Origin of the sequence: Kitasatospora sp. NPDC088264 (assembly GCF_040685715.1) — a bacterium.
In the GTDB taxonomy this organism is placed as follows: Bacteria; Actinomycetota; Actinomycetes; order Streptomycetales; family Streptomycetaceae; genus Kitasatospora.
Genome location: NZ_JBFBIR010000065.1, coordinates 1 through 43,972, shown reverse-complemented (window position 1 = coordinate 43,972; position 43,972 = coordinate 1). Strand labels below are relative to the sequence as shown.

At 71.7% G+C, this 43,972-nt stretch carries 50 protein-coding genes; 22 read left to right on the top strand and 28 right to left on the bottom strand.

Annotated features, from left to right (window positions below; all coding sequences use genetic code 11):
* Positions 1-476 precede the first annotated feature (476 nt).
* A complete protein-coding gene (locus AB0O82_RS32785; protein ID WP_363587734.1) occupies positions 477-3,224 on the top strand; it encodes a Helicase associated domain protein in 2,748 nt (915 codons plus the stop codon).
* Between the two features lie 76 nt (positions 3,225-3,300).
* Here the strand turns inward: AB0O82_RS32785 and AB0O82_RS32780 are convergent, their stop codons facing one another.
* On the bottom strand, positions 3,301-3,519 hold the full coding sequence (locus AB0O82_RS32780) for a hypothetical protein (protein WP_363587732.1): 219 nt from the start codon (positions 3,517-3,519) through the stop codon (positions 3,301-3,303).
* 171 nt (positions 3,520-3,690) lie between these two features.
* Between AB0O82_RS32780 and AB0O82_RS32775 the strand changes: the two genes are divergently transcribed.
* Positions 3,691-4,836: a ParA family protein gene (locus AB0O82_RS32775; protein WP_363587730.1), complete on the top strand. Its 1,146-nt coding sequence runs from the start codon at positions 3,691-3,693 to the stop codon at positions 4,834-4,836.
* Positions 4,833-5,906, top strand: coding sequence for a hypothetical protein (locus AB0O82_RS32770; RefSeq protein WP_363587728.1), 1,074 nt, complete (start codon positions 4,833-4,835; stop codon positions 5,904-5,906). The genes AB0O82_RS32775 and AB0O82_RS32770 overlap by 4 nt, the downstream gene beginning before the upstream one ends.
* A 66-nt stretch (positions 5,907-5,972) precedes the next feature.
* On the opposite strand, the gene AB0O82_RS32765 is transcribed toward AB0O82_RS32770, so the two are convergent.
* The 27 genes from AB0O82_RS32765 to AB0O82_RS32635 all read right to left on the bottom strand — a co-directional run bounded on the left by AB0O82_RS32765 (position 5,973) and on the right by AB0O82_RS32635 (position 22,768).
* Positions 5,973-6,485, bottom strand: coding sequence for a hypothetical protein (locus AB0O82_RS32765; protein WP_363587726.1), 513 nt, complete (start codon positions 6,483-6,485; stop codon positions 5,973-5,975).
* A 14-nt stretch (positions 6,486-6,499) separates the two neighbouring features.
* The gene (locus tag AB0O82_RS32760; RefSeq protein ID WP_363587724.1) at positions 6,500-6,742 is read right to left on the bottom strand and encodes a hypothetical protein; all 243 of its coding nucleotides are present in this window, start codon (positions 6,740-6,742) and stop codon (positions 6,500-6,502) included.
* Positions 6,743-6,833: 91 nt separating this feature from the next.
* The gene (locus tag AB0O82_RS32755) at positions 6,834-7,397 is read right to left on the bottom strand and encodes a hypothetical protein (RefSeq protein WP_363587722.1); all 564 of its coding nucleotides are present in this window, start codon (positions 7,395-7,397) and stop codon (positions 6,834-6,836) included.
* The gene (locus tag AB0O82_RS32750; protein WP_363587720.1) at positions 7,394-7,789 is read right to left on the bottom strand and encodes a WhiB family transcriptional regulator; all 396 of its coding nucleotides are present in this window, start codon (positions 7,787-7,789) and stop codon (positions 7,394-7,396) included. The genes AB0O82_RS32755 and AB0O82_RS32750 overlap by 4 nt, the downstream gene beginning before the upstream one ends.
* On the bottom strand, positions 7,786-8,070 hold the full coding sequence (locus tag AB0O82_RS32745) for a hypothetical protein (protein ID WP_363587719.1): 285 nt from the start codon (positions 8,068-8,070) through the stop codon (positions 7,786-7,788). Before AB0O82_RS32745 ends, AB0O82_RS32750 begins: the two co-directional genes overlap by 4 nt.
* 408 nt (positions 8,071-8,478) lie before the next feature.
* Entirely contained in the window at positions 8,479-8,970 is a 492-nt protein-coding gene (locus tag AB0O82_RS32740; protein WP_363587717.1) for a hypothetical protein, read from the bottom strand.
* A gap of 127 nt (positions 8,971-9,097) precedes the next feature.
* On the bottom strand, positions 9,098-9,535 hold the full coding sequence (locus AB0O82_RS32735) for an NUDIX hydrolase (protein WP_363587715.1): 438 nt from the start codon (positions 9,533-9,535) through the stop codon (positions 9,098-9,100).
* Between the two features lie 112 nt (positions 9,536-9,647).
* A complete protein-coding gene (locus tag AB0O82_RS32730; RefSeq protein WP_363587713.1) occupies positions 9,648-10,247 on the bottom strand; it encodes a hypothetical protein in 600 nt (199 codons plus the stop codon).
* Positions 10,248-10,327: 80 nt separating this feature from the next.
* Positions 10,328-10,792: a hypothetical protein gene (locus AB0O82_RS32725; protein ID WP_363587711.1), complete on the bottom strand. Its 465-nt coding sequence runs from the start codon at positions 10,790-10,792 to the stop codon at positions 10,328-10,330.
* A 124-nt stretch (positions 10,793-10,916) separates the two neighbouring features.
* Positions 10,917-11,288, bottom strand: a complete 372-nt coding sequence (locus tag AB0O82_RS32720) for an OB-fold nucleic acid binding domain-containing protein (protein ID WP_363587709.1) — start codon at positions 11,286-11,288, stop codon at positions 10,917-10,919.
* Between the two features lie 39 nt (positions 11,289-11,327).
* Positions 11,328-12,533 carry a DNA polymerase III subunit beta gene (gene dnaN, locus AB0O82_RS32715; RefSeq protein ID WP_363587707.1) on the bottom strand — a complete coding sequence of 402 codons (1,206 nt, stop codon included), beginning with the start codon at positions 12,531-12,533 and terminating at the stop codon, positions 11,328-11,330.
* A 34-nt stretch (positions 12,534-12,567) separates the two neighbouring features.
* Positions 12,568-12,963, bottom strand: coding sequence for an RRQRL motif-containing zinc-binding protein (locus AB0O82_RS32710; RefSeq protein WP_363587705.1), 396 nt, complete (start codon positions 12,961-12,963; stop codon positions 12,568-12,570).
* 9 nt (positions 12,964-12,972) lie between these two features.
* Positions 12,973-13,320: a hypothetical protein gene (locus AB0O82_RS32705; protein WP_363587703.1), complete on the bottom strand. Its 348-nt coding sequence runs from the start codon at positions 13,318-13,320 to the stop codon at positions 12,973-12,975.
* A gap of 81 nt (positions 13,321-13,401) precedes the next feature.
* A complete protein-coding gene (locus AB0O82_RS32700; protein ID WP_363587701.1) occupies positions 13,402-13,722 on the bottom strand; it encodes a hypothetical protein in 321 nt (106 codons plus the stop codon).
* 108 nt (positions 13,723-13,830) lie between these two features.
* The gene (locus AB0O82_RS32695) at positions 13,831-14,388 is read right to left on the bottom strand and encodes a hypothetical protein (RefSeq protein WP_363587699.1); all 558 of its coding nucleotides are present in this window, start codon (positions 14,386-14,388) and stop codon (positions 13,831-13,833) included.
* Positions 14,389-14,509: 121 nt separating this feature from the next.
* A complete protein-coding gene (locus AB0O82_RS32690) occupies positions 14,510-16,786 on the bottom strand; it encodes a hypothetical protein (protein WP_363587698.1) in 2,277 nt (758 codons plus the stop codon).
* 179 nt (positions 16,787-16,965) lie between these two features.
* A complete protein-coding gene (locus tag AB0O82_RS32685; protein WP_363587696.1) occupies positions 16,966-19,035 on the bottom strand; it encodes a hypothetical protein in 2,070 nt (689 codons plus the stop codon).
* Positions 19,035-19,493 (bottom strand): hypothetical protein, encoded by a 459-nt coding sequence (locus AB0O82_RS32680; protein ID WP_363587694.1) that lies wholly within the window; start codon positions 19,491-19,493, stop codon positions 19,035-19,037. The genes AB0O82_RS32685 and AB0O82_RS32680 overlap by 1 nt, the downstream gene beginning before the upstream one ends.
* 124 nt (positions 19,494-19,617) lie before the next feature.
* Positions 19,618-19,824 (bottom strand): hypothetical protein, encoded by a 207-nt coding sequence (locus AB0O82_RS32675; RefSeq protein WP_363587692.1) that lies wholly within the window; start codon positions 19,822-19,824, stop codon positions 19,618-19,620.
* A gap of 107 nt (positions 19,825-19,931) precedes the next feature.
* Complete coding sequence (locus tag AB0O82_RS32670) at positions 19,932-20,147, bottom strand: hypothetical protein (RefSeq protein WP_363587690.1); 216 nt, start codon at positions 20,145-20,147, stop codon at positions 19,932-19,934.
* Positions 20,147-20,416 (bottom strand): hypothetical protein, encoded by a 270-nt coding sequence (locus tag AB0O82_RS32665; protein ID WP_363587688.1) that lies wholly within the window; start codon positions 20,414-20,416, stop codon positions 20,147-20,149. The genes AB0O82_RS32670 and AB0O82_RS32665 overlap by 1 nt, the downstream gene beginning before the upstream one ends.
* A complete protein-coding gene (locus tag AB0O82_RS32660) occupies positions 20,413-20,595 on the bottom strand; it encodes a hypothetical protein (RefSeq protein WP_363587686.1) in 183 nt (60 codons plus the stop codon). The genes AB0O82_RS32665 and AB0O82_RS32660 overlap by 4 nt, the downstream gene beginning before the upstream one ends.
* 59 nt (positions 20,596-20,654) lie before the next feature.
* Positions 20,655-21,239, bottom strand: coding sequence for a hypothetical protein (locus AB0O82_RS32655; RefSeq protein ID WP_363587684.1), 585 nt, complete (start codon positions 21,237-21,239; stop codon positions 20,655-20,657).
* Positions 21,240-21,362: 123 nt separating this feature from the next.
* Positions 21,363-21,527, bottom strand: a complete 165-nt coding sequence (locus AB0O82_RS32650) for a hypothetical protein (protein WP_363587683.1) — start codon at positions 21,525-21,527, stop codon at positions 21,363-21,365.
* A 106-nt stretch (positions 21,528-21,633) separates the two neighbouring features.
* Positions 21,634-21,795, bottom strand: coding sequence for a hypothetical protein (locus AB0O82_RS32645; RefSeq protein WP_363587681.1), 162 nt, complete (start codon positions 21,793-21,795; stop codon positions 21,634-21,636).
* A 5-nt stretch (positions 21,796-21,800) separates the two neighbouring features.
* Positions 21,801-22,226, bottom strand: a complete 426-nt coding sequence (locus tag AB0O82_RS32640; protein WP_363587679.1) for a WhiB family transcriptional regulator — start codon at positions 22,224-22,226, stop codon at positions 21,801-21,803.
* Positions 22,226-22,768, bottom strand: coding sequence for a hypothetical protein (locus AB0O82_RS32635; protein ID WP_363587677.1), 543 nt, complete (start codon positions 22,766-22,768; stop codon positions 22,226-22,228). Before AB0O82_RS32635 ends, AB0O82_RS32640 begins: the two co-directional genes overlap by 1 nt.
* Before the next feature lie 443 nt (positions 22,769-23,211).
* Between AB0O82_RS32635 and AB0O82_RS32630 the strand changes: the two genes are divergently transcribed.
* From AB0O82_RS32630 to AB0O82_RS32540, 19 genes are all read left to right on the top strand, one after another.
* Complete coding sequence (locus AB0O82_RS32630) at positions 23,212-24,006, top strand: GntR family transcriptional regulator (RefSeq protein ID WP_363587675.1); 795 nt, start codon at positions 23,212-23,214, stop codon at positions 24,004-24,006.
* On the top strand, positions 24,003-24,578 hold the full coding sequence (locus AB0O82_RS32625; protein ID WP_363587673.1) for a GNAT family N-acetyltransferase: 576 nt from the start codon (positions 24,003-24,005) through the stop codon (positions 24,576-24,578). The genes AB0O82_RS32630 and AB0O82_RS32625 overlap by 4 nt, the downstream gene beginning before the upstream one ends.
* Positions 24,579-24,762: 184 nt before the next feature.
* Positions 24,763-25,800 carry an AAA family ATPase gene (locus tag AB0O82_RS32620; RefSeq protein WP_363587671.1) on the top strand — a complete coding sequence of 346 codons (1,038 nt, stop codon included), beginning with the start codon at positions 24,763-24,765 and terminating at the stop codon, positions 25,798-25,800.
* Entirely contained in the window at positions 25,797-26,357 is a 561-nt protein-coding gene (locus AB0O82_RS32615) for a guanylate kinase (RefSeq protein ID WP_363587669.1), read from the top strand. Before AB0O82_RS32620 ends, AB0O82_RS32615 begins: the two co-directional genes overlap by 4 nt.
* Complete coding sequence (locus AB0O82_RS32610; RefSeq protein WP_363587667.1) at positions 26,354-27,265, top strand: DUF1932 domain-containing protein; 912 nt, start codon at positions 26,354-26,356, stop codon at positions 27,263-27,265. Before AB0O82_RS32615 ends, AB0O82_RS32610 begins: the two co-directional genes overlap by 4 nt.
* Before the next feature lie 608 nt (positions 27,266-27,873).
* Entirely contained in the window at positions 27,874-29,091 is a 1,218-nt protein-coding gene (locus AB0O82_RS32605; RefSeq protein WP_363587665.1) for a hypothetical protein, read from the top strand.
* 80 nt (positions 29,092-29,171) lie between these two features.
* A complete protein-coding gene (gene dnaB, locus AB0O82_RS32600; protein ID WP_363587663.1) occupies positions 29,172-30,851 on the top strand; it encodes a replicative DNA helicase in 1,680 nt (559 codons plus the stop codon).
* A 193-nt stretch (positions 30,852-31,044) separates the two neighbouring features.
* The gene (locus AB0O82_RS32595; protein WP_363587661.1) at positions 31,045-31,599 is read left to right on the top strand and encodes a hypothetical protein; all 555 of its coding nucleotides are present in this window, start codon (positions 31,045-31,047) and stop codon (positions 31,597-31,599) included.
* Between the two features lie 463 nt (positions 31,600-32,062).
* On the top strand, positions 32,063-34,435 hold the full coding sequence (locus AB0O82_RS32590; RefSeq protein ID WP_363587659.1) for a helix-turn-helix domain-containing protein: 2,373 nt from the start codon (positions 32,063-32,065) through the stop codon (positions 34,433-34,435).
* A gap of 8 nt (positions 34,436-34,443) precedes the next feature.
* Positions 34,444-34,995 (top strand): helix-turn-helix transcriptional regulator, encoded by a 552-nt coding sequence (locus AB0O82_RS32585; protein WP_363587657.1) that lies wholly within the window; start codon positions 34,444-34,446, stop codon positions 34,993-34,995.
* 40 nt (positions 34,996-35,035) lie between these two features.
* Positions 35,036-35,383 (top strand): hypothetical protein, encoded by a 348-nt coding sequence (locus tag AB0O82_RS32580; RefSeq protein ID WP_363587655.1) that lies wholly within the window; start codon positions 35,036-35,038, stop codon positions 35,381-35,383.
* Positions 35,380-35,550: a hypothetical protein gene (locus AB0O82_RS32575; protein WP_363587653.1), complete on the top strand. Its 171-nt coding sequence runs from the start codon at positions 35,380-35,382 to the stop codon at positions 35,548-35,550. Before AB0O82_RS32580 ends, AB0O82_RS32575 begins: the two co-directional genes overlap by 4 nt.
* Positions 35,551-35,705: 155 nt before the next feature.
* Positions 35,706-36,266, top strand: a complete 561-nt coding sequence (locus AB0O82_RS32570) for a Uma2 family endonuclease (RefSeq protein ID WP_363587651.1) — start codon at positions 35,706-35,708, stop codon at positions 36,264-36,266.
* A gap of 182 nt (positions 36,267-36,448) precedes the next feature.
* Positions 36,449-36,766, top strand: coding sequence for a hypothetical protein (locus AB0O82_RS32565; RefSeq protein WP_363587649.1), 318 nt, complete (start codon positions 36,449-36,451; stop codon positions 36,764-36,766).
* Between the two features lie 167 nt (positions 36,767-36,933).
* Positions 36,934-37,476, top strand: coding sequence for a hypothetical protein (locus AB0O82_RS32560; protein ID WP_363587647.1), 543 nt, complete (start codon positions 36,934-36,936; stop codon positions 37,474-37,476).
* A 639-nt stretch (positions 37,477-38,115) separates the two neighbouring features.
* Positions 38,116-39,273, top strand: a complete 1,158-nt coding sequence (locus AB0O82_RS32555) for a hypothetical protein (protein WP_363587644.1) — start codon at positions 38,116-38,118, stop codon at positions 39,271-39,273.
* Between the two features lie 701 nt (positions 39,274-39,974).
* On the top strand, positions 39,975-40,388 hold the full coding sequence (locus tag AB0O82_RS32550; RefSeq protein ID WP_363587642.1) for a hypothetical protein: 414 nt from the start codon (positions 39,975-39,977) through the stop codon (positions 40,386-40,388).
* A gap of 610 nt (positions 40,389-40,998) precedes the next feature.
* Positions 40,999-42,666 (top strand): replication-relaxation family protein, encoded by a 1,668-nt coding sequence (locus AB0O82_RS32545; protein ID WP_363587640.1) that lies wholly within the window; start codon positions 40,999-41,001, stop codon positions 42,664-42,666.
* 122 nt (positions 42,667-42,788) lie between these two features.
* Complete coding sequence (locus AB0O82_RS32540; protein WP_363587638.1) at positions 42,789-43,493, top strand: hypothetical protein; 705 nt, start codon at positions 42,789-42,791, stop codon at positions 43,491-43,493.
* Positions 43,494-43,972 lie beyond the last annotated feature (479 nt).

The window sequence follows — 43,972 nt, the reverse complement described above, 5'->3', positions numbered from 1 at the left end:
CGGGCGGGTCCACCGAGGACGAACTGGTCGAGATGCTGGTCGACCGGGGCGTGGCGGGCATCGTCTTCGTCTCCGGGCTGCACGCCGACTCCACCCGCGGGGCGGGTCCCTCGGGCCTTCGGCCCTTCGTTCGCGATCGGCCGTTGGCCGATCGGCGGACCCGCTCCGCGTGTCCGTGCCCCGGCTTTGCCGGGGCGGCCGGCGCTTCGCGCGCGGCCTCGGACTGCTCCGCTTCGCTCCGACAGTCCGCAGTGGCTGACCTCTCATCATGGGCTTGAACTGGTCTTTTGGCTGATCTCACTACAGGCTGACTGGGAGTCAGGGGCGGGCCAGCCTTTTGGGCGCGGGCCGTCGGGTCACTCGTTCGGGCGTATCGAGCAGTTGGGACTGACGGCGAGTGGTCGGGTGCGCTACCCTGGCAGGGTGACTCTCCAGAGTGCGTGTATCAAGTCTAGCAGCTCCAGTAGATTGGAGCCATGGGAGACCGCATCCCCGCTCCGATGCTTCTCCGGGACCGACCGAAGCCGAATAGGTGTGGGTCCAGCCTGATTCTCCCGCGTGAATGCGCTTCGCTCATTCTAGGGGACGGTATCGCAAAGAACGGCCCGGCTGTATCAGAATTCCGGGCTTCAGGTTTTGGAATGGGGCCGGAGTCCCGGTCCGCGAGAAGACTGAGGGGAACGCACGTGAAGGTCGTCAAGCCGGAGACGGTGGCCACTGTGGAGATGGCCGGGGTGGAGCTGCGGGCGCACCAGGTGGAGGCGGTGGACGCCATCGTGCGGGGCCTGACGCCCCGTCCGGGAGGTGAGGGGCCGGCCTGCGTCCGGGGGCAGGTCGTCATGGCCTGCGGTACCGGCAAGAGCTTCGTGGGGGCGGTGTCCGCGCAGCGTCTGGCGCCGCGCGGGCGGGTGATCGTGGTGGTGCCGACGCTGGAGCTGGTGGCCCAGATGATCGGGTCCTGGCGGGAGGCCGGGCGGGGCGGGACGATGATCGCGGTGTGCTCGCTGGATGAGGCTGACCTGCCGTTGGGCGTGCGGGCGACCACCAATCCGGTCCGGTTGGCGTGGTGGCTGAGCGAGGCCGGCGAGCAGGAGCCGGTGACGGTGTTCTGCACCTACACCTCGGCCGGGGTCATCGCGGACGCGCACGACCTGGAGGTGGGGTACATCCAGCCTCCGGGGCGGTGGGACCTGATGGTCTGCGATGAGGCGCACCGGTCTTCGGGGGAGGCTCAGAAGGCGTGGGGGATCGTGCACCTGGACCACAGGATCCCGGCGGCCGGGCGGTTGTACATGACGGCGACGCCGCGGGCGTACGAGCCGCCGGCCTTCCGGGGTCGCCCTGACGCCTTCCAGCCGCTCAAGGGCGAACTCGTCTTCTCCATGGACGATTTCGACCTGTACGGGCCTGTTCTTTATCGCCTCTCGCTGGCGACCGCGGTGGACATGGAGCTGTTGGCGCCGTTCCAAATCCTGGTGCTGGAGCTGCTTGATCCCACGTCACACCCCGATCAGGCCGGGCGGGTGCCGATCCCGATGGGCGTCGGCGCGGGGGACGGCTCGGGCGAGGAGGGCGTGCGGCCGGCCCGCGTGGCGGCCGTCCAGGCCGCGCTGCTCAAGGCGGCCGAGGAGAACAACTTGAGCAAGGTGATTACGTTCCACAATCGCACCCTGGAAGCGCGCTATTTCGCCGAGACGCTTTCCCAGACGGCGGAGCGTCTGCACCGCGAGAAGCCGGAGCACTACCCGGCTTCGGTGTGGTCGGATTGGCTCTGCGGCGAGCATGAGGCAGAGTACCGGAAGTCCCTCATCGCGGAATTTGGTGCGGAGCTGGATTCCGATGGAAAGCCGATGGGACGGGCCATTATGGCGAATTGTCGAGTTCTGGGGGAGGGAATTGATATCCCGGCGGTAGACGCTGTGGCCCTGATCGACCCGCGCGGGAGCATGGTCGACATCGTCCAGGCGGTCGGCCGGGCACTGCGGAAGAAGCCCGGGGAGGGGAAGCTCGCGAGCCTGATCGTGCCGATCTTCCTGGGCCAGGGCGAGGAGCCGGGGGACCTGCTCACGTCCCGGTCGTACGGTCCGCTGATCCGCGTATTGGCCGCGCTGCGGGCCCACGACTCCGACCTGGTGGAGCAGCTGGCGGTGCCGCAGAAGTCCGGCAAGCGCACCAAGGGCCGCTCGGTGGCGCACCGCGAGGGCCTGGGTGCCGGCGGCGCGGGCGAGGGCGAGGAGGGGGCGTTCACGCTGCCGGTGAAGTTCACCGAGCCGATCGGCGCGGACGCCCTGGCGCTGTTCGTCCAGGTACGGGTTCTGTCGCCGCAGTCGCTGCTCTGGCGGCGGGGCCTGGAGGCCGCGCGGGCCTGGTTCGAGGAGCACGACGACCTGGTGGTCCCGGTGACCTGGGTGACCGAGGACAAGTTCCCGTTGGGGCAGTGGATCGCTGATCAGCGCCGCGAGTTCGCCGCCGGCCGCATGGTGGGCTTCCGCGTCGACCAGCTGGACGAGATGGGCATGGTCTGGTCGATGCACGAGCTGGCCTTCGAGACCGGGCTGGAGTACGCGGCCGCCTGGGCGGCCGAGCACGGGGGCAGCCTGGCCGCTCCCCTGGCCGCGGCCCAGGGCGGCTACCTGGTGGGCCGCTGGCTCTCCACACAGCGCTCTGCGGCCGGTCTGGAGCGCGGGCAGGCCGGTGCGCTGATGGACTCCCGCCGGGCCGCGCTGGAAGCCATCGACCCCCACTGGTGCCCGGCCTGGCCGATCCCGTGGCAGCGCCTCTACACCGCGGCGCGGCTGTACGCCGAGGAGTCCAGCGGGACGGTGAACTGGGTGGAGGAGATGGCCGACCACGTCACCTTCCAGGGCGAGGCGCTCGGCCGGTGGGTGCTGGCGCAGCGGGCCGGCTGGGCCGAGCTGACGGACGGGCAGCGCGAGCTCCTGGACGCCATCGGCATCGGGCCGGACGAAGCAGCGGTCGCGGCGCGGGCGGCGAAGGCACCGAAGCGCAGCAACGCGCAGCGCTTCGCGGACGGCCTGGCCGCCGCGCGGGCCTTCGTCGAGCGTGAGGGTCACCTGCGTGTCCCGCGCCCGCACAAGGAGCCCCTGGGCGAGGCGCTGGTCAGTCTGGGCACCTGGGTCCACAACGCCCGTGCGCGGCGCGCGAAGCTGACCGAGGAGCAGGTCGCCGAGCTCGATCAGCTCGGCATGGTCTGGGGCGGCTGACCCCGCTGTCGGATACGCCGCTGGCCCGATCCCTCTGCGGGGTCGGGCCAGCGGCGTATCCGGCGGTACTGGGCACCTACTCGCGGTCGGCCATGACATCGCGGACGTCGTCCCGCAGTCCGTTGACCTCGGAGCGGACGGCGTCGACGTCGAAGCCAGTCTCCAGCACCGCCTCGGTCAAGGCGAGCAAGGCCAGGGTGATCGCCCGATGGCCCGGATCGGTGACCTTCTCCACCGCGACCTTCGCCTGCCCCGCGTACTCCTTGGCCCAGTCGAGATGCTGCCGCTTTGCCACAACGCCCCCTTCGATCTCCGTATTGGTCTTCGACGCTACGTCAGTTGGCGCTCCATCTGGGTAAGTTCGCGAGTTTGTACCGAGCCTCTTCGCCGCTGGCACCGGTTCGAGCCGGGACACGCCGGGGGGCGGTGGGAGATCCCCTGGGGCGGAGCAGGTAATTTGCTCGGTATGACCATCTCAATCCCTGGCGAGCAACGCGAAAAGTTGCTTGTCAACATCACACCGCAGCTTCGCCGGAGACTGAAGGTCCGGTCGGCTGAGTGCGGAATGAACGTGCAGGACGCCGCAGAGCACGCCGTAAGCCGCTGGTACGAGACACCAGCTACCGAGACGGTGGAGACGACGGGCGCCAGGAGCTGGGGCGTGATGCTTCCGGGCGGCGGCCCGGAACGGTTCGCAGCAGAGTGCGCGACCCGGAGCATCACCAAGGTGCAGGGCTTCGCCCAGGCGGTCGAGCTGTGGCTGGAGGCCCACCCTTCGCCGGCGACCCCTCTGATAGCGCAGCCGGCGCAGCGCATCCTGGTGGCCAACCAGAAGGGCGGGGTGGGGAAGACCTTCGTGGCGAGCGGGCTGGCCCAGGCGCTGGCCGAGCTCGGCTATCGGGTCCTACTCATCGACTACGACCCGCAGGGGCACCTGACCTCCCGCCTCGGCCTGGATGGCATCGAGGACGGCGACGACAGCCTGCTGACCCACATGCTGGGCAAGAGCAAGCGCGACATCCGCGACCTGCTGATCGCCTTGGACGAGGAGCGATTCGGGCAGCGGCTGCACGTCCTGCCCGCCTGCGATGACGCCTTCCTGCTGGAGGCCGAGCTCGCGGTGATGCGTCACGGCCGGGACACCTGCCTGGAGCGGGCCCTGGAGAGCGTCGAACCGGACTACGACGTCATCATCCTGGACGGCCCCCCGAGCCTTGGCCTGGGCATGGACGTCGCCATCAACTTCGTCCGCCGGCGGGACGGCGAGCGGGCCAACCGGTCCGGCGTCCTCATCCCTGTCTGGGCCGACCAGTCCAGCCACAAGGCTTATCGGATGCTGAACCGCCAGATCGAAGCCGCCGTCGAGCTGAACCGCGTGACGATCGACCAGCTCGGTCTGGTCGTCAACGCCTACGACGCGCGCCGGGGCGCCACGGTCACCAAGAACTTCGACCTCTGGAAGGAGCGCTCCAACCCCTCGGTGATCGCGGTGTTCAAGGACCTCAAGGAGGGACGCGAGTCCGCGGACTACGCCATCCCTCTGCTCGACTACGCCCCCGACAGTGACCTCGCGCAGGCTATGCGCGACCTTGCCCTGGAGCTCTGCGCATGAGCAGCCGCACCCGACGTCCCGCCGAGTTCCCCCAGCATCGCGAGCCGCCCAAGGTGAAGACCCGGGCCGAAAAGGTCGCCGAGTTCGAGCTTCGCCAGGCGCAGGGCCAGTCTTCCGATGGCCAGCCCGAGCAGGGCCCGGTGGCGTCCGATGTCTCTCCCGTGCAGGCCGCGCTTGCCCTGGTGGAGATGGACCCGGAGGGCGTGGGCCAGGCCGTCATCGGCACCGACCCGCGGGCCGCGGCCATCGTCGCGGCGCGGCTGGACCCGGGCGCGGCCGTCGCTGCGGTGGCTGCCCTGGGCAACGCGCTTCCCGACCCATCCGAACTGGACGCGGTGGCCGAGGATGACAATTCGGAGCTGACGGAGGATCAGGTTCGACTGCGGGCCGCGTGCGACGGAGCGATCGAGGCGGCGCAGGGCGCGGCGGACGCCTCGGTGTGGACGATCGGCCGGGCTCTGGACGTGATGGCCAAGCAGCGACTGCACCGCAAGTCGCATCCGACGTTGGACGCCTATGTGCAGGACAAGGTCGGCAAGAAGTACCGGCAGACGAAGCGCTGGCGCGACGGGTGGCCCCTGGCCAATGCGGCGGTTGCGATGTGTCCAATTGGACACATCGCGCCGAACGAGGGCCAGGTGCGGGAACTGCTGGGGGCCGAGGAGAAGCACAGCCGGGAAGTGGCCGCCGAGCTGTATGCCGCAGTGGTAGCTGAAGCCGGCCAACAGGGCGCTCGTGTCACTGCCGTGATGGTGGCTGCCGCACGTGACGCACTACCGGACGCGCTCCCGCAGGATCGTGGGTCTGCCATGCAGGAGGCAGCTCAGGAAGCCGTACGCGCCAGTCTTCAGCAGGCGGGATCCACGAAGCCGCAGAAGGCCCGGAAGAAGGCTGCCTCTGTCCCTCCGGCCCGCAAGGAGCAGCAGTCCGGGGCTCCGGCGATGCCGTGGGGTGATCCGCTGGCGGTGTACCGGCTGCTGTTCGAGCACATGCCGGATCATCTGGATGACCTGACCGACCTCTTGGTCGAGAGGCTGCACCCGGACCAGGTAGCGGCTGCTGTCGGTTAGGCGCTGAAACGACGAAGAGCCCGTCCGGCTGATGCCGGGCGGGCTCTTCGTCTTTGGTGGGTCTGGTCAGTCGCTTGCGCCGGCCTGGTAGGTGGCGATGACGCCACCCAGGAGGTCGATGTCGCGGGCCTGGCCGATGAAGCGGCCGCCCCTGTCCCACAGGTGCCACCAGGTCCCGTCGGCGGGGGTGGTGACACTGGCGCAGATGTAGGGGCCGTACGGCAGCACCTGGTGGACGGTGGCGCTCGCGGGCATCGGCTCGTCGGCCGGGTCCTCCACGGTGGCGAGGCCGGCGGCGACCAGGAGCAGCTGCGGCTCGTCGGGGGTGGGGAGGTGGAGGTGGCCGGTGACCTGGACGTAGGTGCCGGCGGGGTAGGCGGCGGCGTAGTGGGCGCCGTCGCTGTCGTCGTCGCCGAGGCGCGGGTCGGGCAGCAGGCAGGTGATGAGGGAGTAGTCGCCCTGGTCGTCGGCGAGGGGGAGCAGCAGGCGCCAGCGCAGGACGGTGTGGCCGTCGGGGGCGGTGGACAGGCGCGGGCTCTCCTGGAGGTAGCCGTCCAGGGTGAGGTGCTGGGTGGTCATCGTGGTCCCTCGGGTCAGGCGGCCTGGGCGGCGGCGGGGGTTGTCGTGTGGGTGGCGGCGTGCTTGGCGCGGTCATCGTCGGCGAGGAGGCGCAGGTACTTGGTGCTGGTCCAGCCGCAGGAGCAGGTGGCTTTGTAGCCGGTGCGGCCGGTGCAGGGGTCGGCCGGGTCCTTCGGCTTGCCGCGGCTGTTGACCTTGTGGTCGCAGGTACTGCCGTCGGCGTGGACAGGGATGGTGCGCAGGGTGCGTCGGGCCATGGTCTGGGTGCTCCTCGGAGATGGGGCGGCGTCTGCACCCGGATGTGTCCAATTGGACAGATCCGGGTGCAGACGCCGGGGTGGTGGAGGGTCAGGCCGTGGCGGCGGTGCGGGCCTGGTGGTAGGCGTCGGCGACCGTGCGGGTGACGGAGCCGTGCTGGTTGCAGGGGACGCCGGCCTGCTTGGCCCAGGCGCGCAGTTGCTGCGGGGTGGGGTCGGCGGGCCAGGGGCCGGTGTAGTCGGCGGCCTGCGTGGGGGTGCCGGCGCGGGCCTGGCGCAGCTTGGTCCGCGCGGCGGTCAGCTGCTCCTCGAGGTGGCGGACTTCGGCCTCGGCTGCGGTGACGGCCTGGTCGCCGTCGCGGCGGGTGCGCAGCTGGGCGAGGCTCTCCCTGATGCGGCCGGCCTGGCCGCGCACGCCCTTGGCGGGGTGCTTCTCGGCCCAGGCGAGCAGGGCCTCGATCGAGTCGGCGGCCGGGCCGGTCGGGGTGGCCTTCGGCTTCACGACGACGTCCAGGTTGGGCCCGGCGGGCTGCTCGGCCAAGGTGACGGCCGCGGCGATCTGGTGCTCGGTCAGGCCGGTGGCGGCGGTGATCTCGATGACCGGCTTGCCGTCGCGGTACATCTCGGTGGCGGTGTCGATGGTCGCGGTGGTCATCCCTGCTCCTCCGGAGTGGCGGTGGCGGCGTTCTTCTTGAAGCGGCGCAGCGCGTTGCGGCGCTCGCCGGCCGTGAGTCCGGCCCAGATGGCCTCGCCCGCGAGCGTGGGGTTGGCGAGGGCCCAGGCGAGGCATGCGGTGCGGGTGCCGATCCGGCAGCCGTCGCACAGGCGCTTGGCCTCGGCGGTGCGCTCCTCGGCCTGGGCGCCCTCGGGCCAGAACGTCTCGGGGTCGACGTCGGCGCGGCGGCACGGCTCGTCGCCGCGCAGCGCCGGGTAGGGGACGTCGGCGTTGGCGGGCTGGAGCTTGGGGGCGCCGCCCGTGCTGGCGGGCTTGGTGTGGCCGTGGCCGGGCCGGGTGATGCCGATCGGGCCGCGGCGGGTGGCGGTCACCGCCGGGCCGCCGGGACGAAGCGGCGGAAGCGGTCGTGGCCGAGCCGGGTGTCCGCGGCGACGACTGGGGCGAGGAGCTGCTGGAGGGCACTGGAGGGGGCGGGACGCTCGGTGGTGGCGGGCTGGCCGCAGGACCAGCAGTCGGCCTCCTGGCCGGACCAGGTGGTGTCGCAGGGGGTGCACAGGAAGTGCCGGGCGCCGAAGCGGCGGGGCAGGCGCGGCAGGCGGGCCGGGCGGCGGTCGGTGACGGGGTGGGGACGCGGGCGGGTGTGACGGGCCATGATGGTGGGACTCCCTCATCTGATGGTGGGCGAGTTGGTGGGGCGGCTGCCGGGCCTGGAAGCGTTGGCAGCCGCCCCGCGTCATGCCTGGGTGCTGGTGGTCCAGGGGAGGGCGAGGCCGTCGCCGGCCGCGCGGGGGACCAGGTGGATGTGCAGGTGCCAGATCGTGGCCGAGGCTTCGGCGCCGATGCTGGCGATCAGGTTGCAGGGGCCGGCCTTCTGGGCGAGCTCGGCGGCGCGCGCTGGGCGCCGTGCGGGACGGGGCTGCCCGGGGTGACGGGGTAGCGCTGAGGAGTCGTCACGGTGTTCTCCTGGCGGTCGTGGTGTCGGCCGGTCGGCCGCGCCGCGCACCAGTCCGCGGCCCCGAGACCGGGGCGGGGCTGGTGGGCAGCGTCAGTGACCGGACGGTCAGGCGGCTGCGATGAGTGCGGCAGCGGTTTCCCAGCCGTGGTGCCAGGCTTGGTCAAGCTCGAACGACCCGCAGATCGGCGAGAGGCGCTGGTAGAACGCGCTCTTGCCCGTTGCGTCGGCAAGGCGGCGCAAGGGCTCACGCCTGTCCGCGATGTAGTGGGTGGAGAGCGACAGGGCCAGGGCTGCGGCGACTCGGCTGGGCTTAAGACGCAGGCCCAGCAGGCGCGAGCCGATCAGGAGCGCGCCGGCCTGGGTGGCGGTGTAGGTCAGGCAATGGTGTGCGCAAGCGAGCTGGCCCTGGCGGGTGCCATGCACGGTTTGAGCGCCGGTCTGCTCGTCACGGTCGATGACGGGGCTGGTGTCGGTGGCGCCCTTGATGCGAGCGCAGGTGTCGGTCTGGACCCACATATCGCCGATCCCCGCAGCCGCCCGCAGGAGGGCGTAGGCGGCGGCGAAGCGGGCGGCACGGTCGGTGGTGGCGGCGTTCATGGGTTAGTGCCTCCAGGACTCAGTGATCTGTCGGCCGGGCGGCCGCGCCGCGCACCACGGCGCTCCGCCCCCGCGGCCTGGCTGGCCGGGTGGGCGGAGTGCGGTGGTGGGCAGCGTCAGTGCCCGGTCAGACCGCGCTGTCGGCTGGTGCTCCCTTGAGGGCGGTGGCGAGGATGGCGGCGTGGTCGAACGCCAGCTGCTGCGGGAGGTCGTTCCACTTCCACCAGCGGGCGGTGCGGGCGTCGTCCCCGGCGGTGGCCGTGGTGGTGTCGGGGACGACGGCGAGGTAGGCGACGGTGACGTACCGGCCGCGCGGGTCGCGGCCGGGCTGGTCCCAGACGCCGAGCTGGAGCAGGCCGGCGGCGTCCACGCGGATGCCGGTCTCCTCTTCCAGCTCGCGGGCGGCGGCGGCCCGGCTGGTCTCGCCAGGGTCGACGTGGCCGCCCGGAAGGGCCCAGGCGCCCTCGAAGGGCGCCCAGCCGCGCTCGATCAGCAGGACCCGGCCGTCCGGGGTGGTGGCGACGACGTCGGCGGTGTAGCGGATGGTCTCGAAGGTCTCGGACATCTGGGCTCTTCTCTGTGTGGTGGTGCCGGCCGGGCGGCCGCGCCGCGCACCAGTCCGCGGCCCCGGGGCCGGGGCGGGGGCGGGGCTGGTGGGCAGCGTCAGTGACCGGACGTCAGCTGGTGGCGGGCGGGGCGCTGGAGTAGGCGGGCCAGGATGCGAGGGCGAGCAGGAGCGCAGCGATTCCGGCTGCGGTCCAGCGGCTGCCGGGGTCGGTGCCGGCCCAGACGGTGGCAGTCGTCACGGTGGCCCAGACGGACCAGGCGACGGCCCGGCCGGTCAGGCCGGTGCGGCGGGTCGCGCCCACCCACAGGAGCACGCCGGCCACCCACCAGCCAGTGAAGAGGGTGCCGGGCGCGAACGGGATCGAGGCCGAGTGCCCGGCGAGGTAGTGCGTGATGGGGTCGCTGACGACGTGCATCAGGCGGTCGGCCTGCTCCCACGGGCGGGTGGTCTGGGCCCAGTGGACGCTGCCGCGGCCGATGCGCAGGGCGAGGCCGAGCAGGGCGCCGAGCAGGGAGGCAGCGGCCCAGCCGACGCCAAGGACCAGGGCGACGGTGCCGAAGGCCGCCGCGGTGATGCCGAAGACGGTGGTGGTCTTGGCGGGGGTGCTCATGCCGTGCCATTCGATGCGGACGAAGCGGTCGACGTCGTCCAGGAACTCGCGGGCCGACTTGTACCAGGTGGGCTCGGGCTTGGCGGGCACGGTGGTCATGAGGTGCTGTCCTTCCGGGATGTGGTGGGCCCGGCCGCGCGCTGCGGCCGGGCCCGGAGGTGGCGGGGTCGGGTGAGGCGTCAGGTGGTGGGCTCCGACGGGCGCGACATCTGCGGCTGGGCCCACGGGTCGTCGGGGGCGGTCCGCAGCTCGTGGTCCGTGGGGAGGGTGATCTCGAAGGTGAAGTCCGGTGAGGCGTCGGAGTCAGAGTCGGGGTCCGCGTCGGCGTCCGCGCAGGACCAGGAGCAGTAGCGGCCCAGGACGCCGGTGCCGTAGTAGGGGGCGCCGTCCAGCGCGCACTCCGACTCGACCTCGTCCGGCCAGTCGCCGGGGCCGTCCTCCTCGTCCTCGGGGATGGTGAGGACGAACTCCGGCTCGATCGGGGCCAGGGTCTCGGGGGCGGGCTGCGGCTCGGGCAGGTAGATGCCGAGCAGGTCGTCGCCCGGGTCGTACGGGGGTGGCGGCGGGGGCTGGTTTCCTCGCAGGCGGGTGGCCAGGTCAAGCAGAGGTTGGAGGAAGCGGCGGGGGATGGCGGGGTGGGTCACGGGTTCTCCGGAGTCGTGGGGTCCTGGGTGCTGCGGTCGGGTGACCGGGCAGCCACGCCGGTCCCGGCGTCCCGCACCGCTGGGCGCGGTGCGGGGTCCGGGGCCGGCGGCAGCCGACCGGGTGTCAGATGCTGATGGCCTTGGGGGCGGTGATGTTGAGCGCCTGCGCGGCGGTGCCGGTGAGCGTCAGCGTCACCAGTTCGCGGGTGGCCTTGCGGCTGGCGAACTGGACGATGGCGGCCAGGACGTGGTCCGCGGACTCGATGCGGCCGGTGGCGACGGCGTACATGCCGACGCCGAGGTAGCCGAGGGCGTCGGGGCCGCCGGTGCAGCCCTCCTTGACGGTCACCTCCACCGAGCCGGACTCGTCGGTGAGGGTGAAGCGGACAGCGGTGCCGGAGCTGGTGGCCATGCGGGCCCGCTCGGTCACGATGCCGTCGACCGTGGCCATCGAGTGGGCCGGGGAGGTGGCGAGGCGGGTCAGGTTGTCGGTCATGGTTGGACTCCTTGTGTTGGTGTGGTGGGTGGTGGCGGATCAGCCGTCGATGCGGACGGGCATCAGGACGTGCTGGTAGGACTCGGTGGCCTCGCCGGTGCGGCCCACGATGCGGGCGGGCTTGTGCGGGTGGCCGAACTCGATCTGCACCTCGGTGGTGCCGGGCGACTTGAGGGCGTCGACCAGGTAGCCGGGGTTGAAGGCGATGACGTAGGTGCCGTCCTCGCGGGTGCCGTCGGCTTCGCCGTCGGCGTCGGCGGGGATGCGGTCGAGCGCCTGGGCGTCGTCCCCGGATCCGGCCTCGATCAGCAGCTCGCCGTCGGTCACGAACAGCCGGACCGGGGTGTTGCGGGCGGCGACCAGGGCGACGCGCTGCACCGCGGCGACCGCTTCGACCGCCTGCATGGTGACCGTCAGCGTGCGCCCGGAGCCCATCAGCGCGTCGACCTTCGGGAACTCGTGGGTATCCAGGAGCCGAGTCATGTATGAGCGGCCGCCGGGAACCGACAGGCCGAAGAGGCCGTCGGACCAGTGCAGGCGCAGGACGTGTTCGCCGTCGAGCGCGCGGGCGGCGTCGGCCAGGGTCTTGCCGGGGATCAGCGCGGTGTTCACCTCGGCGACCGCGGCGTCCACCGCCTGGTCGTCAGCGCCCTTGCGGCGCTTCTTCTTCGCGGCGGTGGGCAGCGTGCCGGACGGGTGGACGGTGATCTCGCGCCGGGCCACTCGGTAGCGGTCGGTGGCGGCCAGGACCAGCTGCTCGCCGTCCATCCGCAGCTGAATGCCGGTGAGGACGGGCAGGGTGTCGTCGCGGCCGACGGCGACGGCGACCTGGCCGACGGCCTCGGCGAAGGCGTCGGCGCCCAGGGAGGCGACGACCTCCGGCATGTCGGGCAGGGTCGGGTACTCGTCCTCGGGCAGCGTGGGCAGGGTGAACCGCGCGCTTCCGCAGGACAGGATCAGCCGGGCGCCGGCGAGCTCGAAGTCGACCTCGCCCGCCTTGGGGAGCTTGCCGCAGATGTCGTTGAGGAGGCGGCCGGAGATCAGCACCTGGCCGCCGTCGGCGATCTCGGCCGCCACGGTGGAGGTCGTGTAGACCTCTCCATCGCTGGCCGACAGGCTCAGGCCCTCGGGGCCGGTGGTCAGCAGCATGCCGTGCATGACGGGGAGGGGGTGGCGGGAGGGCAGGGCCTTGGCGGTGTAGGTGACGGCCTCGGCGAGGACGTCGGCGTGGGCGCGGAGCTTCACGGGAGTGCCTTTCTGCAGGCGGTGTGAGGTGTGGTCAGGCGGCCAGCACGGCGAGGATGGCGAGCTGCTCGCGCTCCTGGTGGTCGAGTTCGGAGCAGGGCAGGCAGCAGCCGAGCGAGCGCGGCACGCAGTACTCGTAGGTGGTGCGGCAGACCTTGCAGGTGCGCCGGGCCAGGTGGGCCTTGGCGAGGGCCGCGCGTCGGGCCGGGGTCATCGGGCGGACCGGCTTGGCGGCGGCGACGCGGTAGAGGTAGGCGACGCGCTGGCCGTTGCGGCAGAACATCTGCGCGACGACGTCTTGGCCGCCGGGGCGCAGGCCGAGCTTGCGGAGCTGGCGGCGGGTGGCGAGGCCGTCGGGCGCGTAGCGCCAGGGGTAGGTGGGCGTTCCGCCGTGGTGCTCGCCGCTCGGATCGAGGTCGACGGCGCGCACGGCGGGCCGTCAGTCGGTCTCGCCGGGGTGTTCCGGCTCGTCGTCGAAGAGCTGGTAGCAGTCGGGGTAGTTGTAGTCGGTCTCCAGGGCCAGGGCGCCGTCCCAGTGGGCCCACTTCAGCGGGAGTTCCTGGGTGCCGTCCCAGCCGGGGACGAGGATCAGCACGGGCGCGTGGTCGGGCAGGTCCGCCAGGAGCTCGCGCAGCTCGCCGACCGCGATGCGGGCGGTGCGCGGGGAGGCGCCGGGCAGGTGGCCGATGGTCGTGGCCGGCGTCTGGCCGGGCGGGGGCGCGGTGGTGCCGGGGTTGGTGGGGGCGGGGATCGTGATGGCGGTGACGGGTGCGGTGTCGGTGGTCACGGCTTCCTCCTTGCGGCCGGGCGGCCGGCCCCGTCACCAGGCGCCCGCTGGGGCGTGCTGGTGGCGAGGCCGGGCGACCGGTCAGCAGCTGAGCCGGATGTCCTCGGCCGCGACGTCGGCGACGTTGATGCAGTCGAGCGCCCGGGAGAGGAACGCCGGCTGGGCGGACGGCTCGGCGTGCAGGGCGTCGTTGAGGTACATCGCGGCCTGGCCCAGCTCCTCGCTCCAGTCGTGGAAGGTGAAGATGGAGAGGTTGTCGGCGGCGCTCTGGACGAGCTCGGTGAAGCGCTCGGGGGTGAAGCCGCCGTCGGGGATCTGGATGGCGGTGTCGTCGTCGCTGCTGGCGAGGTAGGCGATGTCCTTGGAGTAGCGGCGGATCAGGGTGTCGAAGGTGGTGGCCATGGTGACGTCCTTTCGCTGCGGTTCGGCCGGGCGGCCGGCCCCGTCGCCAGCACGCCCGTCGGCCGCGGTGCGGCGGGGGTGTGCTGGCGGCGAGGCGGACCGCCCGGGTCAGCGGCGGGGCCGGCGCTGGCGGGGCATCCGGACGCGTTTTCCGGCGACGGCCTGGACGTCGATGTTGATGCGGTTGTTGACCTTGCCGCTGCCGCCGGCGGCGCCGAGGGCGCGCAGCAGGACGACGCCGCCGAAGAGGATGCCGGCGAGCATGGCGAGGGTCTGGAGGACGGCGGCCGCGGCGATGAGGGCCTGGAGCAGGACGTACAGGCCGAAGGCGGCGCCGCCGAGGGCGCCGGCCGCGAGCACGAACTTGACCAGGCCCGGGGTGAGGTAGTCGGCCAGGGTCGGCGCGTACTCGTACTCGACCGGGGCGGGCTGCTGCGGCGTCGGGTAGTAGGGCGGGGCCTGCTGGTAGGCGACCGGCTGGGGCGGGGTGGCCGCGAAGTGGATGAGCTGGCCGTCGGGGCCGATCGCGGTCAGCATGCCGGAGGCCGGCATCGGGGCGGCGCCGGTCGGCAGGATCACGTACCCGGAGTTGAACGGGATGTTCGGCTGGGGGAGGAGTTGGGCGTTCTGGTGGTTCGGCTGCTCGGGGATGTAGGGGTGCGACATGATGGTGGTCCTTCCGGCTGGTTCGGGAGGTGCTGGCCGGTGGTTGAGACCGGTCGGTCCGGCGGCCCCTGGGTGCTTTCTTCATCCAGGGGCCGCTGGCGTTGTCGGGTTGTCAGCTCGGTTACGCGGAGTGCAGGTTGCGCGGCGGAGCGAGGTGGGGTTCCCGGAGCTCGATGGCGTCCCGGATGCGCTGGACGGTCGGGCGGGAGATCGCCGCGTCGGCGAGCCCGGCGCTCACGAGCGCGTCGCGCATCTCGGTCCACTGCGGGCGGCGCTTGAGAGCGTCGTACAGCGGGCGCACGCACGCCTGGCGGGAGAGCGCGAGCGCCTCGTCGCTCATGGCGCTCGCGTCGTGAGCGGGCACTGCCGCCGGGGCGCTCGCGGGCAGTGCGGGATGAGCGCTCACTGTCCCCCCACCTGCGATGATCGCGCGCTCATGCGAGCGTTCGCCGTGAGCGCCCTGTGCGGGGATCAGCTCGCCGAGAGCGCCGGGCTCGATGCCGGGACCTTCGGGTGAGCGCGGGGGGATCTGGTCGTGAGCGCCGCCGCTCTCCTCCGTGAGCGCTCCCTGATCGCCGGTCGCCGCAGCGGGTGCGGGGTGAGCGTCGGTGCCGTGGTCCATGAGCGCGTGGACTCGCCAGATGACGATCGGCACGACCATCGCGAGCGGGACGGCCAGGCCCCACTCCACCCGCCACGTTCCGTCACCGGTCTGGTGGACGCCGAGAAGGTGGAGCTCGGCGAGGAGCGCGGCGATCTGGCACAGGAGCATCACCAGGAGCGAGGTGACGATCTCCCTGCGGGCCTTGGCCCGGGTGGCTGCGATGACCCACACGTCGATGCAGACCGCGAGCAGCCAGGCCACCCGGTAGTCGACGCCGGCCATCACGGCCAGGTGGTGCTCGCCGTTTCCGGCGTACACCACCCCGGACCACAGGACGATCCGCGGCAGGAGCCTGGGGACTGCGAACTCCAGCCACCACCGCCACGCCTTGCGGACCTTGCCCTGCCGTCGGGCGGCCTCGGCGGCCTCACGGCGCTTCTGCTCGGCGCGCAGCGCGGCCAGGTCTTCCTGGGCCTGGTGGACGCGCTGCTCGGCCTCGCGGGCGCCAGCCTCGGCGGTGGTGCGGATCAGGTCCGCCTCACTCTTGGCCAGGTTGACGAGCCGTTCGGCCTCGGCCTCGGCCCGCCCTCGTGCCGAGGCCGCCTTGCGGGCCTCCTCGGCGACCAGGCGCTCGGCCTCCTGCCGCAGCTGCTTGACCGCTTCGTGGCCCCGCTCGCGCAGGCCGGCGGCCTGCCGTGCGGCCTGCTCCCGCAGTTCCTCGGTCTCGGCCTCGGTCTGCTCGCGCAGCCGGTCGGCCTCGGCCTGCGCCTGCTCCCGGATCTCGTCGGCCTCGGCGCGGGCCGAGTTCTCCAGGCGCTGGCGCAGCTCCTCGGCCTGCTGGCGCAGTTCCTGGGCCTCGGCTTCGGTGCGCTCCGCCATCTCCAGGGCCGCCTTGGTGGCGGTGGAGCGGATCCGCTCGGCGTCGGTGGCGGCGTCGGCGCGGGCCTTGTCAGCGGCGGCCAGGGCGTCGCGGCATGCCTGGTCGGCCAGTGCCCGACGGCCTGCCAGTTCCGTCTCGGCGTCGGCCTGGTAGCGGTCGACCCTGCTGCGGGTGCGGGCCAGCTGCTCGGCGGCGTCCTGGAGCTGCTCGGTGACCTCGGCGAGGTCGGCGGCGGCCTTGCGGCGGATCTGCCGGGCCTCCTCCTCGGCCTCCCGCTTGGTCCGGTCGGCGTCGTCGGCGGCACCGGCGATGATCTGCTCGGCCACCTTGCCGGCCGTCTGCGCGGCCTCGGCGGCGATGTCGGCCGCCACCGCGCGGGCCTGCTCCTGGGCTGCGGCAACGTGCTTGCGGGCGTCGTCGGCAGCGTCGGCCCGGACCTGGTCGGCGAGCTTCTCAGCGTCGGCGAGGACCTGCCGGGCGTGCTCGGCGGCGTCCTCGGTCAGCCGGTTCGCCTCGGTGCGGGCGCTGTCGGTGGCCTGCTCGCGCAGCTCCTGGGCGGCCTGCTCGGCGCCAGCGAGGATGCTGGCGACGCGCTCCTTGGCGTCGGCCAGCAGCTGCGCCGCGCTCTCGTCTGCGGCCCGGGTCAGGCCGTCGGCTTCCTCGGCCGCGACGGCGCCGGCGCGCTCCAGGAGGGCGGCTGCGTCGTCGGTGGCGAGGTCGCGGATGTCGGCGGCGCGGTCCCTGGCGTCGGCCAGAACCGGGTCTGCGGCGGGGCGTCCCGCCGGGGTCTCGGGGTCGCCGGCGGGGGTCGGGAGTGCGGCCGGGGCGGGCTTCTTGCGGGGGGTGGGGGGCTTGGCGGGGGCCGCCTTGCGGGCGGCCGCGGCGCGCCGGGTCGGGGTCCGGGTGGTGCTCACTGGTTACCTTCCGTGAGTGTTCGCGGGGGTGTTCGGCGAACAGTTCGCCAGGGACTTTTCGGTGCATTTCGGTCTGTCCGGTGCCGTACACCCGGGAATTCCCTTAAGGCCCCGGGGCCGCGCACTGTTCGGTGTTCGCCGCACAGAACGCGGGCCCCGAGTGTCACCATGAGTGACCGTCAGGTGAGGTCGGTCAGGGGCGAGCGGAGGATGTCGTAGCTGCCCTGACTGGTCTCCTCGTCGCGGGCGATGACCTTCGCGGCGGTCATCTTCTTGATCCACCGGTTGAACTTGGCGCGGCCGTTGCCCTCGATCAGCAGCCAGATGTCCTTGAGGTCGGAGGGCCCGAACTGGGTGCGGCCCTCGCGGATCCACCGGTCGAGCATCTGCTCCATCCGGGCCTCGCCCTCCTCGGTAGTGATCTGCTCGTCGCCGCCGGGGTGGCCGAGCTCGATCGCGCCATCGTCGCCGGGCTCCTCCACCTCGCTGTCGATGGTGAGGTGGTCGAACTCGCCCGGCTCCGGGTCCAGCGTGGTGATCGCGTCGAACATCTCGGTCAGCTCCTCCACCTCGTTGCGGGCCATCTCCTCGTCCATGTCCTCGATCTCCTCGATCTCCGGGGGCGCCTTCTGCAGCGTGACCACCGCGCCGTCGACCTGGCCGGGCAGCAGCGGGGTGTCGTACGTGGTGCGGTTGGCGTAGACGGCGCCGGCCGCCGTGGCGGTGACCTCGTCCAGCGGGGTGCGCCACTGGGCGCCGTCGGTGACGGCGTTGGCGAGCATCTCCGCCGTGGCGAAGGGGCCGCGCATGATGTTGGCCCAGCGCTCCTCGGCGGTGCCCAGACCGGCCAGGTAGGCGTAGCCGGGCTTCTTGGCACCCCATCCCGGGGAGGCTCCGGCCTCGATGACGTCGCCGGGCAGGACGAAGCCGGCGTCGCTGGCGTCCTGGAGGCCGAAGCACATCCCGCTGCCGTGGTTGGCGCGGGCGTCGGTGCTGATGTTGGTGTAGGTGGCGCGCTGGAGCGAGGTGACGATCCAGATGCCCGCCGAGCGGGCGGTGCGCAGCAGGTGGTCGTAGGCGGCCGAGTCGGAGGCGAAGTCGGCGGCCTCCTCGCCCCAGATGACCAGGAAGTTGATGCCGCAGCCGGGCCGCCAGGAGGCCAGGCCCTTGGAGGCGAGGTAGTTGGTGCGGGCGGTGATGACGTTCTTGAGGAGCTTGAAGAACTGCTTGGCCTTGGCCTCTTCGGTGATGAACCAGTCGATGCCGTGGCGCAGCGGGCCGAAGTCCTGCATGGCCTTGGTGGTGTTGAGGTACCAGACGGAGACCTCGGTGCGGGTGAGGATGTCGGCGACGATCGCCCGGCCCCACTGGGTCTTGCCGGCGCCGGTCATGCCCATCACCAGGAGGTGCTTGACGACGCCGTCCTCCAGGGCGGTGATGTCGATCTCGACGTCCTCGCCGTCGTCGTAGCGGCCGGCCCAGATGCGGGCGGCGGCGATCGACTGGCCGGGGGCGGTGGGGCCGCCCCAGCCGACGCCGGACACCAGGAGGTCGGCGACCTGGGCGCGGACGTAGACCTTGGCGGAGTCTTCCGGGTCGACGACCGCGGTCATCCGGCCCCGGCCCAGGCGCAGGACGGAGGCGAGCTGGGGGATCTTGCGGGCGAAGTCCTCCCCGGCTGCGCCTTCCTGCGCCACGAGGGTGACCGCGACGGTGCCCTTGCCGTTGGTGGTGGGTTCGCCCTCCACCTCGAACTTCGCGAGGCCGACGGCGTCTTCGACCTTGGCCCACTTGGCGCCCTTGGTGGTGGCGGTTTCCTTGCCTCCGCCGACCAGGCGGTGAATGTTGTTGGCCAGGCCGAGCACGAGTCCGCCGATCGCCCAGGCCGACAGCGACTGGGCGTTGAGGCCGGCCATCACGGTGAGGGTGGTGCCGGCGGTGATGGCGCTCGCGTTGGCGGTGTAGAGCTGCTTCTTGTTGGCGGGCAGCTTGGTGCCGAGCTTGAGCATGTAGCGGGTCAGGCCGTAGCCGCTGCCGGCGGTGGCGAGGACCGCGACGGACATGGTGGCCGGGTTCCCGGCGACCAGGCCGTGCGCGATGGCGGAGACCGTCATCGCGCCGGGGGCCATCGCCCAGGGCGCGACCCAGGGGGCCCAGCCCGGGGCCTGGCCCTCTTCGCGGCCGGCCGCGTTGCGGGTGGAGGTGCGGGGGGCGGTGTAGCGCTCGTTGCGGCGGGGTCGGCGTGCCATCAGGCGGCCCTGCCCTTGCCGTTGGTCTCAGTGATGGTGAAGCCGTCGGCCTTGTTGCGCTCGCCCTTGGCCTTGGCCTCGATCTCGGGCTTGACGAAGTGCTTGATGTAGGAGGAGTACATCTTGATCCCGGCCAGGCCGAAGATCTTGACGGCCTCGGCGCCGAGCTTGAGGTGGGCGCCGACCAGCTTGCCGCGGACCTTCGACTGGACGCCGAAGGTGAACCAGCGGCCCTTGTAGCGGCCCAGGATCGCGGCGATCACATCCGCGTCCATGGACATCCGCATGTAGAGCTCCAGGCCGATCTGCCGGGTGAGCTTGGCGTAGCGCATCAGGTCCTCGGAGGTCTTGAACTCGATCTTCGTGATCTCGGTGACCAGCTGCGGCAGGTTGCCGATGTCGGTCGGGGAGGCCGGCGGGAGCTTCGAGCCGGAGTCGGTGGGCAGGGTGTCGGCCACGACGTGGTCCTTCCAGAACGGGTGAGTGTGGGCGGGACGCTGCGGGCGTCTTCACCGGCCACCGATCCGCGCCACGCCCGAGTGGGCGGGCCGGGCCGGGGGCCAGTGGAATCGACCGCAGAGGTCAGTGCTTGGTGCTGCTGGCACTGGAGGAGTGCGACAGCTGGTCAGCGGTGTTCTTGATCACGGAGCCGACCGGAGTGAGCGCGAGCATGAACCCGGTTGCCAGGACGATGAATGCCTGCCAGGCGCGGACCTCGTCCTGACGGACGAGCATCGCGGTGACGACACCACCGACGAGCAGGGCGCAGACGAGCACGGTGACGGTCATGACACCCCCTTTGAAGGAGTAGTTGGGCGGGTGGGGCACCGGTCCGGTGCTCCCCGATCCCCCCGCACCGCGCGGTGGCGCGGGGGTGACGGGCAACAACGGGACGGTCAGGCCGGGGTGACGCCCTGCCAGCGGCCGGAGCGCACGCCCTCGTGGATGACCACCGTGATGTGGCGGGTGCAGCGCGAGCAGCGGGCGTGGAAGGTGACGTCGACCCGGCTGCTGAACCGGCGAAGGCGACGTTCGGTGTAGCGGACCGAGTCGGAGCGGAACTTCTCCGATCCGCAGGAGCAGCGGATGACGGCCTGGCGGCGGCCGGCCATCACCGCACCGCGCCGGACAGGCCGGCCAGGAACAGCTCGCTGACGCGCGCCTGGACCCAGGCGCGGTCGGCGCCCAGCTCGTCCAGGACGATCCGCAGCGCTGCGCCTTCCTCGCGCAGCGCTCCCTCGATCGCCCCGGCGAGCGTCAGGGCCGCGTGGCTCTGCTGGTGGGCGGCGCGCTCCTGGACGAGTTCGTCGGCCAGGGCGAGGAACTGGGCCGAGTGCCCGCGCAGGGTGCGCAGTTCGTCGGCGGAGACGACGCGGATCACAGCGCGACCTCCGTCCCGGTCGGCTCCTGGTCGGCCGGGGCGGTGCGGGGGCCGGCGGTGATGACGGTGTCGCCGATTCGGATCTCGTCGTCGCCGAAGGCGATCGTCCCGCTGAAGTCGCGGCCCTGGACGAGGATCGCCCCGGGCGGGAGCGTGCCGTTGAACTCGTTGATGACCATCAGGAATCTCCAGAGGTGTGCGGGTGGGAAGGGCTGCTGCTGCGTGGCGCGGCCGGCGGTCAGGCGCGGGTGACGGCCATCTGGATGACCGTGAGCGCGATGTCGACGGCCTCACTCCAGGCGGTCAGGTCCTTGCGCGAGCCGGTGGCCGTCCTGGCGTCGTAGCCATCGGTCAGGTCCGCCAGCACCTCGCGGGCGTTGCGGCGGGCCTCGGCCGGGTAGAGGTGGTCGATGCTGGTCAGGTTGGCCATCAGGGCGCGGATGCCGGTGGCGATCTGCTCGGCGAGCTGCTGGAGCGCCTCGCTGTTGGCGCTGAGCTCGCTCGGGCGGGCGATCGTCGTGGTGATCCGCAGCAGCGTGCGCTCGGCGAGCTCCTCGGCCAGGACCACCAGGCCGGCCCGGCCCAGCGCGTTCTCGGCCCGCTCCTCCAGTTCGGCGATCCGCAGCGGCGCGACGACGTCGTCGGCCTCGGCCGCGTGCAGCTCGCGCGCCGCCTGGACCCGGGCGGCCTGACTGCCGATGCGCTGGTTGCGCCGGGCGAGGCGGTTCTGCGGGGCGTCGAGCCAGCGGCCGAGCTCGCTGAGCGCGGTCAGCGACTCGGCGGTGGTGTCGATGTGGTCGGTCATCCAGGCGGGGAGAGCCATCGGCTGTCCTCTCTATGTAGGGGAGCGGTGCGGGTGCCGTCGGGCACCGTCGAACACCGCCGCTCTGGGATGCGGGCGGCGGCGAACGACAACCAACCGACGGGCTGCCGGCGCGAGTCCGGATCAGGTGCTGCTCGCGGGCCGGGAGGGCTGGGGGTCGCGGGCCGGGGCGGCCTGCGCGGGGGTGCGGTGGACGACGCGGGCCTGGCGCTCCCGGGCGAAGCGGAGCAGGAGGTCCATGTCAGTGGCGACGGAGTCGGCGACCGGCCGCTGCTGGTGGTCGGTCACCGGCCACCGCCGATCAGCAGGCCGACGGCCAGGAAGAGGAAGAACGCGACGCCGAGTCCGGTGACGATCAGGATCAGCGCCCCGGCCGGGTCGAAGTCTCGGCTGCTCACCCGGCACCCCCGCCGAGGTGCTGGGCCACGAGGCCGGCGAGCTGCTGGGCGTGCTGGACCGTGGTCTCCACCTGGCGGTACAGGTCGTGACTGGGCATCGACTGCGGCGCCGGGGCGGGCTGCGGCGCGGGCGCCGGCTGCGCGTTGGTGTCGGCCATCGCGATCACCCGGCCAGCGGTGGCAGGGTGGCCAGCGCGGCCTGCGCCAGCCGCGGCGCGGCGTACACGGTCCGGTGCATCTGCCGGGCGAGCTGGTGGGCCAGACCGTTGCTGACCCTCCGCCTGTCGAGCAGCTGCTTGCGCTGCGCCGCGGTCATCCCGCCGGACACGCCCCACTGGGCGCCGGGGCCGGCAGCGAGCTGCTGCGCAAGGCAGGTGGTGCGCTGGGCGAGCGGGCAGCTGGCGCAGATCTCCAGCGCGACCAGCTCGGCGTTGTTCGGGTAGAGCGGGGAGGCGGAGTCCTTCGGCGGGAAGAACAGGTCGGGGTCGACGCCCTTGCAGGCCCCGGAGGCGGGCGGTTCGGCGGCACTGCTGGTCGCGGTGGCGGTGGCGCCCGTCATCGGGCGGGCGGCGAAGTGGAGGACGGTCATCAGGCCACCTCCGCGAGCTCGCCGTTGCCGTAGCGGCGGGTGCCGTCCGCGCAGCGCACGACGTACCGGGCGGCCGCGCAGCGGGTGCTGGAGAACGGCGACCAGGTGGCGACCTTCTTGGCCACGTCCGGGGTGCGCTGCTCGTCGGTGAGGTCGGGCTCCTGGTCGCCGGGCAGCTCGTTCAGCTCACGCACGGCGCGGAAGTCGTCGGTGCCAGCGAGCGCAGCGGCCTCGGCCGCGTACACCTCGGCGCTGTCCACCAGGTTGAGCCAGAAGTACTCGCTGCCCTTGCCGCCGACCGCGAGGAGAGCGTCCGCGCCGGCAGTCAGGAGCTGCTCCCACTCCACGGTGCTGATCTCGCCGGTCCAGCGCAGGGGCTGAGTGCCGGTCAGCTCAGCCAGGTGCTGCGCGACAGCGCGACGCCGACGCTCGACGCCCTTGGCCTCCCGGATCCACGCGCCAGCGCTGCGGCTGGTGGTGTCGGCGATCTGGCCGGCGCGCTTGCGACCGGTCGTGGCTGCAACGGTCTTTCGGACGGCCAAACGGCCGGTCCCGGAAGGGGCGGTGTGCTGCTCAGCGGCGGTTTCGGGCAGGATGGACACGCGGATCACTCCCATGCAGGTGGGTGGTGGTTCGAAGTGGCCTCGGAGCGTGGACAAGACGCCCCGAGGCTGCGCCCGTTTCGGGCGCATTTTGGGCAGTGCAAATTAGGCCCTAATCGGGCCTTCTCGCTTTCCCGGCGGCGCCGGTTCGGCTTCTGTCCGTACTGTACGTACAGAACTCCGGGCACTGCAAGCCTTCTGTACGTACAGATTTGACGACCCATCAAAACCGCAGGTCAGGAGGCCGCAGCAGCCACGAAATCACCCATCGGGCGCCCCGGCCCCACCCCTCGACACCCCCGGCGAGACCCCAGGGGGAGACGAGAACCCATCGACGCGCTATCTTCTGTACGTACAGAACAACACGGACGGAAGGGTTGCTGGTGCCAGCTGACAACAAGGCCCGCTGGGAGATCGTCTACGACGATCTCCGGCGGCAGATCGACCAGCACAAGCTGGCAGCTGGGGACCAGGTGCCCGGTGAACTTCAGCTCGCCGAGCTGCACGACGTCAGCCGAGACACCGTGAGGAACGCACTGCGACGGCTCCAGCAGGAGGGGCTGGTGACGGAGGGCAAAGGCCGGCTTGGACGCACCGTCCGCGAGTGGAAGCCGTTGGTCTACCGCCCGCAGTCGGAGTTCAGGAAGAAGCCGCCCACAGTCGACATCTTCACCAACTTGCTGGCGCAGGAAGGCCGCGAAGGTACCCAGACGATCGAGGTGGACGTCGTCCTCCCCGATGAGCTGATCCGACAGCGTCTGCAGCTCAACGAGAACGAGCCGGTGGCAGTGCGACGTCGAACCAGCTATGTCGACGGCCGACCGTACGCCACAGACGACTCGTACGTGGCCCACCGAATCGTGGAGGGGTCCGAGTGGATGCTGCCGGCCAGCATCGAGCGCGGAACCAACCAGGTGTTGGCCGAGCTCGGGCACAAATTGGTGGAAGCGCTCGACGAGATCTATCCCCGGATGCCACGACGGCCGGAGGTTGAGCGGCTGTCCCTGCCGACTGGCACGCCCATCGCAGAGTTGATCAGTACTGCCCATGACGAGGACGGGCAGCCAATCCAGGTGACCGTCTGCCTGCTGCCTGGTGATCGCCACGTCATCGTCTACGAACGCAGAAGAGTCGAGGAATCAACCGAGGAAGCGACAGCAGAGGAGGCTGCCGAATGATCATCACGCGCGCTGGGATCGAGGACCTGCCTCGGCTGATGCGCTTCCGGACTGACACGGCCGCCTGGCTGGCCACGCTCGGAAGCGACCAGTGGTCGACGTCGTTCCCAGGTGACCACATAGCTCGCAGCATCGAGGCCGGCGAGGTCTTCGTCGTGCGGGAGACCCCGACGGCCGACCTTGCCGCAACCATCACTCTCGACACGGCGGCTGACCCGCTGCTCTGGACACCAGAAGAGCGGAAGGTTGGCTCGCTGTACGTACACAAGCTCACGATCGACCGGCAGCACGCTGGTGTGAACCTTGGCGCGCGCCTTCTCAACTGGGCCGGAGACCAGGCGTTCCACCGCGGCGCTAAGTGGCTGCGGCTGGATGCGTGGACCAGCAACGTCCGTCTGCACCAGTACTACGTGGAGCAGGGGTTCACGCACATTCGCACCGTGCTCGACCCTGAGGTCGGGGGGTCCGGCTGGGTCGCGCAACGCCCGGCTGCCCTGGCAGATCATGGATTCGTCGGCCTTGCCGATACTTCCAGCCTGTCTGTGGACCGGCTCCCCGTCAGCGGTGCGTAACCGCCGACCCATCAACTCGATCACTGGTCTCCCCTTCCATCCCGTGCTGACTTCTCAATCACAGCGGGCCGGGCGATCCAGGACCATCGCATCTGCATGGTGAGATCCGTACGCGGGTTCATCAACGCGTTTTCAATATCCACGTACACATGGCTTTTGGGGCTCCGCCCCTAGGCTCGCGAGCATGACGACAGCGGAGGTGGGGGGCATGGCGAAGGTTCGGCTGGGATGGCGGCCCGAGAGGTTGCGGGAGCAGCGGGAGGCTCACGGGCTGACGCTTGAGGACGCCGGCGAGCGCCTTCGCACGGTGGCGGAGCAGGCCGGATTGAAGAACGTTCCGGCTGCGCACCCCCAGACGATCTGGCAACACGAGCAGGGCGAGATCTACCCGGGTCCGGACTACCGGCGGGCGTACTGCGCGCTCTACCGGGCGACGGATCCGCAGCTCGGGTTCCGGAATCCGCTGCCGGGCGAGGACACCGCGTTCGCGCTGACGCCGATGTCCGAGACCAACAACGGATCTCATGTGCTGGCTGTCGAGCGGGCGCTGCACCGGATCGCGCCGGGTACGGCCGAGGCCGACAACATGGCGTTGCAGCAGCGGATCATGGATGCGTGGCGTCGGCGGCACACGGGCGGGGATCCGCACCGGCCCTCGATCGTCCTGGTCGGCGGGTTCGCCGGCAGCGGGAAGACGGAGTTCGCCAGGTTCTTGACGCAGCTGACCGGCTGGCCGCTGCTGGACAAGGATCCGCTGACCCGGCCGCTGGTCGAACGCCTGCTGATCTCCCTCGGCGGCGACCCCAACGACCGGCACACAGACCTGTATCGCAGCCAGGTACGGGCGCTCGAGTACGACTGCCTGATGCAGGCCGCCTACGCCAACGTCGCCTGCGGCATCAGCACGGTGCTGACCGCGCCGTTCATCGCCGAGATGACGGACGAGGCGTGGATGACTCGACTCGTCAACCGCTGCCGTGCGCAGGGTGTCGACGTGTCGCCGATCTGGGTTCGCTGCGACGCGGAGTCGATGCGCGAGTACATCGGCTTCCGGTCGGCCGCCCGCGACGCCTGGAAGCTGGCGCACTGGGACGACTACATCGCCACCGTCGACACGGAGCTGCGGCCGGTGGTGCCGCACCTGGTGGTCGACAACCGCATGGGGGCGGCGATCTCGCTGGCCGACCAGGCCCGGCTCGCGCTCGCGGAGGTGCGCGTATGAGCAGCCAGCAGCAACGCGGTGTGCTTCTGTACGCGCCGCCGGCCGCGGGCAAGGACACGGTCACCGCCGCGCTGGCGATGCTGGACCCCTCCTACCGGCAGTTCACCCGGTTGAAGGTGGGCTCGGGCCGCACGGCCGGCTACCGGATGGGCTCTCAGCAGCAGCTCGAAGAGCTGCGTGCTGCCGACGCGGTCATCTACGAGAACGGCAGGTACGACAGCACCTACGTGGTCGACCGGCCGGGCCTGGACGACGCGTTCGCCGCTGGCGTGCCGGTCGTCCACCTCGGCCAGGTCGACGGCGTCCGGGCCCTGATCGAGGGGTATCCGGCGCAGTGGCTCACCGTCCTGCTGTGGTGCCCGCGCGAGGTGACCGCCGTCCGGTCGGCAGGCCGCGGAGACAGCGACACGCAGGCCCGGCTCTCCGCGTGGGATGCGACGCTGGCGGACCTGCAGACCAACGGCGACTTCCGATTCGACCTGGTGGTCCGCACCGACGTCGCCTCGCCCGAGCAAGCCGCCGAGCAGATCCGCCAAGCGCGTGGTGGTGCCCGATGACGGGCGGTCAGGTCGTGCTCGGTGTTCTGCACCCCGGCAGCATGGGAGCGGCGGTCGCCGCGTGCGCCCAGGCTGGGGGCGCCCGGGTGTTGTGGTGCCCGCAGAGGCGCAGTGAGGCGACCGTGGCCAGGGCGGAGAAGTTCGGGCTGACGGCGGTGCCGACGCTGACCGAGCTGGTGGCTCAGGCGGACGTCGTACTCAGCCTGTGCCCGCCGGCCGCGGCCGAAGACGTCGCACGGGAGGTCGCCGGGCTCGGCTTCACGGGCCTGTACGTGGAGGCGAACGCGATCAGCCCGCAGCAAGCGGCCCGGATCGCACAGCTCGTCAGCGGGACGGCCCGCGGGGTGGTCGACGGCGCGGTGGTCGGCTCGCCGCCGGTCGGGGCGAAGCGGCCCAGGCTGTATCTCTCCGGACCGGTTGAAGAGATTGGGCTGGTCGAGCACCTCTTCTCGGGCAGCGCGGTGTCGACCCACGTCCTGGGCGAGGAAGTCGGCCAGGCCAGCGCGCTGAAGGTCGCCTACACCGCCTACCAGAAGGCATCACGGGTGCTGGCCGCACTGTCCTACGGGCTCGCGCGCGAGCACAGCGTCGACCAGGCGCTGCTCGACATCGCCGGCCAGCGGACCGGGTCGTACCTCACGGAGACGGACTACGTCGCCAAGACGGCCGCGCGGGCGTGGCGGTGGGGCCCAGAACTGGAGGAGGCCGCGGACACGATGGCCGCAGCTGGCCTTCCGGACGAGGTGCTCCGTGCGGTTGCATCCACGCTCAGCCGATGGGACGACAGCAAGGACACCGAGATGACGGCCGATCAGGCCCTGGACCAGCTGATCCGCGCGGAGGCCAGGTTGTCCAGCCGACACGCGGATGCTGAACGGCCCGAGGACTCAGGGAGACGAATAAGCTGAGCCAGTCGTCCGGACGGACGGCACACGTACCCCAGAAAACGCGAAAGCGGCCCCCAGTCGCCAAACTTGGGCCGCCTCGCTGATCAATTCAGTTGTACGTCGATGCCGACGGTACCAGGTGTACCCGGTTCGGGGCGAGAGACACCCGTCTCATCGCCCGGCCGAGTGACCCCCTGGCGCGTCGGGATCGACGTACAACGGAGAGGCACAGCCCCGTTGTCCCGAACCACCGACTTTCCCTTGCGCACCCGGGCCTCGCTCGCGCCGGTCTCCGGAATGAGCCCTGCACAGCCGCCCCTCACGCTGGCCGTGGCTGCCCCGCCGGTCGCGTACAGCGCGCCGTCCCCCGGCGTGAATCCCTGTCCACAGGCAGGTCGTGACACCCCTGGGGTCATGATCCCCGACCGCATTCCAACGAGTGATCCACGCCACTCCGGCTTCGGTCACACGCTTCGCTGCGCCGACACCTCTATGGGCATGGCGTCCCAGATCAACACCCCACTGGGTCCAATTGGACCCAAACCGTTCGAATCCCCTGTTCGTATGACCCGGCCTGCCCACCAGGCCGGACTGCTCCTGGCGCTCGCCGCCGGATCGGAGGTGACCCAGTGAAGAAGATGACCGACGCCGAGTTCAGCGGCTCCTCGATCGAGCGGGCCTGGGAGCCGCCGGAGGAAGTGGTCGTGCCGTACGCCTTGGCGTACGCGCCAGGGCTCCAGCCCGAGGACTACGGGGTGCTGATCCGCCTGTTGCTCCGGGACCCGGACCAGCCGTCCGGCATCGTCGCGCTGGCCGAGGAGTTCCAGGCGTCCGGCTGGAAGATGGGCTCCAGCCGCCTGCGTGGCGTCCTCGGGCGACTGCAGAAGGCCGGCCACGTCAGCCACGAGCGAGACGGCTACGACAAGGAGACCGGCCGACCGAAGTGGCGGTTCCGGGTGTACCGGAACCCCGCCAACAACAGCGCCTACGTCAACCGAGGCGCTGCGGCTGCGTCGCAGGTCAGCCCGACGGTGCGAAATCCAACACGTCGGGGTGCGCAGGTCGGTTCCGACGATGCGATTTCCAACATCTATGCAGGTCAGGCCGACAGTGCGATTTCCAACACGTCGGAGGCCGACAGTGCGGTTTCCGACACGTCGGAATCCAACATCTATGCAGGTCAGGCCGATGATGCGGTTTCCGACACGTCGGCCCCGTCCCCCCCACACCCCCCGGAGGAGGTAACTACCTCCTCCCCCAACCCCCTCACGAGTCCCACCGGTCGTAGGTCGGCTTCGCCGGGGGAGGAGGGGAGGGTCTTCGCCCCCGAGGAAACCGCGGCAGCTCTCCGGCTCCTCCAGCTGCTCCCTCAGCCGTGGTCCGTCGGTCGGCCGAGGGCCAAGGCCCTCGCTCCGGCGCTGCTGGAGGCGATGGCCGACCAGGGCTGGCCGAAGATCACGGGACTGGACGACCGCACGCAGCGGCTTCTGGTGGAGCAGCTCACCAAGAACCCAGGCGGGATCAAGAACCACGGCTCGATCCTGGGGCGTGACCGGATTCCGAACCTGCCGCTGTTCGAGGTCGTCGCCGGTGCGGGCATTCCCGCCCAGGGCTCTGCTCCCCGTCCGGCGCTGCCGACGCAGGACCCGGAGCGCAGGACGACCGCGATGCCCGCGGGCCTGGCTGCGCTGGCATCCCGTGCTGGCCGGATCGCGGGACCGTCGGGAAGATCGGTGTCCCCGGCTACGGACTCGGGCCCGGCTCCGGCGGCCGCGAGTCGGGAGCCGGCCTCAAACTCGGCGGACGTGAACGCCCTGCTGAACGGCTTGGGCTCGCCCGACATCTGACCCGCACGCAGACGGCGGCCGGGAGCCCCTGAGAAGGCCCGGCCGCCGCGCTGAACCCACTCGACGAGGAGAGATTCACCATGAGCGTACCCAGCCAGGACCAGGCCGAGCCGATCGACTGGACGGACCCGGGCCCCGAACCCGAGCAGGAGCCGCCGCCCGCCCCGGCCCGTCGCGCCCGCAAGAAGGCCGGCCCCGCCGACGCCCCGGCGCCCGATGCCGGGTTCGAGCGGGTGCCGCCGGGTGGCCGGCCCGAGGATCTGACGGCCGAGCAGTCGGTGCTGGGCGGCATGATGCTGTCCAAGCAGGCGATCATCGACGTCGCCGACGTCCTGGAGCCGGACGACTACTACCGCCCGGCCCACGAGACGATCCATCGGGCGATCCTGGACCTGGTGGCCCGTCAGGAGCCCGCCGACCCGATCACGGTCGCGGGGGAGCTCAAGAAGCGCGGCGAGCTGGACCGAGTCGGCGGTCCCGGCTACCTGCACACCCTGGTCAACTCCGTGCCGACCGCTGCGAACGCCGAGTACTACGCCGAGGCCGTGCGCGAGCAGGCCGTGATGCGCCGCCTGGTCGAGGCCGGCACCCGGATCGCCGCCATGGGCTACGCCGGTGAGGGCGAGGTGGACGAGATCGTCGCCGCGGCGGCCTCCGAGATCGCCGCCGTGGTCGAGACCCGCGGCCGCGAGGACGACTTCGCGCTGCCCACCGACAGCCTCCCCGGCACGCTCGACGAGATCCAGGCCGCCGGCAGCCGCTCGGGCATCAGCGGCGTCCCCACCGGCTTCGCCGACCTGGACGCGCTCACCCACGGCTGGCAGCCCGGCCAGATCATCATCGTGGCCGGACGTCCCGGCCACGGGAAAAGCACCCTGGCCATGGATTTTGCCCGCGCCTGCACCCTGCCCCGCGACAGCGCCCGCCGCCCGATCGAGGGGGCAGGACGCCCGGCGGCGTTCATCAGCCTGGAGATGGGCATCAACGAGCTGAACATGCGCGTGCTGTCCGCCGAGGGCCGCGTCAACCTCAGCCACCTGCGCTCGGGCCACCTGACCGACGACGAGTGGACCCGCACCGCCGGCGCGGTCGAGCGCTACCGCGGCGCCCCGCTCTACGTCAACGAGTCCGCCCGGTCGCTGCCCGAGATCCAGGCCAAGTGCCGTCGGCTGAAGAACCGCACCCCGGACCTGGCGCTCATCGTCATCGACTACGTCCAGCTCATCACCGGCGGCTCCAAGAACCGCCAGGCCACCCGGCAGGAGGACGTCTCCGAGATCAGCCGCCAGCTCAAGCTGCTGGCCAAGGAGCTCCACCTGCCCATCGTGGTGTTGGCTCAGCTCAACCGCGGTCCCGAGCAGCGCACCGACAAGGTGCCCATGGTGTCCGACCTGCGCGAGTCCGGCTCGCTGGAGCAGGACGCCGACATGGTCATCCTGCTGTACCGCCCCGACGCCTACGAGACGGAGTCCCCGCGCGCCGGCGAGACCGACCTCATCGTCGGCAAGCACCGCAACGGCCCCCGGGCCACGATCTCAGTCGGCGCACAACTGCACTATTCGCAGTTTGTCGACATGGCCAGCGACGACACGGCCCCCACCGTCGGCGACCGCAGGCCGACCACGGTCATCCACCAGACCGGCGCCATCGGCACCGCCACCGTCCCCACCGAGCGGGCCGCCGAACTCGGCTGGACGGACGACGAGAACAGCGGCGAGTGGACGCCCACCGCCGGCCTGGCAGCCGACCTCGGCCTGTAGATCACCCGAGAAGCGCCCTGAGGGCCCCTCAGGGCGCCTGACAGCCCCGCTCGCGCCCTCCCAAGTCGGGCGGGGTCATGACCGCCCCGCAGAAGACGATCTAGTGATTCGCCGGACGTCACGGTGGATTCCCCCCGATCCTGCTCGCAGCGCGACCCACGAATCGATCCCAGAGCATCCGAACGGAGCACCCGTGCACCAGGCACAACCCCACCCCTACCCGGCCGGCACCACCTGGCTGTTCAACGCCGTGAGGAACAACTACCCCAACGCCCACGAGCTCGTCCTGCGCTGGGAGGCCCACGGCGAGCGGCAGTTCCGCGACAGCGCCCCGACGGACATCGACGCGCTGACGCTCTGGCAGCAGTGGGCGGACCACGTGGCCGACGACCTCCACACGGATGACCCGGGCCGCTACCAGCCGGGCGACGTCCACATCACCTGGACCATCAGCACGCCGACCGGCAACGGCATCGCCGAGTACGCCCCGCACTACGAACTCAGCCCGTTCCAGAAGACCCTGCCCAACCCCGAGAACTTCCTGACCCACTACACCCACCCGGTTCACAGCGTCACGGGAGAGCGCGTCAACTGGCTGCGCCTGCCCGTGGTCGACCGGCGCTGGAACACCGGCGGCGCGGACGCCGGCCACGGATTCATCCAGGACGCTCTCGGCTGGAAGCCCGGCCCGCTCCAGCCGGTCATGAACCTCCGACAGCTCGCGCTCGCCGCTGGCCTGGCCAGCTGACAGCCCTGCCGCTGCCGCAGGATGTCGCGCCAGCGCGTAGGCCACCCGTCACTGGCCTACGGCCGTCCGGGAGGGCGCAGCGTCTTGGTTCTGGAGTAGCTGGTTCTAGATATTGAGCAGCATGGGTGCTGCCACCCCTGGCAGCACCCATGCTGCTACCCCACCCCGTTGCGGGCGTCGTTGGTCGGCGCCGCGGCGCGGCTGAGAGCGGTCCTCGCGCGCTTGCGCGCACAGCCACCTGTAGATGCCTTCGGCGTCCGGGAGGGATCGCCACGTCTCGCACTACTTCTCTTAATGGTGTCCGGCTGGTGACCAGACCCCCGTCCGGCTGGTGACGCCACCCCCGTCCGGCTGGTGACGCCACCCCCCGCCGTTTTCGGGCCGGAGAGACCACCCATTAGGGGTTAGCTAACCATTAGATTGGCATTAGATCCGCGCTATGATGCGTGGTAGGAGGTACGTCATGCCCGAAGAGATCGACCCGGTCGCCGCGCTGCTCGCGCAGGTCGCCGAGGAGGAGCTGCCGCCGCCGGCGGAGCGCGAACGGCTGCGCAAGGCCGCGAAGCTGACCCGCCCCCAGATCGCCAAGGCGGTCGGGGTGCGGGAGGAGACGATCTGGACCTGGGAGAAGGGGCGCAGCGAGCCGCGGCCGCCGCAGCGCGGGGACTACGCCCGACTGCTGCGCGGCCTGGCCGCCCAGTTCCCGGCGCCCGAGGAGCCGCCTGCGACTGCCGTGCCGGAGCCGGCGGTGCCGGAGGTGTTCGCGGGCCCGGAGCAGTCGGTCCAGCCGGTGATGCTCGACCAGCAGCCGGACGGCTCGCTGGTGATGGGCGAGGCGTTGCCGTGCGTGCAGTGCGGTCAGCCGTCGGTCTACCGCACCGGCGGGCGGCCGATGCACCTGGGCGGGTTCTGCCGCCCTGGCGCGGGCCCGGCCGTCGCCGTGGCCCAGCAGCAGGCGGCCCCGGCCGTCCAGGCCGTCCACGTCGCGCCAGTGGCCGCGCCGCGCCAGGCCGCCCCCGCTGCGGCTGCGCGCCGGCCTTCGGCGCAGCGTCCGGCGGTGGCGTCGCGGCCGGGTGCTGCGGCGCGGCCGCGCAAGGCGGCCCCGGCCACAGCCAAGACCGCGGTGGTGCCGGACTGGCAGCAGGCCGCGGCCGCCCGCTTCCCGGCCGGTCCGCTGGCCGTGGTGGACGTCGCCGCCTCCGGCAAGCACCTGGTGGCCCACCTGATGGACGGCCAGGTGCTGGAGGTGCCCGGCAAGCCGTCGGTGCCGGCGCTGACCGAGTGGACGCTGGCCGCCGGCCTCGGCGCCGCGCGGCTCCACCAGTGGGGCCGCGACGGCGACCCGCTGGTGGTGCTCACCGACGCCGCCGCCACCGAGCTGGGCCTGCCCGGCCCCGGACAGGGGAAGGGCGACTACGACCCGCGCATCGGCCGCCTGCCCGAGTCCCACCGCGTGGTGAAGGCCCTCGCCAAGGCCGAGTGGCAGTTGACCAGGCGCGGTTTCGGCCCGTGGGCCCGGGTCTTCCGGACACCGGACGGGGCTCGCCGCGAGTGCGTGCAGTACTGCGTGCCGATGTGGGGCGCGCTCACCAGCGCGGGCTGGAAGGTGCCCGACGGCCTGGACGCGAACGGCCTGCTGCGCCTGCTCGGCACCTACGCCACCGACGTCATCACCCCGCGTGGCTCCACCGCCGTCTCCGGTCTGGAGCTGATGACCGCGCTGCGCCCGCCGACCAAGCCGGTGCGCAACGAGGCCGGCGGCTGGTCCTCCGGCCTGGTGCCCGGCTCGCTGCACCAGGCGGTGGACGCCGCGCCGCCGGAGGTCCTCTCGGTCCACCCGCTCGCCCAGGGCCGCGGGGAAGGCCCGGACGAGGTGCTCTTCGAGGAGGCATGGGACTGGCACCGCGACCTCACCGAGGAGGAAGCCGCGCTGCCCTTCGCGGTGGGCCTGGACGTCAACACCGCCTTCCTCGCGGCCGCGGGCCGCCTGCGGGTCGGCCTCTCCGAGCCGGTGCACGAGCTGGAGCCCGCCTTCGACAAGACGCTGCCCGGCAGCTGGCTGGTCGACCTCTCGCACATCGAGCTCGACCCGCGCCTGCCCTCGCCGTTCACCCGGACCGGCGAGCGGCCGACGGGGCCGGCCTGGTACGCCACTCCCACCGTCGCCTACGCCACGGAGCTCGGCGCCCAGGTGCGCCCGCTGGAGGGCTGGCTGCGCCACGAGGCCGGACCGTACCTGGACCCGTGGCACGACCGGCTGAACGCCGCCTACAAGGCCGCCATGGCCCGCCTCGGCGTGCCGGCCGACCTCGCCGACCACGGCCTCGACCTGTTCCAGGAGGTGATGACGACCGTGAAGGAGACCGGCGACCCGGTCGACCTGGCCGTGCTCGCCGCCATCAAGGCCACCGCCAAGGGCGGCATCGGCAAACTCCGCGAGCGCCCCCGCGGCGCCGACTACCGCCCCGGCCAGCCCTGGCCCGCCCTGGAGCGCCCCACCTGGCGACCCGACATCCGAGCCGCCGTCATCTCCACCGCCCGCGTCAACTTCCACCGCAAGCTCCTCAAGACCGCCGCCGTCACCGGCCGCTACCCCGTCGCCGTGCTCTCCGACTGCGCCGTCTACCCGACCACCGTCCCCGGCGTCCAGGGCGTCGTCGCGCTCGGCCCCGACGGCAAGCAGGTCCCCGGCACGCTGCGCCTGGGCGTGGCCCCGGGGATGGTCAAGTTCGAGGGCGCCCGCCCCCTGGCGGAGATCCAGCAGTTCATCGCGGACGGGTTCAACCCCGCCCGCCACATCAAGCCCGGCACCGACGCCGTCGCCGAAGGAGAGTGAGGAAGCCGATGGGGGAGATCGAAGAGGGCCTGGAGCGCGCCACCCAGACCCGCGACATCCCGCAGTCCAACGCCGCCCGGATCCGCTTCCTGGTCCGGGCGGCCAAGGGCAGCACCAAGGCCGTCGCCCAGCAGCTCGGCGTCTCCCAGCGCACCGTGCAGCGCTGGATGGTCTCCGGCAAGGTCCGGCCCAAGGCCGGCACCGCCAAGGCCATCGAGAGCGCGGTGAAGGCCAAGTGGCAGCCGCGCGTGAAGAACCGGGTCCGCCGGGCCGCCGAGGCCAAGGGCTTCCAGGTCTCCGGCAGGGCGACCTTCGGGTTCGCCTCCTCGGCCGGCTCCACCGACGACCCGCGCGAGCGCGACGTCAGCCAGTGGCTGCCCGGCGATGTCGCGCGTCGCCTTTTCGAGGCCCGCGACAGCGGTGCCGGTGAGCAGCAGCAGGCCGAGATTATCGCCGAAGGACTCCAGGAATACTATTTCAAGGATGGTGGCGCTCGCGCCGCTGGCCTGAATGTCGAATTCACCGGTATCAGATACCTCGACTTCGGCATCGACGACTAACCGTTCGGAATTCACGGGTGCGACGGAAAGGGAATATCGAGTGAGTCATTCAGATGTGCTGGCCCGCTTCATCGGCTCCCTGCCTCCGGAGCGGTCGGCCGACGGGCTGCCCGGCCACTGCGACGCCTGCGTCCTGGCCGGCCACACCGCGGCCCACCCGGACCTCGGCTGCGCGGACGTCGGCTGCTCGATCGTTCACGGCACCGACGCGGCCGGACAGCGCCTGTGCGCCGACTGTGGGCACCCGATCACCGGCTACTGGCTGTCCGACTGCCCGGCCCCCGGCGAGCCCGAGGACCAGCTCCGGTTCTGGCACACCGGACCGAGCGCCTGCCGCCAGGCTGCTCTCGCCGCGGTGCGCACCGACACCGAGGAGAGCGGCCGGTGAGCAACGACAGGGACGAGACGGCCGACGACGGCTTCCGCAGCGTCGGCGTGGAGGTCCACTGCCACGCCGACGTCGCCGAGGAGATCACGCGGCGGCTGACCGAGGCGACGGCCGAGATCCTCGAGGACTACAGCGGCGACGAAGTCTTCGACTGGGGCGCCGGCTGACCCGAACAGGATCGAACGGTCTGGTTCCAATTGGACCCAGACCACCCGGCCGCCACCCGGCGGGCGGGCCTCGCACGACAGACCCGAGAGCCGGTACCGCTTCAGCGCCCCGACGGGGACAATGAGGGCAGGTACCCGGAGGAGGTGAAAGGACCGTGAGCGTTGCCACCGCTGACCACAGCGGGCCCTGGACCGTGGAAGACGTCCTGGCTCTGCCCGAAGACCACCGTCACCGGATCGAGCTGGTCGGGGGTGCGCTGCTGATGAGCCCCAACCCCGGCGTCCCGCACCAGCGGGCCAGCCTCCGCCTTGCCATGATCCTGGCTGCCGCCATCGAGGCCGCCGGCGCGCCGTTCGAGGTGCTGGAGGCGGTGAACATCGTCGTCCCCGACGGGCTGCTCATCCCCGACCTGGTCGTCGCCGACGCCGACGCGGCTGCCAAGGCCGGCGTCACGCTGAGCGCGCACGACATCGTCGTCGCCATCGAGATCGCCTCCCCCTCCACCCGGGTCACCGACAAGAAGATGAAGCCGTCGCTGTACGCCGCGGCCGGCATCCCCCACTACTGGCGCCTCGAACTCGAACCCGCCCCACGGCTCTACCTCGGCCACCTTGAACGCGGCACCTACGTCGACCGGCTCGTCCAAGTCGGCGAGACCACCGCCCTGACCGAGCCCTTCCCCCTCGACATCGACCCCACCACGCTGCGCCGGTAGGCCCGGCCGATCCGCACCACCGAACCCCTCGGGCACCCGCCCGAGGGGTTCTCCCGTCTTCCGGCCCGGTCCGGCCGCCACCTGCCGCCGGACCCGCGCACAAACACCCGCGACCCCACTTCAGGGCCCGCCTCCCCACCAGGGAGGCGGGCCCTTTCGCATGTCCAGAGAAGGGGACACTGATGCCGAAGCTGCACTTCACACCGGCCGCCGCCCGCACCCTTAAGTGCCTGGAGCGCGGCCGCCGCCCAGACCGCTCCCGGCTGCAGCGGGTACGCCGGGCCCTCGATCGCCTGGCCGCCGATCCCCGTCACCCGGGGCTGCGGACGCACCCCTACCGGGTGCTGCCCGGCCACACCACCAGCAAGGTATGGGATTCCTACGTCGACCAGGGCCCGAACGCATGGCGGATCTACTGGACTTACGGCCCGGCGGGCACCGGCTCCCCGAGCGGAAGCGAGGCGGTGCTCACCGTGCTGGTGATCGGACCGCACCCGTAGCCGGGGCCAGCGCTCACCATGACCACCCAGGTGCGCGCCTTGGTGGCTCCACCGCCCCGGCCGCGCCGGGCGCCACCCATAGAGGTGAATCCGGTGCGGCCTCACCCCGCTCCGGGCCGCCGGACAGCCACCCTGGACACCAGAGCCAGCAACGAAGGGAGCCACCGGTGACCGGCCGCGAGCACGCGCACATCGAGCAGCTGCAACAAGCCCTCGCCGTGCTCGGCGCCCACTGGCAGCCCGACCAGGTCACCGACGACGCGACCCGCGCGGTGATGCTGGCCACCGCCCTGCTCGGCGCGGCCGAGGCCCACCTGGTCGGCGCCGAGATGGACGCCGAGAAGGCCGGCGCCGACATCGAGGCGCTGCGCACCGCCTACGGACCGGTCCGCGGCGAGGTGGTGGCCGCCACCATGCCCACCGCAGCCGACACCGACCGGTTGCTGCTGGTGATGCGCCTCGGACTGCTGGTGACGGACCTCAGCCGGGCGGCCGGCCCGGACGAGCAGGCCCCGGACATCGAGGACCTGGCCGCCGCGCGCGACCTGGTCAGCGCGGCGACCGCGCTGGTCACCCACCACTACGCCCCGTCCTTCGACGGCGACTCCGGCCTCCCGCCGACCGACGAGTCCCTGGGCCTGGCGTTCGCCATGCTCGCCCAGGCAGCCGCCCGATTCCGCCGGATCGCCGGCGAGGATAACCAGCAGTGACGCGACCGAAGGGTGGGACGGCCCGGTCAACCGCCACGCCTCGGCTGTCGCGCCACCTGTCGCGTCCGGTCGCCTCCGGCTGTCGCGTTGAGGGCTGTCGTGCCCTGTGACGTGGGGAGACACCGGTGAACCCCCGGCGTGTGGCTGGGCGCGACAGCTCGGTGCGACAGTTCGCCCGACCACCGCCGGCCGCCGGTGAGTTTCACCCCGGAGCCTGGTCAGTTTCGCCCCGCCGAAACTCCCCACCGCAGGTGACAGGCGTGCGATTGCAACCCGCGTTGCAGTCGCAGTCGCATCCCCGCCCCGGCCTGCCGCGCACTGCGACCGGCCGCGCAATCGGCCGCCGGGACCTGGTGAGTTTCACCCCGGAGCCTGGTGAGTTCCGCCCCGCTGAAACTCCCCACCGCAGGTCAGAGCCCGTGCGACACCAGTCGCATCCTGCGCCGCGCCGGACCGGCTACAGCGCCAGGCAGCCGCTGCCTGCACGCCGCTGCTCCCCCCTTGTCCGGGTGCAGCAGGCCAGCACGGTGGTTGCACCGACCCCCTTGTCCTCGGCCGCCGAACCGCTGGGTATCGCCTCGCCGCCGGACCGAGGCGAAAGCCGGACCGGCGGCTGACCTGGGCAGCTACGATCCGGCTATGGACAGCGCCCCGCCGGTCACCGCCACCGACCCGTCGGCCGACAGCGAGGCCCCAGCCCGGGTGTGCGAACGCCCCGAGTGCTCCAACCCGACGCCGAAGCCGAAGAGCACTGGGCGTCCGAAGCAGTACTGCTCCCGGTCCTGCCGCAGCAAGGTCGACCGGGCCAGGGCCAAGGCCCGCGAAGCCGCGGCCGAGGCTGCTGCAACCGCTGCTGCGCCAGAACCTGCCGCTGCAACCCCGCCGGCCCCCGCTGCTCTCCCGGAACCTGCTGCTGCACCGGACCGTGCTGCGCCTGCTGCACCCGACCCGGCCGAGGACCGCTGGGACGCCGACGGCCGCTACCTGCTCGGCCTCACCGACGCGCTGCGCCGCCGGCTCGTCATCTTCCTGGAGGAGACGCAGACCGGCGATCCGGCCGCCGCGTTCGACGAGCTGGCTCGCTTGCTGCCCGGCTACCGCTACCGCATCTACTCGGCTGCGGAGGACATCCGCGACAAGGCTCGCTGGCCCGACCTTGCTGCGAACGAGCGCCGACACCAGCGGGCGCTGGAGCGGATCGATCTGTCGAAGATCCCGATCTTCGATCCGACCGCCCCGGTGCCAGGCATCGACGACCAAGAGGTGCCCGGTTTGGCCCCGCGAGGCGAAACCGCAGCCCCCAATCGGGAGCAGGAGCGGCCTCGTTCCGCCTCGCGGGGCGAAACCGCGGCCGCCGACGAGCACCAGGAGCAGCCCAGGCCGGTGCCGTCCGAGACCGTCGAACTGTCCCGGCCTGCCCCGGCCGCGCTGCCCCACCAGCAGAGCGACGACCCGCTGCGCCCGCCGCCGGAGCCCTACCTGCGCGGCCTGGGCCGCTACGACCTGAGCCGCAACGTCGCCTACCTCCTCGGCCGCGGGTGGGACATGGTCGGCTGGAGCCGGGCCCCCGGCCTGTTCTACGTCCGGCTGAACCGGCGACCGCTCGGCTGGGTCGAGCACGGCGCCGGCCGCGTGGACGGCTGGGCCGTGCTGGTCAACGGCTCCTTCCTCGTGGACCCCGACGCGCCCGCGCGCCCGCTCGTCTGCGACACGGCCGACGACGCCGCCCTGGTCGTCCGCCAAGCCTTCGAGGAGGGCCTGATCGACGCGGCCGACCCCGCTCACCAGCCGAGCTGACCGGTTGCCCCGGCGGTTGCCGCCGCAGTTGCCCCCGAGGTTGCCGCGGCGGTTGCGGCCGCAGTTGCCCCGGCGGTTGCGTCAAGGTATCCGCCAGAAACGTTGACGCCGCAGGTCAGGCCACGGGACAACCCGCTGCGCGAACGCCGACTACTTCTCTGCGGCACGTCGGACGGCCAAGAGTGCAGCAGCACCCGGGGTGTCCCGTACGGCCCGGCGGTGATCGCTGCTCGGAGCGCCCGCCCGGCGGCTTGGCCAGCGGGCCGCCACCAGCTCGCCGTCCGACCGCCGGCCCTCGGGCCGCGCAGCCCGGCGCTGGCCGCCGATACCTTGGTGGCCAGCCCGCGAACCTTCGGCGACCTCCCTCTCGCCTGAGCACGTAGGCACCACCGCAGGCAGCACCGAGGGCACCACCGCGGGTACACCCGCAGCTACCACCGCAGGTACCCCATCGCTCCTCGCCCGCCCCGAGCGTTCCCGCAGGTCAGAGCCGGTTTTCGGAGCGCCGGAAAATCAGACAACCCCCTCTGTCTGTCCCTTTGCCCTGTTGCTGGTGGTGGGTGGGTGGTGCGGTTGGGTGACGGTCCGGACGCCGGGGGTCTCCACCCTGCGGGGCCGGTGGTCCTGGTGTGCGTCCGGCGAGTGCCGGCCGCGCCACCCGGCGAGCGCACCCGGGGCCGTCCGCGGTCGTTGACCCGGACGTGAGCACCTCCTCGGCCGCCCGGCGCGGTCTCGGCCCCGGGCCCGGCGGCAACGCCCTCCAGCGCCCCGCCAACCGCCAGCAACCGGCCTGGGCGCGGCCCGCACCGGCGCCCGACCCACCCGCCCACCCGCAGCCGCCACAGCCAGCCCAGCAGGCCGCCGTGGACGCCATCGCCGCGCTGCGCCTCGTGAAGGTCCCGGCGGCCGCCCTGGAGTCCGCGCTCCACCTCGCCCAGGCCCTCCTGGAGCGCCCCGACGAAGACCCGCTCCTCCTGGAGGCCGCCGCCGGCCTCGCCGCGGTCCTCCCGCAGTACCTCGCCGCCGCCCGGCCGCCCACGCCCGCCGCACCGCCCGCCCGGCTGCGCCCGGCGCCGGAGCCGACGGTCTCCACACTCGGCGTCCTGCGGGCCTGAGACGGCCCAGGACGGCCGTTGGGGGCGTGCGGAGGGCCCGCAGCGGGTAGCGTTCCAGGTGGCCGTCCAGGGCCGCTGTGAGCCGCCGTCAAGGCGTGCGAAGGGCCGGACGGGTCGAAACAACGCCCCGGGTGTCTCCCCGGGGTCGTCCCCGGGTGCTGCCCCGGGGGGCTTCCACTCCGTGCGTTTCGACATTTCCCCAGCTCAGCGCCCATATTTCGGGGCGCGCGGATTGCCGACAACCCTTTCCCTTCCTTGTTTTTGCTTGTGGTTGTTGGTTGGTGCGGTCCGGGTTGCAGGTCGCTTCCGGGCCGCTGGGCCCTCCCTCGTGGCCGGGCGGCCACGCGCCTCCCGCTGGTCGGCGCCGAGAGGGGCGGGGGCGGTCGGTGCTGTGGGGTGGTGGGTGGTGTGGGGCGGTGGGGCGGCAGGGCGGTGCTGGGTGTCGGTGGTGTGGGGCGGTGGGTGCTGGGTGTCGGTGGTGTGGGGCGGTGGGTGCTGGGTGTCGGTGGGGCGGGGCGGTGGGTGGTGTGGGGCGGTGGGTGTGGTGTGGGGGTGTCGGTGGTGTGGGGTAGAGAGGCGAGACGATCAGCACCAGCACGGGGAGCACCACATGGCCGAGCACGACGACGACCAGGAGCAGCAGCAGGAGCAGCCCGGCGGCCAGGACGACGGGCAGCCGCAGCAGCCGGACCGGCCCGGCCGGGTGCACTTCCGCCGGGGCGCCCGCAACCCGAACGGATCCTGGGGCTCGGTGCGCACCGACGTCCTCGCCGCGCTCGGCGTCCTGAAGATCGCCACCTACAAGCAGCTGCACGCGCTGGTCGCCAACGACCCCGACGACCGCGAGCACAAGCGCACCGAGCACGTCCGCGAAGCGGTCAAGGACCTGGAGAAGCACAAGCTGGTCGAAGAACGCGGCTACACCTCCCCGCTGCGCAAGGCCGACGAGAAGAAGAAGCCGGCCGACGTCGGCGCGAACAGGAACAAGCCTCAGCCGGGCGGGCCCGGCGCGGAGAAGATCTGGGGCCTGACCCCGCTCGGCCTGGCCGCCGCCGCCGAAGCCCTGGGCGACGACCGCGACATGGGCGGCCACGCCCGCGGCGCCGGCAAAACCGGCGCCCCGCACGCCATGCTCGTCAGCGAGATCATCGTCACCGCCACCACCGGCACCACCACCCACGGCGCCGGCCCCCGCGAGCACGAACGCGATGCCCCACCCCGCCGCACCCTGCCCTGCGGCCCGCTCCCCGGCGGCCTGGACGACTGGGCCACCGAAGTCGCCCACACCATCACCGGCAAGCACAACGTCATCCCCGACGCCGTGCTGCGCGCCCCCGAACTCGGCTTCCCGGTGATGTTCCTGGAGCTGGACCGGGGCACGATGACCGACGTGCGCAAGGTGGCCGCCAAACTCGACAACTACAAGCGCTGGTTCGACAAGACGACCAAGGACGGCAGCTACGAGCGCCCGCAGTTCGAGATGGACTACGGCTCGCTGAAGCCGCCCACCTACGGCTACCACCACAGCGACGTCGTGCGCCCGCCCGTCCTGTTCGTCCTCGACCAGGGCACCAAGGGCAGCAAGCCCCGCTTCACCCCCGAGGGCCTGATGGACCGCCTGAGCGACCTGCGCACCGCCACCGCCCAGCACTGGACCGGCTTCCGTCACACAGACGAGGGCGTCCAGTACTACACCTTCGCGGGGAAGATCCCGGTCCTGGGCACCACCACCAACCGGCTGCGGGAGCACGGCTTCCTCGGCCCCAGCTGGTGGCGCTTCGGCCGAGAAGAGTGGCAGACCCTCGCCCAGGCGCTCGACGACACCCCCAACCGGGGCCTCATCCGCCAGCGCCGCAAGGACCGCGAGCAGCAGGAGAAGGACGATCGGGCGGCCGAGGCGAAGGCCAAGCAGGACGCAGCCAACGCCAAGCGGCACGAGAAGCTGCTGGCCGCCCGCGCGCACAACGACCAGATGCACCCCTGCTACACCTGCCAGGGCCCGCTCGGCGGCGCCCACGGCTCCGAGGGCGAGCTGACCAAGCAAGCCGAGCCGGACCGCACGGAATGCCCGGCCTGCCACGAGCAGCGCCGCCGCGACGGCGGCCGCCCGATCGTCCTGACCCTGCCCAGCAACCGCGACCTCAAGAAGGCCGACAAGCACGGCCCGCCGACAGACGACCCCTGGTGGAACGTGCGCCTCATCCACGCCCAACGCTGGCCGAAGTCAGACCGCGAAAGCGGAAACGTCCCCGAACTCTGGCCGAACGCACGCGCCTGAAATCAGCTAAAGAAGCCGAACAACCGCCAGGTCGAATAAACGCGACCTGGCGGTTTGCGTTTCCGGAACAAGTGGTGCTAGAACTCCATCGGAAACCCGATGGAAAGGTCATGATCGTAAATATGTCAAACTCAGTCTCGGATATCATCATTCGCCGCGCAACGGGAATGACCCGAAAGCAAGTCCAGGAGGCGACCGAAGAAGCCCGACACAACGTGCGACAAGCCTCCAAGTACACCCAGAACGCCGACGACGAAAAGGCAGCCGAACACGCCCACAAAATCCACCAGGAATGGCAGCGAATCGCCACCGCAATGGACGACCACACAATGACCACCTACAACCCCGAAAACGACCCCACCACTCAGCCGCTCACCACACAGACCCGCGACCAACCCACGCCGCCCCCGCTGCGCCCCGAGGCCGGCCCCGCCATGGACCCGACGACCGCACGCAGGCACCACATCATCCAGACCGCCCTCGGCCGGACCGGCCTGGCCTACGAGATGAGCGAGGCCGACCACCTCGCAGCCCAACAGCTCCTTGTGATGGATGACCAGCTGCTGCACCGTCTCGCCGACTGGCTGGAGAGGGCCCGCAAGCGCGGCCTGGCCGACGGCGCAGCAGCCCAGGCCGTGCGCGACGCCAACCAGCCCCGCCGCCGGACCATCCCCCGCCAGGCCGGTGACCAGGTGGCCCTGGGCTCTCGGCGGCCCCGCCGAGAGCCCAGGAATCACCACCAGCGCATCACTCCAAAACTCCGTGGAGAAAAGACAGATACAGGCCAGATATTCGACCATGCCACCCGTCGGAATGCGGTACAATGAGAAACACGATCCTCGGTGAATCGGAGAGACAATTTCGATGCGGATTCACCGTCGGATACCGTCACTACCTCACCGGCAGGGTTGGCAAGGCTCCAAATCGAGGTGAGACAGCAAGTTGATACAGCACCAGGCGACGGGGTGGCGACACGGGGCATCCGGGCAGACCCATCCGGCTGGCCGTCAAGAGATCGACCGTCATACGGCGGTCACTCGACCAAGCGAGCCCCGCCCCTGACTCCTAGTCAGCCTGTAGTGAGATCAACCAAAAGCCCAGTTCAAGCCCATGATGAGAGGTCAGCCACTGCGGACTGTCGGAGCGAAGCGGAGCAGTCCGAGGCCGAGCGCGAAGCGCCGGCCGCCCCGGTGGAGCCGGGGCGCGGACACGCGGAGCGGGTCCGCCGATCGGCCAACGGCCGATCGCGAACGAATAGGAAGAGCACACGGCTTAACTAACAGAACAAACGGAGACAACGAGGATT

Bases quoted from the DNA above. Each gene is read 5' to 3' on its own strand.
- AB0O82_RS32785 (WP_363587734.1), top strand. From the start codon at position 477: ATGGGAGACCGCATCCCCGCTCCGATGCTTCTCCGGGACCGACCGAAG.
- AB0O82_RS32775 (WP_363587730.1), top strand. From the start codon at position 3,691: ATGACCATCTCAATCCCTGGCGAGCAACGCGAAAAGTTGCTTGTCAAC.
- AB0O82_RS32770 (WP_363587728.1), top strand. From the start codon at position 4,833: ATGAGCAGCCGCACCCGACGTCCCGCCGAGTTCCCCCAGCATCGCGAG.
- AB0O82_RS32765 (WP_363587726.1), bottom strand. From the start codon at position 6,485: ATGACCACCCAGCACCTCACCCTGGACGGCTACCTCCAGGAGAGCCCG.
- AB0O82_RS32760 (WP_363587724.1), bottom strand. From the start codon at position 6,742: ATGGCCCGACGCACCCTGCGCACCATCCCTGTCCACGCCGACGGCAGT.
- AB0O82_RS32755 (WP_363587722.1), bottom strand. From the start codon at position 7,397: ATGACCACCGCGACCATCGACACCGCCACCGAGATGTACCGCGACGGC.
- AB0O82_RS32745 (WP_363587719.1), bottom strand. From the start codon at position 8,070: ATGGCCCGTCACACCCGCCCGCGTCCCCACCCCGTCACCGACCGCCGC.
- AB0O82_RS32740 (WP_363587717.1), bottom strand. From the start codon at position 8,970: ATGAACGCCGCCACCACCGACCGTGCCGCCCGCTTCGCCGCCGCCTAC.
- AB0O82_RS32735 (WP_363587715.1), bottom strand. From the start codon at position 9,535: ATGTCCGAGACCTTCGAGACCATCCGCTACACCGCCGACGTCGTCGCC.
- AB0O82_RS32730 (WP_363587713.1), bottom strand. From the start codon at position 10,247: ATGACCACCGTGCCCGCCAAGCCCGAGCCCACCTGGTACAAGTCGGCC.
- AB0O82_RS32720 (WP_363587709.1), bottom strand. From the start codon at position 11,288: ATGACCGACAACCTGACCCGCCTCGCCACCTCCCCGGCCCACTCGATG.
- AB0O82_RS32700 (WP_363587701.1), bottom strand. From the start codon at position 13,722: ATGGCCACCACCTTCGACACCCTGATCCGCCGCTACTCCAAGGACATC.
- AB0O82_RS32695 (WP_363587699.1), bottom strand. From the start codon at position 14,388: ATGTCGCACCCCTACATCCCCGAGCAGCCGAACCACCAGAACGCCCAA.
- AB0O82_RS32685 (WP_363587696.1), bottom strand. From the start codon at position 19,035: ATGGCACGCCGACCCCGCCGCAACGAGCGCTACACCGCCCCCCGCACC.
- AB0O82_RS32675 (WP_363587692.1), bottom strand. From the start codon at position 19,824: ATGACCGTCACCGTGCTCGTCTGCGCCCTGCTCGTCGGTGGTGTCGTC.
- AB0O82_RS32670 (WP_363587690.1), bottom strand. From the start codon at position 20,147: ATGGCCGGCCGCCGCCAGGCCGTCATCCGCTGCTCCTGCGGATCGGAG.
- AB0O82_RS32660 (WP_363587686.1), bottom strand. From the start codon at position 20,595: ATGGTCATCAACGAGTTCAACGGCACGCTCCCGCCCGGGGCGATCCTC.
- AB0O82_RS32655 (WP_363587684.1), bottom strand. From the start codon at position 21,239: ATGGCTCTCCCCGCCTGGATGACCGACCACATCGACACCACCGCCGAG.
- AB0O82_RS32645 (WP_363587681.1), bottom strand. From the start codon at position 21,795: ATGGCCGACACCAACGCGCAGCCGGCGCCCGCGCCGCAGCCCGCCCCG.
- AB0O82_RS32640 (WP_363587679.1), bottom strand. From the start codon at position 22,226: ATGACCGTCCTCCACTTCGCCGCCCGCCCGATGACGGGCGCCACCGCC.
- AB0O82_RS32625 (WP_363587673.1), top strand. From the start codon at position 24,003: ATGATCATCACGCGCGCTGGGATCGAGGACCTGCCTCGGCTGATGCGC.
- AB0O82_RS32620 (WP_363587671.1), top strand. From the start codon at position 24,763: ATGACGACAGCGGAGGTGGGGGGCATGGCGAAGGTTCGGCTGGGATGG.
- AB0O82_RS32615 (WP_363587669.1), top strand. From the start codon at position 25,797: ATGAGCAGCCAGCAGCAACGCGGTGTGCTTCTGTACGCGCCGCCGGCC.
- AB0O82_RS32610 (WP_363587667.1), top strand. From the start codon at position 26,354: ATGACGGGCGGTCAGGTCGTGCTCGGTGTTCTGCACCCCGGCAGCATG.
- dnaB (WP_363587663.1), top strand. From the start codon at position 29,172: ATGAGCGTACCCAGCCAGGACCAGGCCGAGCCGATCGACTGGACGGAC.
- AB0O82_RS32590 (WP_363587659.1), top strand. From the start codon at position 32,063: ATGCCCGAAGAGATCGACCCGGTCGCCGCGCTGCTCGCGCAGGTCGCC.
- AB0O82_RS32585 (WP_363587657.1), top strand. From the start codon at position 34,444: ATGGGGGAGATCGAAGAGGGCCTGGAGCGCGCCACCCAGACCCGCGAC.
- AB0O82_RS32565 (WP_363587649.1), top strand. From the start codon at position 36,449: ATGCCGAAGCTGCACTTCACACCGGCCGCCGCCCGCACCCTTAAGTGC.
- AB0O82_RS32555 (WP_363587644.1), top strand. From the start codon at position 38,116: ATGGACAGCGCCCCGCCGGTCACCGCCACCGACCCGTCGGCCGACAGC.
- AB0O82_RS32545 (WP_363587640.1), top strand. From the start codon at position 40,999: ATGGCCGAGCACGACGACGACCAGGAGCAGCAGCAGGAGCAGCCCGGC.
- AB0O82_RS32540 (WP_363587638.1), top strand. From the start codon at position 42,789: ATGTCAAACTCAGTCTCGGATATCATCATTCGCCGCGCAACGGGAATG.